The organism is Vibrio sp. 1557, from assembly GCF_033340175.1.
In the GTDB taxonomy this organism is placed as follows: Bacteria; Pseudomonadota; Gammaproteobacteria; order Enterobacterales; family Vibrionaceae; genus Vibrio; species Vibrio alginolyticus.
The window spans coordinates 57,672-115,342 of sequence record NZ_JAWOVZ010000004.1; the positions used below are offsets into that span (position 1 = coordinate 57,672).

General features: G+C 43.9%; 49 protein-coding genes and 1 riboswitch (2 of these 50 cut by a window edge). Of the genes, 23 read left to right on the plus strand and 26 right to left on the minus strand.

The annotated features are described in order from the left end of the window. Both pflB and R7070_RS07445 read right to left on the minus strand, forming a co-directional pair. Positions 1-645 carry the start of a formate C-acetyltransferase gene (gene pflB, locus R7070_RS07440; RefSeq protein WP_017820022.1) on the minus strand. 1,632 nt of this gene lie to the left of the window's left edge, so 645 of the gene's 2,277 nt are visible here — the first part of the coding sequence; the start codon lies at positions 643-645; the stop codon falls past the left edge of the window. A gap of 303 nt (positions 646-948) precedes the next feature. Beyond that, positions 949-2,496 carry a DUF3360 family protein gene (locus R7070_RS07445; protein ID WP_005378441.1) on the minus strand — a complete coding sequence of 516 codons (1,548 nt, stop codon included), beginning with the start codon at positions 2,494-2,496 and terminating at the stop codon, positions 949-951. Between the two features lie 453 nt (positions 2,497-2,949). On the opposite strand from R7070_RS07445, the gene R7070_RS07450 reads away from it, so the two are divergent. The 6 genes from R7070_RS07450 to R7070_RS07475 all read left to right on the plus strand — a co-directional run bounded on the left by R7070_RS07450 (position 2,950) and on the right by R7070_RS07475 (position 10,692). Beyond that, positions 2,950-4,425: a hypothetical protein gene (locus R7070_RS07450; RefSeq protein WP_017820023.1), complete on the plus strand. Its 1,476-nt coding sequence runs from the start codon at positions 2,950-2,952 to the stop codon at positions 4,423-4,425. A 264-nt stretch (positions 4,426-4,689) separates the two neighbouring features. Next, the gene (locus R7070_RS07455) at positions 4,690-5,460 is read left to right on the plus strand and encodes an ABC transporter ATP-binding protein (RefSeq protein ID WP_005378438.1); all 771 of its coding nucleotides are present in this window, start codon (positions 4,690-4,692) and stop codon (positions 5,458-5,460) included. Between the two features lie 83 nt (positions 5,461-5,543). Continuing rightward, complete coding sequence (locus tag R7070_RS07460) at positions 5,544-6,314, plus strand: ABC transporter substrate-binding protein (protein ID WP_005378437.1); 771 nt, start codon at positions 5,544-5,546, stop codon at positions 6,312-6,314. Between the two features lie 81 nt (positions 6,315-6,395). Beyond that, positions 6,396-7,136, plus strand: coding sequence for an ABC transporter permease (locus R7070_RS07465; RefSeq protein ID WP_005378436.1), 741 nt, complete (start codon positions 6,396-6,398; stop codon positions 7,134-7,136). Positions 7,137-7,139: 3 nt separating this feature from the next. Next, positions 7,140-7,817: an ABC transporter permease gene (locus tag R7070_RS07470; RefSeq protein WP_005378435.1), complete on the plus strand. Its 678-nt coding sequence runs from the start codon at positions 7,140-7,142 to the stop codon at positions 7,815-7,817. 154 nt (positions 7,818-7,971) lie between these two features. Next, entirely contained in the window at positions 7,972-10,692 is a 2,721-nt protein-coding gene (locus R7070_RS07475) for an ImpA family metalloprotease (protein WP_318141179.1), read from the plus strand. Between the two features lie 93 nt (positions 10,693-10,785). Here R7070_RS07475 and xthA read toward each other — a convergent pair whose 3' ends face one another. The 5 genes from xthA to dinG form a co-directional block, all read right to left on the minus strand. Further along, the gene (xthA, locus tag R7070_RS07480) at positions 10,786-11,592 is read right to left on the minus strand and encodes an exodeoxyribonuclease III (protein ID WP_256900315.1); all 807 of its coding nucleotides are present in this window, start codon (positions 11,590-11,592) and stop codon (positions 10,786-10,788) included. 93 nt (positions 11,593-11,685) lie between these two features. Beyond that, positions 11,686-11,850, minus strand: a complete 165-nt coding sequence (gene rsmS, locus R7070_RS07485) for a pleiotropic regulatory protein RsmS (protein WP_256900316.1) — start codon at positions 11,848-11,850, stop codon at positions 11,686-11,688. Continuing rightward, entirely contained in the window at positions 11,850-12,395 is a 546-nt protein-coding gene (locus R7070_RS07490; RefSeq protein ID WP_171344558.1) for a primosomal replication protein, read from the minus strand. Before R7070_RS07490 ends, rsmS begins: the two co-directional genes overlap by 1 nt. Next, positions 12,392-13,177, minus strand: a complete 786-nt coding sequence (locus tag R7070_RS07495; protein WP_171344559.1) for a sulfite exporter TauE/SafE family protein — start codon at positions 13,175-13,177, stop codon at positions 12,392-12,394. Before R7070_RS07495 ends, R7070_RS07490 begins: the two co-directional genes overlap by 4 nt. 14 nt (positions 13,178-13,191) lie before the next feature. Beyond that, complete coding sequence (gene dinG / locus R7070_RS07500; RefSeq protein WP_017634733.1) at positions 13,192-15,267, minus strand: ATP-dependent DNA helicase DinG; 2,076 nt, start codon at positions 15,265-15,267, stop codon at positions 13,192-13,194. Positions 15,268-15,783: 516 nt separating this feature from the next. Here dinG and R7070_RS07505 point away from each other — a divergent pair. Together R7070_RS07505 and R7070_RS07510 are read left to right on the plus strand one after the other, a co-directional pair. Further along, on the plus strand, positions 15,784-16,863 hold the full coding sequence (locus R7070_RS07505) for a porin (RefSeq protein ID WP_005378424.1): 1,080 nt from the start codon (positions 15,784-15,786) through the stop codon (positions 16,861-16,863). A gap of 76 nt (positions 16,864-16,939) precedes the next feature. Further along, positions 16,940-17,617 (plus strand): DUF2057 family protein, encoded by a 678-nt coding sequence (locus R7070_RS07510; protein WP_017634732.1) that lies wholly within the window; start codon positions 16,940-16,942, stop codon positions 17,615-17,617. Positions 17,618-17,702: 85 nt separating this feature from the next. On the opposite strand, the gene R7070_RS07515 is transcribed toward R7070_RS07510, so the two are convergent. Continuing rightward, the gene (locus R7070_RS07515) at positions 17,703-18,404 is read right to left on the minus strand and encodes a pseudouridine synthase (RefSeq protein WP_017634731.1); all 702 of its coding nucleotides are present in this window, start codon (positions 18,402-18,404) and stop codon (positions 17,703-17,705) included. Positions 18,405-18,715: 311 nt separating this feature from the next. Here R7070_RS07515 and R7070_RS07520 point away from each other — a divergent pair, with 311 nt between their 5' ends. Continuing rightward, positions 18,716-20,941, plus strand: a complete 2,226-nt coding sequence (locus R7070_RS07520; protein WP_005378404.1) for an NADP-dependent isocitrate dehydrogenase — start codon at positions 18,716-18,718, stop codon at positions 20,939-20,941. A gap of 185 nt (positions 20,942-21,126) precedes the next feature. On the opposite strand, the gene cspD is transcribed toward R7070_RS07520, so the two are convergent. Then, a complete protein-coding gene (gene cspD, locus R7070_RS07525) occupies positions 21,127-21,345 on the minus strand; it encodes a cold shock domain-containing protein CspD (RefSeq protein ID WP_005378407.1) in 219 nt (72 codons plus the stop codon). Between the two features lie 704 nt (positions 21,346-22,049). Between cspD and clpS the strand changes: the two genes are divergently transcribed. Next, entirely contained in the window at positions 22,050-22,370 is a 321-nt protein-coding gene (clpS, locus tag R7070_RS07530; RefSeq protein WP_005378419.1) for an ATP-dependent Clp protease adapter ClpS, read from the plus strand. Positions 22,371-22,420: 50 nt separating this feature from the next. Continuing rightward, on the plus strand, positions 22,421-24,688 hold the full coding sequence (clpA, locus tag R7070_RS07535) for an ATP-dependent Clp protease ATP-binding subunit ClpA (RefSeq protein ID WP_005387879.1): 2,268 nt from the start codon (positions 22,421-22,423) through the stop codon (positions 24,686-24,688). Between the two features lie 133 nt (positions 24,689-24,821). On the opposite strand, the gene infA is transcribed toward clpA, so the two are convergent. From infA to aat, 3 genes are all read right to left on the minus strand, one after another. Further along, positions 24,822-25,040, minus strand: coding sequence for a translation initiation factor IF-1 (infA, locus tag R7070_RS07540; RefSeq protein WP_001040192.1), 219 nt, complete (start codon positions 25,038-25,040; stop codon positions 24,822-24,824). An 81-nt stretch (positions 25,041-25,121) separates the two neighbouring features. Next, complete coding sequence (locus tag R7070_RS07545) at positions 25,122-25,823, minus strand: arginyltransferase (protein WP_005378346.1); 702 nt, start codon at positions 25,821-25,823, stop codon at positions 25,122-25,124. Then, positions 25,820-26,527, minus strand: a complete 708-nt coding sequence (gene aat, locus R7070_RS07550) for a leucyl/phenylalanyl-tRNA--protein transferase (protein ID WP_005387881.1) — start codon at positions 26,525-26,527, stop codon at positions 25,820-25,822. Before aat ends, R7070_RS07545 begins: the two co-directional genes overlap by 4 nt. A gap of 39 nt (positions 26,528-26,566) precedes the next feature. Here aat and R7070_RS07555 point away from each other — a divergent pair, with 39 nt between their 5' ends. After that, entirely contained in the window at positions 26,567-27,043 is a 477-nt protein-coding gene (locus R7070_RS07555; RefSeq protein ID WP_005378348.1) for a glycine zipper 2TM domain-containing protein, read from the plus strand. A 289-nt stretch (positions 27,044-27,332) separates the two neighbouring features. Continuing rightward, on the plus strand, positions 27,333-28,613 hold the full coding sequence (aroA, locus tag R7070_RS07560) for a 3-phosphoshikimate 1-carboxyvinyltransferase (RefSeq protein ID WP_005387883.1): 1,281 nt from the start codon (positions 27,333-27,335) through the stop codon (positions 28,611-28,613). 63 nt (positions 28,614-28,676) lie between these two features. Here the strand turns inward: aroA and R7070_RS07565 are convergent, their stop codons facing one another. Continuing rightward, positions 28,677-28,925 carry a YciN family protein gene (locus R7070_RS07565; RefSeq protein ID WP_005387884.1) on the minus strand — a complete coding sequence of 83 codons (249 nt, stop codon included), beginning with the start codon at positions 28,923-28,925 and terminating at the stop codon, positions 28,677-28,679. A 433-nt stretch (positions 28,926-29,358) separates the two neighbouring features. On the opposite strand from R7070_RS07565, the gene topA reads away from it, so the two are divergent. From topA to R7070_RS07585, 4 genes are all read left to right on the plus strand, one after another. After that, a complete protein-coding gene (gene topA / locus R7070_RS07570) occupies positions 29,359-31,989 on the plus strand; it encodes a type I DNA topoisomerase (protein ID WP_005378351.1) in 2,631 nt (876 codons plus the stop codon). A 608-nt stretch (positions 31,990-32,597) separates the two neighbouring features. Beyond that, positions 32,598-33,815 carry a glucose-1-phosphate adenylyltransferase gene (gene glgC / locus R7070_RS07575; protein ID WP_017634726.1) on the plus strand — a complete coding sequence of 406 codons (1,218 nt, stop codon included), beginning with the start codon at positions 32,598-32,600 and terminating at the stop codon, positions 33,813-33,815. Beyond that, positions 33,805-35,262 carry a glycogen synthase GlgA gene (gene glgA / locus R7070_RS07580; RefSeq protein ID WP_033905051.1) on the plus strand — a complete coding sequence of 486 codons (1,458 nt, stop codon included), beginning with the start codon at positions 33,805-33,807 and terminating at the stop codon, positions 35,260-35,262. Before glgC ends, glgA begins: the two co-directional genes overlap by 11 nt. Before the next feature lie 109 nt (positions 35,263-35,371). Continuing rightward, positions 35,372-36,175 carry an alpha/beta fold hydrolase gene (locus tag R7070_RS07585; protein ID WP_137281836.1) on the plus strand — a complete coding sequence of 268 codons (804 nt, stop codon included), beginning with the start codon at positions 35,372-35,374 and terminating at the stop codon, positions 36,173-36,175. A gap of 31 nt (positions 36,176-36,206) precedes the next feature. On the opposite strand, the gene R7070_RS07590 is transcribed toward R7070_RS07585, so the two are convergent. The 5 genes from R7070_RS07590 to torD all read right to left on the minus strand — a co-directional run bounded on the left by R7070_RS07590 (position 36,207) and on the right by torD (position 40,554). Continuing rightward, positions 36,207-36,527 carry a DUF2007 domain-containing protein gene (locus tag R7070_RS07590; protein WP_017820033.1) on the minus strand — a complete coding sequence of 107 codons (321 nt, stop codon included), beginning with the start codon at positions 36,525-36,527 and terminating at the stop codon, positions 36,207-36,209. A 20-nt stretch (positions 36,528-36,547) separates the two neighbouring features. Then, positions 36,548-37,234, minus strand: a complete 687-nt coding sequence (locus R7070_RS07595; protein ID WP_005378366.1) for a TVP38/TMEM64 family protein — start codon at positions 37,232-37,234, stop codon at positions 36,548-36,550. A 114-nt stretch (positions 37,235-37,348) separates the two neighbouring features. Beyond that, positions 37,349-37,939: a TfoX/Sxy family DNA transformation protein gene (locus tag R7070_RS07600; protein ID WP_005378367.1), complete on the minus strand. Its 591-nt coding sequence runs from the start codon at positions 37,937-37,939 to the stop codon at positions 37,349-37,351. 116 nt (positions 37,940-38,055) lie between these two features. After that, a riboswitch (cyclic di-GMP riboswitch) is annotated at positions 38,056-38,145 on the minus strand. Between the two features lie 288 nt (positions 38,146-38,433). Continuing rightward, positions 38,434-39,438, minus strand: a complete 1,005-nt coding sequence (gene purR / locus R7070_RS07605; RefSeq protein WP_005378368.1) for an HTH-type transcriptional repressor PurR — start codon at positions 39,436-39,438, stop codon at positions 38,434-38,436. Between the two features lie 468 nt (positions 39,439-39,906). Further along, positions 39,907-40,554, minus strand: a complete 648-nt coding sequence (gene torD, locus R7070_RS07610) for a molecular chaperone TorD (RefSeq protein ID WP_017820035.1) — start codon at positions 40,552-40,554, stop codon at positions 39,907-39,909. Between the two features lie 266 nt (positions 40,555-40,820). Here torD and torR point away from each other — a divergent pair, with 266 nt between their 5' ends. Then, positions 40,821-41,531 (plus strand): two-component system response regulator TorR, encoded by a 711-nt coding sequence (gene torR / locus R7070_RS07615; protein WP_005378370.1) that lies wholly within the window; start codon positions 40,821-40,823, stop codon positions 41,529-41,531. Positions 41,532-41,603: 72 nt separating this feature from the next. On the opposite strand, the gene elyC is transcribed toward torR, so the two are convergent. Then, positions 41,604-42,389, minus strand: a complete 786-nt coding sequence (elyC, locus tag R7070_RS07620; RefSeq protein WP_005387893.1) for an envelope biogenesis factor ElyC — start codon at positions 42,387-42,389, stop codon at positions 41,604-41,606. A gap of 114 nt (positions 42,390-42,503) precedes the next feature. Between elyC and cmoM the strand changes: the two genes are divergently transcribed. Genes cmoM through mukB form a run of 4 tightly spaced genes read left to right on the plus strand, consistent with a single transcriptional unit; the run spans position 42,504 to position 49,807 of the window. Further along, the gene (cmoM, locus tag R7070_RS07625; RefSeq protein ID WP_025998624.1) at positions 42,504-43,295 is read left to right on the plus strand and encodes a tRNA uridine 5-oxyacetic acid(34) methyltransferase CmoM; all 792 of its coding nucleotides are present in this window, start codon (positions 42,504-42,506) and stop codon (positions 43,293-43,295) included. Between the two features lie 2 nt (positions 43,296-43,297). Continuing rightward, positions 43,298-44,635 carry a chromosome partition protein MukF gene (gene mukF / locus R7070_RS07630; protein ID WP_017634722.1) on the plus strand — a complete coding sequence of 446 codons (1,338 nt, stop codon included), beginning with the start codon at positions 43,298-43,300 and terminating at the stop codon, positions 44,633-44,635. Continuing rightward, on the plus strand, positions 44,616-45,341 hold the full coding sequence (gene mukE, locus R7070_RS07635; RefSeq protein WP_005378379.1) for a chromosome partition protein MukE: 726 nt from the start codon (positions 44,616-44,618) through the stop codon (positions 45,339-45,341). The genes mukF and mukE overlap by 20 nt, the downstream gene beginning before the upstream one ends. A 2-nt stretch (positions 45,342-45,343) precedes the next feature. Beyond that, positions 45,344-49,807 carry a chromosome partition protein MukB gene (gene mukB / locus R7070_RS07640; protein ID WP_256900346.1) on the plus strand — a complete coding sequence of 1,488 codons (4,464 nt, stop codon included), beginning with the start codon at positions 45,344-45,346 and terminating at the stop codon, positions 49,805-49,807. Between the two features lie 143 nt (positions 49,808-49,950). On the opposite strand, the gene R7070_RS07645 is transcribed toward mukB, so the two are convergent. The 7 genes from R7070_RS07645 to R7070_RS07675 all read right to left on the minus strand — a co-directional run bounded on the left by R7070_RS07645 (position 49,951) and on the right by R7070_RS07675 (position 56,593). Then, a complete protein-coding gene (locus R7070_RS07645; RefSeq protein ID WP_005378381.1) occupies positions 49,951-50,103 on the minus strand; it encodes a hypothetical protein in 153 nt (50 codons plus the stop codon). Positions 50,104-50,330: 227 nt separating this feature from the next. Beyond that, positions 50,331-51,299, minus strand: coding sequence for an alpha-L-glutamate ligase-like protein (locus R7070_RS07650; protein WP_005378387.1), 969 nt, complete (start codon positions 51,297-51,299; stop codon positions 50,331-50,333). A gap of 3 nt (positions 51,300-51,302) precedes the next feature. Further along, positions 51,303-52,808, minus strand: a complete 1,506-nt coding sequence (locus R7070_RS07655; protein ID WP_005378389.1) for an inactive transglutaminase family protein — start codon at positions 52,806-52,808, stop codon at positions 51,303-51,305. A gap of 11 nt (positions 52,809-52,819) precedes the next feature. Beyond that, positions 52,820-53,566: an ATP-dependent zinc protease gene (locus R7070_RS07660; RefSeq protein WP_005378391.1), complete on the minus strand. Its 747-nt coding sequence runs from the start codon at positions 53,564-53,566 to the stop codon at positions 52,820-52,822. A 276-nt stretch (positions 53,567-53,842) separates the two neighbouring features. After that, positions 53,843-54,814: a tRNA 5-methoxyuridine(34)/uridine 5-oxyacetic acid(34) synthase CmoB gene (gene cmoB / locus R7070_RS07665; RefSeq protein ID WP_256900318.1), complete on the minus strand. Its 972-nt coding sequence runs from the start codon at positions 54,812-54,814 to the stop codon at positions 53,843-53,845. An 81-nt stretch (positions 54,815-54,895) separates the two neighbouring features. Next, positions 54,896-55,633, minus strand: coding sequence for a carboxy-S-adenosyl-L-methionine synthase CmoA (cmoA, locus tag R7070_RS07670; protein WP_017635063.1), 738 nt, complete (start codon positions 55,631-55,633; stop codon positions 54,896-54,898). A gap of 93 nt (positions 55,634-55,726) precedes the next feature. Further along, on the minus strand, positions 55,727-56,593 hold the full coding sequence (locus R7070_RS07675; RefSeq protein ID WP_054729591.1) for a DUF72 domain-containing protein: 867 nt from the start codon (positions 56,591-56,593) through the stop codon (positions 55,727-55,729). Positions 56,594-56,866: 273 nt separating this feature from the next. Between R7070_RS07675 and aspS the strand changes: the two genes are divergently transcribed. Beyond that, positions 56,867-57,671, plus strand: the start of a protein-coding gene (aspS, locus tag R7070_RS07680) for an aspartate--tRNA ligase (protein WP_005378401.1). Its footprint extends 974 nt past the window's final position; only the first 805 of its 1,779 coding nucleotides appear in the window; its start codon is at positions 56,867-56,869; its stop codon lies beyond the right edge, outside the window.

Below are 57,671 nucleotides of genomic sequence, written 5' to 3' on the forward strand. Positions count from 1 at the left end.
TGTCATTTGTAGGTCTTCGCCGTTCTCAAAACGCTCTTGTAGAGAAGAGAACTGCGCGAATTTATCCTTCATTAGGAAGTCAATACCGTATAGAGCAACACGACGGTAGTCACCGATGATACGACCACGACCGTATGCATCTGGAAGACCAGTCAGTACGCCAGATTTACGACACGCCATGATTTGAGGAGTGTAGATATCGAAAACGCCTTGGTTGTGAGTTTTACGGTATTCTGTATAGATTTTTTTAACTTGTGGGTCTAGCTCGCGGTCGTAGGCTTTGCATGAACCTTCAACCATGCGGATACCACCGTTAGGGATGATCGCACGTTTTAGAGGAGCGTCAGTTTGAAGACCTACGATAGTTTCTAGGTCTTTTTCGATGTAGCCTGCATCGTGAGCAGTGATGGTAGAGATAACTGAAGTATCAAAATCAACAGGAGCGTGAGTCGAGTTCTCTTGTTTGATGCCTTCCATTACCTTAGCCCAAAGCTTGTTAGTCGCTTCAGTACCTTCAGAAACTAGGAAAGATTCGTCGCCTTCGTACGGAGTGTAGTTCTTCTGAATGAAATCACGAACGTTTACTTCGTTTTGCCAGTCGCCTGCAGCAAAACCTTCCCAAGCTTTAGCAAATTGCTCTGCCATGACATACCTACCTTTTTAGTAGAAAAAAATACGTACTGCTTCGCCGTTGAGCCAGCTATCCCCAGATAAAAGAGGGGAACAGTACACTCTTATGAATAACAATATTTATAGTCTTAAATTTACGTATTCGATTTACAAAACTATAAATATTGTCACTAGTTTTAACGTTTCTCTTTTTAAGCAACAGTTAGAGGTTAAACTAAAATTTTTTTGCAAACCTTAAACTAAATCAATAAATCCTCAAAAATCTCGATAAAAATGGGGTAGCGACGAGCGCTACCCACAAATTTCTGGACTGCTAGCTTATAGCCAAGCTTGGATGCCATACTGGCCTTCAAGCATACCAACTGCAAGCATAGCAACTAAACAGATAACGAGTACGCTTACTGGGATCACAATCTTGTCTACAAATGATAGGCGAGACGCGCGCTCTTTATCTCCAATTAAACCGTTGTTATCTAAAAGCATAGTTAGTGCCCAAGCTAGAACTGGGTTAACAACGGCAGAACCAAAGATACAGATACCTGCTGCTTGTGAGTCTTTTGAGTCCTTCACCATCTGCATGCCAGCTTCAAGCAGTGGTAGAGATACACCAACGAGAAGAGCAACGCGCATAACTGGAGGCCATACTGCAACGTCCATAGGAAAACCAAGGATTGCAACAATAATACATAGAGAGCCTAGTAAGATGGCACCAGCAGGAATAGGGCGTTTCGCGATTGCAGCAGGGATCATGTAAGTCCCCCAAGATGATGTGATGTTACCACCACCCACTGCAGTACCGACCATTTGGCGAACGGAACACATTGTCATTGTGTCATCAACGTCCATCAGCACTTTCTCACTCTTACGTGGGTAGTTCATCTCTTGGAAGATACGGTGACCCAAGAAGTCAGGTGACCACATTGCTACCGCAAGAATGGCGAATGGTAGTGAAGCGATGAAGTGTTCCATATTAGGAAGACCAAGCATCCAACCTTCTTCTGTTGAACCCCACCAGTAGATTGGATTTAGGTTTGGAAGGCCTGTCTCGGTTACGAATTTAATATCGAAGCCTGCGCCAAGAGCCAGTGCGATTGCAAGCCCAGTGAAGGCACAAACAGGGATCGCTAGCCAGCGTTTGTTCACTTTAGCAAGGAACGCGTATAAGCCAATGGTAACCGCAAGAACAATCAGACCGATGTAACCCATGCTACCAGCGGCAACCGTATCGGATTGCAAACCAACAGCCCAAGCTTGAATAGAGTTAATTTGGCTCATGGTTCCGGTTAAACCTAGGAAAATAAGAAGGCCACCAGCCGTACCTTCAGAGGTGAGGTTAACCAGTTTTGACCCACCTTTTAAGAGGCTCAAAATCAAACCAAACACACCAATGAGAATTGCTAATGCAAGAGGGTGAGCACCAGCAAGAGCAATGGTACCAATAAGAGGGATCATTGGGCCGTGGTTGCCTGCTAGGTTGGCTTTAGGGTTAATAAAACCAGAGGCAAGTACACAGAAAAGAAGTGCAGGGATGAGCATTTCTACACGCGCAACTTCGATAGCAAAGTCCTTGCCTAAGTTTACGTGGTCCCATGCTGCAGTAAGACCTTCAGCCCAAGACATCATTACCGCAGAGTACATTGCGATAATACCGATAGTACCAGCAAGTGCTGGAACAAGGTCTTCAAGCTCAAAGCGGAAGTCACGACCTGGCAAGTTCAAGCCAAAACGACGTGGCTTCATGATTTGTAGTTCGTGGTCTAGGTAGTCTGAACGGCTTGCGAACTCAGATGCTGGACGATGAAGCTCACGGTAGCTCTTGGTCTCGATATCTGAATCAGAGTGCGTTTTGTTAACTGCGTCTGACATAGATTCCTCATATATTTAAAAGTTATGAATTCTTCATTCAATTGTGTTAATCCGCATCCTGCGGCACGCTTATGCTAGCTATTGTTAGATTTGTTACACGTCGACACTGTGCCTAAGCATAGCTAATAACTTATTGTGTTGAGGCACAAAAAAAGCCTCATCTTTTGGCAGGAGTCTAGCAAGATAGCCATTTAGGGTGATTGATTTAGATCACTTTAAGAATGGTTGTGAAATAAAACTACAGAAAGTTTCTGGCATGCGAATGAGATGCGGAGATCTTGTGTAATTTCATTACACAAGTTGCATAAAATTAGAACTTTTTGTCCTTTTGCACGAGATGCAGATTAAATGTCAATATTCACGATGATTATATAAAGCTGGCTTTATTCTTGCTTTGGACAGAGCAAAGACAATTTTTTGGCTAATCATTGCCGCTCAGTTTAGGAAAAAGACATGAAACAGCTTAAAGTACTGCCACTAGTGGCAATCATCTCAGGGTTAATGGTCGGTTGCGGCGGCGGTGGCGGCGGTGGCGGTGGTGCAGCGCCGAAAACTGCGTTTACTTTTGATTTTGCTATACCAGCAACAATGACTGAAAGTGAAGCAACTACGAAAGGTTGTACTGTATATGACCACAAAACTGAGCTGAACGGCGATAAAACGGTTTTAACCTATAGTGCAGCGTCAAAAGAGCAAGTGACCAACTATGTTATCGGTTACTACTCTGATGCCGATGGCAAAAGATCCGGAGACATTATCAAACCTACCACTGATAACTTTAAGTTTTATCTTGAAGATATCCCTGACGGCGGCTTTGTAACGTTTCAAGCAATAGAATTTAACGGCAAAGAAGCTCGCGTAAACACGTTTTCAAAAGAGTTCTTGCAAGATAAGAAACTACGTAATGCTACTTTTGCACTAAACCGAGACTCTTTGAACAAATGCTTTACTGGCGGTAACTTAGCAAGCAATAAGTTTACTAACTTAGATTACCGAAACGCTGAATCAGGTGGCGGAGATTACAACTTTGTCTCGCAAACCGATATTTTCACGTCTCCGAACCCTGATATGTTGCCTACTGATGAACTGATGGGGCTTAAAGGTGAACCAACGGCATTGTTTCAGTATGAATCAGGTTCAAGCGACAAAGCGCTTTACCAATATGGTATTGGTTCGTGGGGAACTGGTGAGATAGCCTTAGTTAGAGCGGATAATACGTCAAACATTTATTCGTCTTCTGACTATACTTACGACTCGCTTAACATTGGCTTTGTTACTAACGGCTTTGCATATGACGCGTTGAAGCTGGATAAAACGGCCGTTGAATATAATCGCCCTAGTGCAACGAATAAAGAAACTTGGGTATACATGGCGTTCTCAGAGAATCAAGTTAATGGTTGGGAGTCTCTACTTAACGAAACGATCTCTGACGGATGGGATATTGACGTTGATCCGAGTGCTTACTTAAATATTGATAACCTGCCGAACACAAAACCAAGTGTATCAACGCAAGGAAGTGCAGAGTCCGTGATTGATCTGGACATGGGCTTAACATCGTCTACTGAAGGCTTTACTCGTGTCGCTTACTTTGCAACTTCAGGCGACTACAGAGTCACACATCGCATTTTCACAACAAGTGATAGTGATTCTGTTGTTGTTCCTGAATTGCATTACTACAACTTCCCAACATCGGCCGTTAACGGTTTGAAGGTTTCAGCTTCGGACGATTTTAATCGCACTGCTTTAGTAGTGAATGAAGATAGTAATATTGATTCTAAAGTTTTCATGAGCTTCTTCTCCAATGGTGAAGCGTCAGAGCCTGAACTAGATGAAGACCTAGATGGCATCATTACTTCTGAAAAAGAAGGCTTAGAAAATGAAGTGACATTACGTACTTCAAACTCGTTGGTAGTCAGTCGTTTTAATTAATTCATTGCGACCTCGAATAGGTTTCAATTAACACTTTTGTAAATTTATTAAGCCCCTTTGAAAGGGGCTTTTTTATATTTAATATTCAACTTTTGAAGAATATGTTGCTATATATTGCATATTAATTTGTCTATCGTATCTTTCTATTCGAATTATTTAGGTTAATAATTTGTTGCAAGTTTCAAAGGGCGGTGCTAATTTGTTCCGAATTAGAGAGGGCGGAGTCCCTTAATTGCAGTGACAAAAACACAGGGAGTAGGGCGCATGAATGATGTACCAGCGCTAGATATAAAAGACCTGCACAAAACATTTGGACAAAATGAAGTTTTAAAAGGCATTTCACTTGCCGCGCACAAAGGAGATGTTATCTCCATCATTGGCTCTTCCGGCTCAGGTAAGAGTACCTTTCTCAGATGTATCAACTTGCTAGAAACGCCTACCGCGGGCGAAATTTGGGTAAATGGTGAATTAATCCAAATGAAGAACAACAGAGCAGGTGAATCTGTTCCTGCTAATGAAAAGCAAGTCCAACGTATTCGCTCACGCCTGGCAATGGTTTTCCAAGGTTTCAACCTCTGGTCTCACCTAACCGTACTAGAAAACGTGATTGAGGCGCCTGTTCATGTCTTAGGCGTGCCAAAAGCTCAAGCGATTGAAAATGCAGAAGTCTTGCTTAAGAAAGTAGGCTTGTATGAGCGTAAAGATTATTACCCTGGGCACTTATCTGGCGGCCAGCAGCAACGTGCAGCTATTGCCCGTGCGCTAGCAGTTGACCCAGAGGTGATGTTGTTTGACGAGCCAACTTCTGCGCTTGACCCAGAACTTGTAGGAGAAGTTCTGGGGGTAATGAGAGATTTGGCAGATGAAGGGCGAACTATGCTGGTGGTCACGCACGAAATGGCGTTTGCGCGTGACGTATCAAACCATGTGATGTTTTTACATCAAGGCTTAGTGGAAGAACAGGGAAATCCAGCTAAGCTATTTACAAACCCGGATTCAGAACGATTACAGCAGTTTATCTCATCCATTTACTAATATTTGTTAGGCGGCAGACTATTGCCTCCTAAGCCAACACAACAAACAAAACGAAATAAAATAGCAATCACAGGAGTATGGAAATGAAAAAGTGGTTATTAGCAGCAACGATTGCTGCAACGGCAGTATCAGGTGTTGCCCAAGCGAAAGAATGGAAAACAGTTCGCTTTGGTATCGAAGGCGCTTACCCTCCGTTTAGCTGGACAGAAACTGATGGCTCAATAAAAGGCTTTGACGTAGACATGGCAAATGCACTCTGTGAAGAGATGCAAGTGAAGTGCAAAATCGTCGCTCAAGATTGGGATGGTATTATTCCTTCTCTGCTTGCACGTAAGTACGATGCCATCATCGCAGCAATGTCTATCACTGAAGAGCGCAAGAAAAAAGTCGATTTCACTGGCAAGTACGCACAAATTCCAAATAAATTTATCGCTAAGAAAGGTGCGGGTCTAGATTTTGATAATCTTAAAGATGTCAAAATTGGCGTGCAACGTGCGACGACACATGACAAGTACTTAACTGACAACTACGGCGATGATGTTGAAATTGTGCGTTATGGCTCTTTTGATGAAGCGTATCTTGATCTAGAAAATGGTCGAATTGCTGCTGTTTTAGGTGATGCTTCTGCTCTAGAAGAGGGTGTGATCAACAAAGCAGGTGGCGAAGCTTATGAGTTTGTTGGACCATCGTTAACCGATCCAAAATGGTTTGGCGAAGGTATGGGTATCGCTGTTCGTAAACAAGACAAAGATCTAACGAAGAAACTCGACGCAGCAATTATTTCACTACGTGAGAAAGGTGTTTACCAAGAAATTGCTGGTAAATACTTTAACTACGATGTGTACGGTGAATAAACCGTAATTAAGCGACCGTTGGCTTGTTCCTAGAAGTAGTCAACGGTCGATTTTTTGAGTTTAGGGATTAGGAACTCACCTATGCTAGATTTACAAGGATACGAAGCTTCGATTTTGAAAGGAGCTTTAGTAACAATAGAAGTTGCAGTGCTTTCACTCATTCTCGCCATGGTGTTAGGCATGCTTGGCGCATTAGCTAAGTTAGCACCTTACAAATGGGCAAGGGCGATTGCCACTCTTTACACCACAGTCATTCGCGGCATTCCAGATTTGGTTCTGATGATGCTAATTTTCTTTGGTGGACAAATACTTTTAAATAACAGCCTTTACTCCATCAACGAAACGCTCAACGAGTGGTTTGCCTCGAGTGATCCAAACCATGAATGGACGTCTTACTTACCTGATTATATTGATGTCAGCCCATTTATAGCTGGTGTACTCACGATTGGTTTTATCTTTGGCGCCTACATGGCGGAGACTTTTCGTGGAGCGATCATGGCGGTGGACAAGGGTGAGTTAGAAGCGGCGAAAGCTTATGGGATGAGTTCTGCTTTATCGTTTAGAAGAATCTTACTTCCTCAGATGATTCGTCATGCATTACCTGGATTTGGTAATAACTGGTTAGTGTTACTTAAGACCACAGCGTTAGTTTCCATTATTGGTCTGGATGACATGGTGAGAATGAGCTCATTGGCAGCAGGTACAACGAAAATGCCGTTCACCTTTTACATGGCTGTCGCGCTCATCTTTCTATTTTTTACCAGCGTTTCGACCGGGCTACTCAAGCTTGTTGAGCGTAAGTTCAGTATTCATGCGAGGTAAGTTATGGACTTTTCTTTGATTATTGAAAGCTTTCCAACTTATCTTCAGGGGCTTTGGACAACAGTTTGGTTAGTGGGATTAGCGTTGGTTATTGGCTTGTGTGTCTCTATCCCATTAGCCGTGGCACGCAATAGTACCAATTACGCTCTAAGCTTACCTTCTTGGGGATTCATTTACTTTTTCCGTGGAACGCCGCTATTGGTTCAGCTGTATTTGATTTACTACGGCATGGATCAGTTTTTCCCTGTGAAAGATACCTTGTGGGAGAACGCTTGGTTCTGTGCTTTGGTCGCTTTTATTCTGAATACATCGGCTTACACCGCAGAAATTATTCGTGGTGCGATTAATGGTTTGCCGAAAGGTGAGGTGGAAGCTGCGAAAGCCTATGGCATGAGTAAGTTTATGACATACAGACGTATTATCTTGCCGAGTGCATTGCGTCGAGCATTACCAGCTTATTCCAACGAGGTCATATTTATGCTGCACGGAAGTGCAGTCGCGGGCATCGTTACCATCATGGATTTAACTGGTGCTGCGCGTCTAGTTAACTCGCGCTACTATGCACCATTTGAGTCTTTCCTGACGGCGGGGCTGTTCTACATGGCACTGACGTTTATGATCTTGTGGTGTTTCAAAGTGGCAGAGAAGCGTTTCTTAGCTTATCTGCGTCCTTTAAGCTAATTATCAATAGAGGCAATAGCATCGGAGTGGGTGCTATTGCTTTTGATAATTTTGTTATCTTCATTCCTATTTTTCCAGTCGATGTAAAAGACTCTTTCTTATTATTCATCAACTTACATTAACATTCGGTAAACTCATTGTTTAGTAAGTAAAAATGAAAAAAACAATTCTATCGTTGGGCATTGCCGCCTTAGCCACAGGATGTGGTGGGGGAGAGGGAGAATCACAACCTAATGCTCAAGTAAAACCAACGCCAGCTCCAGTTCAACAGGCTCTGGAAACTGGTAATGCACTGCTCGTTTCTGACCCGAGCGATTTCATTCGTAAAAGTCATCAGGTTGTGGAAGCTCACAAGATGCAGTCGAATACGATCAAATCTGCAATTGCGAAAAGCCTTTCAGGTCTTTATTGGGATCCAACCCATGATGCCGCGATCTTGGCACCTCAGTATGGCTTCAACGACACCATCTTGATGACCAATAAGGCCATGGCAAGCGGTTACAAAGATCAAGCTCTGTCAATTGGCGTTGCCGGGGAAAAGTCTAATGGTCAACGTTACGCACTATTAGGTAACCCATTTAGAACGGCACAACGTTTTCCCGACTCTTCCAACGCGGCGATGACGCAATGGTTAAGTAACCTGGTCACTTGGTTGTCGGGCGGAGTTACTTCAAACGTCGTCATCGCGCAAATGGATCAGTCTTATTACTTTCCGGATGAGCAAGCGACTCGGAATTGGCTAAAAGACAATGTTTCACAAGAGTTGGCGTTTAACGAGGCCAACCTATGCGATGGTTCGAAGCTACTTAGCTGCTTGCAAACCAATACTCCAAACTTATTGATCTTGTCACAGCATCTGCAATCTGGAGATACCAACAAACCAGTACTCGACGCTCTGGAATACGCTGAGCAAGCCCAAATTCCTGTTCTATACCTGCATTGGGATGGAGGACTAACTGATCTTGGCCAAGACATTTTGGAAAAATTCCATGTTGATTATGTGGGAGATAACTATTGGCGTAAGTTAGGCTTGGTCGACTGGGAACCTTCATCGTTGATGAACGTTGTGCCGGACTCTGTCATCACACAACAAGCGCTGTTGTCTCGTTTTGAATCTCAAAATTTCAACGTTGACTTGTCAAAGTGTGATGACAAATCCTGCCCTGACACTGCGAATATGGACAGTCAATTTTATGCAGGGGCAAACAGCATTCGCCATTGGTTGCAAAAGCTTGATGAACAAAAAGTAGATTTGTTTAATCAAAACGGCTACCAATACGAAAAACTCATGGTATTGCTGGCTGATCATTATCGTCAAACGGTTGTCTTCCCGATGGACAAACAATCAACCCAAACGACCGAATTCCTAAAGTCGTACTTTGCCGATTACGTGCAATACAACAGCCGAAGCGTAAACCCAAAACAACCAAATATGGGGAACTTCAGCCGTAGTGAGTTTAGCCCTGACATAAAGAGAATCAGTGCAACGATTAATATGGAATCAAAGCGTAACTTCCGTTCGGCTGGTGTGTATGCGCTTTCTGGGGAAACCTTTACGGTTAAACGTAATGACAGCAATGATGTGGCGACTAAGATTGTCATCAACACTTTAAGAAGTGGTGCAACTCATGAGTTCAGCAAAGATGGATACACGCGACCAAAACTGCTGACTTCATTCGGCTATGAAGTGAAGCCGGGTGAAACCATCACGCTGACTTCTCCTTATGGTGGTCCAGTACAGGTTCACTTTGACAAAAATGATGTTCCGGTTGAACTGAAATTTAATCATGTGGCACAGCATCCAGTTTGGAGAAGTGAGAAGGACAACGACGCTTTTATTCAACAGTTAGAAGCCAATTTATTCGATTGGGCTGAGCTGATCACTCCTGGGTTTGAAGTACACTCAAAGCGCGACAAAATGTTGGAGTCGGTCAACGATGAAATGTGGTCTACCCCTTCGGAAATGGCGCTTGCAACAGAAGAATATGTTCACAACTACCCGCATGTGCTGGCAGGTTTCCAAGGGCCGGGCATAGATGAAGTGCCTGAAATTATTCAATACGCCCAAAACCAAGGTTGGGAAATCGCCAATATTGATATAGTGAAGCACATGAACGCCGACCAAGCGACGTGTGGTTATGGTTGTTCGGGTAACCCTTACGATGCTTACTGGTCATTCAGCCCACTCGGTCACGGTGATTTACATGAGCTTGGTCATGGTTTAGAAAAAGGTCGATTCCGATTTTCAGGCTGGGAAGGGCATTCAACGACCAATTACTACTCGTATTACAGTAAGTCTCGTTTCTTCCAGAATACGGGAAAAGTTTCAACTTGCCAAAGCTTGGATTTCAAAGGCCAGTTTGAATTATTGCAAGCTAGCCGAACTCAAGCGGATCCAAACGCATACATGGCTGCGCAAAATCAAACCAGTTGGAGTTGGGGCGCTCGTGTTTACATTCAAATGATGATGGCGGCGCAGCATGAAGGTGTGCTTAAAAATGGTTGGCATTTATTGGCGCGCTTGCACCTGATTGAACGTGAGTTTAACCGCTTAAAATCGGACGATGCGCTTTGGGATGAGAGACGATTGAGTATTGGTTTCGCCAACTACTCTCGGGAAGAAGCAAATAGCATCTCGAACAACGACTGGTTGCTTATTGCTCTGAGCTACATCTCTCAGCGAGATATGACTAACTATCTCGATATGTGGGGGTTCTCGCTCACAGAAAAAGCGAAACAGCAGGTTGTGGCGCTGAATCTACCGCCGATGCCGCTCACTTACTTTGCAAGTAGTAATACAGGCTACTGTCTGAACGAATTTGCACAAACACCGATAACTGTTGATGGTCAAACGGTTTGGCCGCTGAATCAGTGATTAAATGGTAATTTGTATGAAAAAGGGAGACTGAGTCTCCCTTTTTATTGGATTAAGCTTAGCGTTGAGTCTCGCTTATAGCTTTGCAATATATTACTTAAATGTTGACCAGATTGGTGCGTGATCTGAAGGCTTCTCGATACCACGAAGCTCATAGTCGATACCAGATTCAATACACTTTTCCGCTAGAGAAGGGGTTGCCAAAATGACATCAATTCGTAGGCCACGGTTATCATCAAAACCGCGAGAACGGTAGTCAAACCACGAAAATTGATCGTTCACCTCTGGGTATAGCTTACGGAAGGTGTCCATAAAGCCCCAGTCTAGTAAGGTTTTCAACCATTCGCGTTCTTCAGGTTGGAATGAACATTTACCTGTTTTTAGCCAACGTTTACGGTTTGGCTCGCCGATACCGATATCTGCATCAATAGGGCTGATGTTGATGTCACCCATAACAATCAATTGCTCGTCGTTATTGTGATGATCGTTTAAGTAGGTCATCAGATCTTTATAGAATTGGCGCTTGTATGGGAATTTGGTTTCGTGGCTGATGTTATCCCCTTGAGGGAAATAGCCGTTTAGTACAGTGACCTTTTCGCCGTTTTCATTTAAAAACGTTGCCATGATCATGCGCTTTTGATGTTCCTCGTTATCCGTCGGGAACCCTTTTTGTACGTGTAGAGGCTCTTGCTTACAAAGCATTGCTACGCCGTAATGTGCTTTTTGACCATGAAAATACACTTTGTAGCCCATGGCTTCGACAGCTTCAATCGGGAATGCTTCATCGTGAACTTTAATTTCCTGAAGACCAATCACATCAGGTTGGTGTTTGTCGATTAGCGCTTGGAGTTGGTGCAGTCGCGCACGTAGTCCATTGATGTTAAAGCTGATTACTTTCATTATTTATCCTTTTGGGGCGTACTTTTTATGAATAGTATCATTGTGTAAGAGCACTGAAAATGAGTCTCGGTGAAAGGAGTGAAACGCTCTGAGCTACTTTACTTTTAATTTGTTTTCTAAGTCGTTTTGCACGATCTTTAAAGCGTTAAGCGCAACTTCTGGATCTATCTCATTGCTCTCAAGCAAATAGATTAAATCGACAGCCAGTTTGATCTCTTCAGGTGCGTCATCTAAAGGCGAGGTTGGTTGGTCAGCCATTATTGATGTTTTTCCCTATGTGTAATTTGGTTCTCTAGCTTAAGAAGTGCTGCTTCACAACGCGCTAAACGTTGCTCGGTTGCTAGTAATACTTTTTGAGCATCGGCACGCATAAAACTCGGAGCGCTTTCGACAGCACGTTCTTTTAATAACACCATCTCGCGCAAGCGTCTTGCCCACTCTTGGTGTTGAGCGAGTTCCTGATAAAGCACGTTGATAGGCTTGCGGAAATAGCTGCTATGTTTGATTTCATTCTTACGAATTTTAGTGGTAGAAATCTCGCGTTGAATCGCACCGATTTGCGCCACTAACCGTTCAGTGAGGTACTCAGCACGCAAAGCGGTGAGCTTACCTTCATTTTGCTCACGCACAATCGCATCCAGCGTGGCTTTTGCTTCTTTTACGCAAGGAGTAAGTAAGCGAGAGCGGCAACCAAATAAACGCTCATCAAAAAGCGGAACATGATGTTCGCCTCTTTGACGGTCAAGAACAGCGGCTTGCTTCGCCATTTGTTCTAGATTTTCCTGGAGTTGAGAAATGTTCATGACAAACCTACAAACCATGCGTCATAAGCCAATTTAATGGCTAGTATGCTGACGACAGTAACAAATACAGGACGAATGAATTTAGAACCAAATCTAATAGCGGAGTGCGCGCCAACAAAAGCACCAGCCATTAAACATACTCCCATTGTTAAGCCTAGCACCCAGTTGATATGTCCGAGGAATGCAAAAGTGATCAAAGAGGTAAAGTTACTGGTAAAGTTCATTGCTTTTGCTAAGCCAGAGGCGAGCAAGATATTCAGCCGGTACAGCGCCATTGAACTTACTGTCCAAAAAGCCCCAGTTCCAGGCCCTGCGAGTCCGTCGTAGAATCCTATGGATAAGCCTTGCATGTACTGTTTTTTATGAAGTTTTGGGCAAGGCTCGGGTATTGGACTTTGATGAGCAGAGTGGGGTGTTTTATGAAAAACGGTATACAACGCTGCCGCCAAAATAACAAGCGGCAATCCTTTTTCCAGCCAATCCGTACTAATCGCATCTACAAATAGCGTACCTAATGTGGCTCCGATGAGTGTTGCCACGAATGCACGCCTCCAGCATTGAGGTTTGAATAGACGTTTTTTGTAGTACGTAAATGCTGCAGTAGAAGAAGCAAAGGTAGCGGCAAGTTTATTGGTGCCTAGTGCAATATGAGGCGGCAAGCCTAGCGAAAGTAGAGCAGGTACGGTAAGCATGCCACCACCACCGGCAACTGCATCAATAAATCCTGCGACAAAAGCGACAAGCGCCAACACCAACAGCATGGTTGGCTCAATCATTTCCATAAATGGTGATTCTTCTAATATTCTATTTTACGTTTAAATGGAGGTAGTGAGTCGATTAAGGCTTGTCCGTATCGCTTAGTGACTAGGCGTCGATCAAGAATCGTTACTCTACCAGAATCTCTCTCTTTACGCAGTAAGCGACCTACGCTCTGGATCAGCTTTTTGCTTGCGTCTGGTACAGTTATTTGCATAAACGGGTTTCCTCCTTTTTTCTCAATGTATTCGGAATGAGCCTGCTCAACAGGGGAGGTTGGAACGCCAAATGGAATTTTTGTAATCACCAAGTTTTCAAGTAATTCGCCAGGTAAGTCTAGCCCCTCAGAGAAACTGCCAGTACCAAATAAGACGCTGGTTTTATTTGATTCTATTAGCTTTTTATGTTTTTTTAGAATTTCTTGACGTGAGCTTTCACCTTGAACTTGCAACGCCCAGCCTTTTTTTATGAACTCCGAAGAGAGTGCCTTCGCGACTTGGTTCATCTGCCAATAGGATGAGAATAATACTAAGTTGGCTTTCTTGTCTTCCAAGTACTTAGGCAATATCTCGATAAGATATTCAGTAAATTGAGGCGCTGGTGGTTCATATTTCATCGCAGGGATGAGCAATTCTGCCTGGTTTTGGTAATCGAATGGTGACGCAAGCGCTAAAAACTGAGTGCCTGATTCTGGTTTTCCATCAATACCAACCTGATGGCAAAAGTAATGGAAAGAGTTTAATGCACGCATCGTTGCGGAAACCAAAATGGCGCCAATACATCTGCTCCAAATCTGTTGGTCGAGTTGCCATCCAATTTCAAGTGGCGAAACACTCACAATGAAATCACCCTCGCGATCGGGGTGGGTTTCTAACCAGCGAGCTAAAGGCGCACCTTTTTCACGAGTTGGTTCAGCCATTAAATGCCATACTTGCGCTAGGTTTTCTAACCTTTGAATGTAGAAACCGAGCTCTGCAAGCGCTGGTTCAGCCAACCTTGTCGCAAGCTCCCCGTCTTTTACTCTTTCCGCAATAAGGTCGGCAATTTTTGCCACGCTCTGATTTGCTTTTTTACTGAACTGTTTTAGTTCTTTGGATTGGTTCTCTAGCCACTCAGGTAGTTCACCGTGTTCGAAGCGGTAGATACCCTCTTCAAATTGAGCTGGGTCGAACTGTTTGGGCAATTGAGTCAGTGCCGGTATCAAGTTCTGAACCGCGTCTTGAAGGTCGTTGCGAAATCGAGCTACGCGTTTCTCGTCTGCGAGTGATGAAAACTTACTAATCGACTGATTTAACTTCTCAAGCCATGCTGCCGCACCTTTTAAACTCGCAGATGCTGAAGCATGGTCACGAGCGACGTGAGGTAAGTGATGTGCCTCGTCGAAGACGTATATCGTATTTTCTGGCTCAGGTAAAATCACGCCGCCACCTAAATCTGCGTCTGCCATGACGAGAGAGTGGTTAGCAATGATGACATCGTTTTTATCCAACTCTGAGCGCGCTTTTTGGAATGGGCAGCCGCGGTGGCCTGGTAAACTGTTATTGCAACTGTGTTTATCACTGACAATCAGTTGCCAAAGCTTATCGTCGATGGGTTTAGGCCAAGAATCACGGTCACCGTCCCATTTACCTTGCGCAAGAGAGCGATGCATTGTTTCTAACAGCTCTATATCTTTTTGCTTAGGTTTGGTTTCAAACATGGCTAACTGGCCACCATCAGCACCGCTAGCAGTAGCGAGCTTTTCTGCACAACAATAGCGTTGACGGCCTTTTGCCAAAATAAAAGAAAACTCTCGGTCGGTAATCCGACGAAAAAGAGGGAGGTCTTTATTTATGAGCTGCTCTTGCAGAGCGACGGTCGCCGTTGAGATAACCACTTTTCTATTGTTATGTACAGCCACGGGAATGGTCGCCATTAGATAGGAGAGCGATTTACCAATTCCAGTCCCTGCTTCTGCAACGAGTATTCGGTTAGATTTGTGATACTGACCGCACAGCGTTTTTGCAATCTCTGCAACAAGGTAGTTTTGTGCTCTTCTAGGCACAAAGTTATCAAGTTGATCTTGAAGGTTTTGATAGCTATTACGAATCGATTTTTGAATGTTACTGGTCAGCATACGGGCCTCAAATGCGTTGGAGGCGAATAGTAGCACACATCACTAGTTGTACAGTAGTTCACAAAACGGAATGCTTTTATAAGGAATGTAGATCTCCTTCACAAAAAAATATTGAACCTTATCTTAATGAAATTAATTTCATTATATGAAAAATATAAAACTCCAACTTGGGTCTGATTTGTGGGTTTTTATTCTTTTTTTTGTTTTTTTAAATTTACTTATTGGATTAAAAAACCATTTGTTAATAATTTTGTAAATTACAAATAATAATGGAGATTGGTTAGATGTTCGTCGAATAAATAAAGGTAAACTTATCAAGTTGTTGTTTTATAATGGTATTTTGTTTTTTTTACATTGGTATTTAGAAAATTTGACAGCCAGAATAATCTTTTGCACTCTTAGCTCCAGATTTTGAGGAGGTGCTGTATAACGTTTTGTTAACGCTCTACCTCAAACATATAAAAAAAGGGAACCGGACAAGGATATCCCGAACTAAGAAAAGGCAGTGGATTAATTATGAAAAAAACTCTATTAGCACTAGCTGTAGTTGCGTCTGCAACTTCAGTGAACGCAGCTGAAGTATTCAAATCTGAAGAAGGTTCTGTAGATTTCTACGGTCAGCTACGTCCAACTCTTCTATTCACAGAAAAAACTGATCACACAGCAGAGCTAAACACTAGCTCTTCTCGTACTGGTGTGAACGCGGTTTACGTTGTTGACGAAAGCCTAAAAGTTCTGGGTGAAGTTGAAATCGGTGTTGCTCTAGGTGACAACTACGACGCAGGTGCTGATTCAAGCGAGCGTACAGATGACTCTGTATACGTACGTCGCCACATCATCGGTTTTGATATGGGTGATATGGGTACTCTTCGCTTCGGTAAAGAAGGTACTTGGGCTGATGACGTATACTTCGCAGATTACTCTTACTTCTTCGGTGGTAACGCAGCGGAAACTGCATACGGTCACGCTTGGAACAACGATTCTCAAATCAAATACGCTTACGAAAATGACGCGTTCTGGCTAAAAGCTGGTTACGCGCTAGGCGAAAAAGATTCTAACGAAGAAGTACTAGAAGTATTCGTTGGTAAATCTTTCAACGACCTATCTCTACACGCTGGTGTACTTACTGCGAACAACGACATCAACGTAACTAAAGAGAAAAAACTAGTTCTTAATGGTGTAGAGCAAACAGTTTCTCACACAGAGCGTACTGATAACGAAAACCTATCTTTTGAAGTAACTGCTGAGTACGCACTAAACGAGCACACTCTAGGTGCTACGTACTACTACAACGAAAACGAAGATAAGCTAGGTAAATCAACAGTTGATTCACACTACATCGTTGTAGCTGGTATGTTCGCTGTTGCTCCTAAAACAACTCTATACTCTGGTTACGAGTACCTAGCTCAGTCTACTGACGAAGCAGGTAAAGTAGACGCAGACTCTTCTTGGTTCTACGCTGGTGTTGAATACAAGTTCTCTAAATGGGCACGTGTATTCGCAGAAGCGGGTTACACTTTCGAAGGTACTGACTTCGACAACAAAGACACAGACGACGCAACTAACTTCGGTGTTGGTGCTCGTTTCTACTGGTAATCAATACCCAGTTTGATATTGTAAGACCCAGCTATATGCTGGGTCTTTTACTATGAAGATAAGGATGAAAAATTCTATGCAGTTATCATTAAAAGTGGCAATGGCACTGTCTATTTTTGCCAGTACAAACCTCTACGCTGCAACGACTTTAGTGGTTCCAGAAGACGTGAAGTTATTGGCCGTCAACATGGAGAAGCCAGATCTAGAAGGTGGTCTTTTTTCTAGTGAGAAGACAATCGAACTACCTGACGGAACGAATCAAATTGTCTTCAAATATCAACCTACATTCGAAATTAACGAAAACCTTAAGACGGTTTACAGTGATGTAATCGTTGCTAAATTTGATGCTGAAAACGAAAAGCTAACGTTTGAACTGCCAGAGTTTAAAACTCTTCGCCAAGCGCAAAACAACATCTCGCCTCTAGATTGGCAATTACTGGATACCAAAGGCCAACCTATTGCTTTGGTCGAAGATGTATTAGAGTCAGATGGTGTTCAAATTGGTCGTAATTACCCTCAAGAATCTCGCAACTACAATATTGCTGGCGGTATCGCGAGTGTTGCCGTTAGTTATGTAACTGTGAATCAGCATCAACAATCAGTAAGTGATATCGAGCCTCGAGTTGAGACTAGTGATACCCGTTCAACAGCCGCATCGAACGACAGCCCAATGGTTGATGTATTAAAGACGATGTACCAGAAAGCGTCTCCGGCGGAAAAAGAGGCCTTTAAAAACTGGCTTGCTGAGCAGTAATCCCTTAGTTCATTAGATAGGGCTTAACTGAAAAAGTACGAATCTAAAAAGCAGGCTTTAAGCCTGCTTTTATCTTTTCTGCTTATTAGAGAGAGATTTCTCTCCATTCACCAGGCATTAGGTCGTTAAGGACGATATCACCCATCGAATGACGAATGAGGCGCAAAGTAGGGAAGCCAATGTGCGCAGTCATGCGACGCACCTGACGATTTCTTCCTTCAATAATGGTAATGGCTAACCAAGTGGTAGGGATATTTGCGCGAAAACGAACCGGAGGCGTTCTGTCCCAGACTTGTGGTTTTGGAATAACTTCAACTTCGGCTGGTAGAGTCATACCATCTTTTAGCTCTACTCCCTTTCTCAATTTTTCAAGATCTTGCTCCTGAGGAGCGCCATCAACTTGAACCCAATAAGTCTTCGGCGATTTTGACTTTGGCTGCGTTAGCTTCGCCTGCAAGATGCCATCGTTAGTGAGTACCATCAAACCTTCGCTGTCTCGGTCCAATCGGCCAGCCGCATAGACATTTTTGATTGGGATATAGTCCGCTAACGTTTTGCGACCATCGCCATCGGTAAATTGACTGAGCGTATCGTAAGGCTTATTGAAAATAATGACTTTACGATCTTTAGGGGCCACTTTTGGCTTTTGGCTTTTTGTTGGGCGATTAGGGCGGCGGTCTTGCTGAGTACGAGTCTTCGAGCCATTGCGAGCTCCTGAGTGTTTAAAATGGCCCGTTTTAGACTGGTTACGACTGCGACCTTTTTCCTGACCTGTACGAGATGACATGTTAACTACCCTGCAAAAATGTAAATGAACTGTGTTTGAAAGTTTTAAGTTTTCTCATGATCGGATATGATTTGCGCGCCTAAAACTAACAAACGCGCACAGAATGATAGACTAATTCGTGTTATTTGTTTAATTATATCAGTGCACTCATGGATTCAGAGCTTAGAGCTTCAAACTACAACAAAGAGTGCGAACCGCATGTGGCGTTAGTGAGGAGACATGTACTGCTAACGCGCAGCAATGCGTCAATTAAACCAACTCAGACGCTGAGTTGATCAGCCAACAAGTTGATTAAAAAATAGGGAAATTTCATGCCTACAGAAAAACCTACAATTATCTACACCATCACTGATGAAGCGCCGGCGCTAGCAACTTATTCATTACTACCAATCATTCAATCATTCACAGCATCGTCTGGCATCAATGTAGATACTCGTGATATTTCACTAGCAGGTCGAATTATCGCTAACTTCCCAGAGCATCTAAAAGAAGAACAGCGCATTGGCGATGCGTTGACTGAGCTTGGTGAACTAGCTCAAACTCCAGAAGCAAATATCATCAAGCTACCTAACATTTCAGCTTCAGTTCCTCAGCTTAAAGCGGCGATTAAAGAGCTTCAGGCGAAAGGTTACGATTTACCAAACTACCCAGAAGAGCCGAGCACGTACGAAGAGAAAGCGATTAAAGCGGCTTACGACAAAATCAAAGGTAGTGCGGTTAACCCAGTACTTCGTGAAGGTAACTCAGACCGTCGTGCTCCGACTTCGGTTAAGAACTACGCGAAGAAAAACCCACACTCAATGGGTGCATGGTCAGCAGAATCTAAGTCCCATGTTGCGAGCATGTCAGACAATGACTTCTTTGGTAGCGAAAAGTCTACAACTATCTCTGGTGCAACAGAGGTCAAAATCGAGTTTGTCGGTAATGATGGTACAGTTAAAGAGCTTAAGTCTGCGTTCCCATTACTAGATAAAGAAGTCATTGATACTTCAGTAATGAAGAAGAAGGCGTTGGTTGAATTTTTCGAGAAAGAGATTGCTGAAGCGAAAGCACAAGACGTGCTGCTGTCTCTTCATATGAAAGCGACGATGATGAAAGTGTCTGACCCTGTCATTTTCGGTCATGCAGTAAAAGTTTACTACAAAGACGTTTTCGATAAGTACGGTAAGCTGTTTGAAGAGCTAGGCGTTGATGTAAACAATGGCATCGGTGATGTTTACTCAAAAATTGAGTCTCTACCTGAAGCGCAAAAAGCAGAAATTGAAGCGGCCATTCAAGCGGTTTACCAAACTCAACCAGAACTTGCGATGGTTGACTCTGATCGTGGTATCACAAACTTACATGTACCAAGTGACATTATTGTAGATGCTTCTATGCCAGCAATGCTTCGCTCTTCGGGTCAAATGTGGGGACCAGATGGTAAACAAAAAGACACCAAAGCGATGATTCCAGATCGTAGCTACGCAGGTATTTACCAAGCGGTTATTGATTTCTGTAAAGAGCACGGCGCATTTGACCCAACCACTATGGGGAGCGTACCTAACGTCGGCCTAATGGCTCAGAAAGCAGAAGAGTATGGTTCTCATGACAAGACATTCATTCTAGACGCTGCGGGTACTGTTCGCGTTGTTGATGCTTCAGGTAACGTACTGTTAGAGCAAGCGGTTGAAGAAGGTGATATCTTCCGTATGTGTCAGGTTAAAGACGCACCAATCCAAGATTGGGTTAAACTAGCAGTGACTCGCGCACGTGCAACAGGTGTTCCAGCTGTATTCTGGCTAGACGAAAACCGTGCGCACGATGCTGAGCTCATCAAGAAAGTAAACGCCTACCTACCAGATCACGATACTGACGGTCTAGAGATTAAGATCCTATCTCCTGTTGAAGCTTGTAAGTACTCACTAGAGCGTATGAAAGCGGGCCTAGATACTATCTCTGTTACAGGTAATGTTCTTCGTGACTACCTAACAGACTTGTTCCCAATTCTAGAGTTAGGTACGTCTGCTAAGATGCTATCTATTGTTCCATTGATGAATGGTGGTGGTCTATTTGAAACAGGCGCTGGTGGTTCTGCTCCTAAGCACGTTCAACAAGTAGAAAAAGAGAATCACCTTCGTTGGGATTCTTTGGGCGAGTTCCTAGCGCTTGCAGCGTCGTTAGAGCATTTAAGTGTAGCGACAAACAATCCTAAGGCTCAGGTTCTAGCAGATACACTAGATAAAGCGACCGGTGAGTTTTTAGACACCAACAAATCTCCGTCACGCAAAGTGGGTGAGCTAGATAACCGTGGAAGCCACTTCTATCTTGCACTTTACTGGGCGAAAGCGCTTTCAGAGCAAACGGATGATGCGGATCTTGCTGCTGAATTTGCACCAATTGCAAAAGCGCTGTCAGAGCAGGAAGAAACGATCGTTGCTGAGCTAAATAATGCGCAAGGCGTGAAAGGTGAGCTAGGAGGTTACTACTTACTAGACGATGCATTGGTTTCTAAATTGATGCGTCCAAGCGAAACCTTTAACGCAATCATTAACAAGTAAGTTAGTGTTAAAAAACACGTCGTTTTCGGCGTGTTTCCTATCCTGTAAGTGCGTTGTAAGTGTTCCTTTTGTAACACGTGCTCTAAATAGTAAGAAACCCGCTATCTTGGCGGGTTTATTTTTCTCTTCAAAACATCAACTTGGCGTTTCGAGAGCAATATTTTTATATTTCGACAGCGCTCTAATTATTTGGCTTGGCCTTCAAGAGGCACGACGCTACTCGCGTGACAGCCTTTGGGACCTTTTTCAATCTCGTAAGAGACTTGTTGGCCTGCTTTCAGTGTACGATAACCGTCCATCTGGATAGTTGAGTAGTGGGCAAAGATATCTCCCTCTTCTTCATCTGAACAAATAAACCCAAATCCTTTGGCATTGTTAAACCACTTTACTGTACCTGTAGCCATGCTTTACATCCCTCATGCATTTTTTACTGATGTTGTTACTGCAACCAAGTTATACCTTTAACTTGGTACTACCATTGTCAGCGAATGCCAACAAACGTCAAATCAATGATAAGTCACATTCATCAAACCACTTAAAGAAGAGAAGTTTCAAAATGATGATTTATGCATCGACACTTTCCACTGTAGTCAATGAATTTCGACAGTCAATAGCAGTGAGCAACAAACAGAAACATAATTGAAAACAAATCACTTTTGAGATTAACAAATTTGCAAACAGTTTTTCGTATATACGCAGAAGTTTAGTCAATTTGCCTATGAAGTGGCTCATACTGAAAAAGCCATACTGTCCGTGTTGCTTATGGGAGAAGAATCCTCTAACTGAATAAAAAATGAAGTTCTCGTGATAATTACCGTATTCTCAATGAGGAAGTGTGATCCAGATAGAAGATGATGGGGTGGTTTGCAATAGTCCGAAAGCAATAAATAGAAAGTTCTTTTATAAGAAAAAATGTGTAACTTATCGACAAGCATCTTTTATTTGCGCCGTATCAAGACGTGCATTAGTCTCTATATTAGGTAGCAACTTTTATCGATCAAAGATCGAATTCGGTGCCATAACTCACTACACCGCGCTGCACGCTTGTGGTAGATTGTTTTTATAGGTCGAAAACATCAACCCTTTGATACGATATCTTTAGATTGCCATGAGTAAAAATTTTGAATGGGTCACTCCGGACTCTGATCTTCTGGAGCGAGAAAGTACGAAAGTCCAGCCACCTAAGCTGTACAATGTCGTACTCAATAATGATGACTATACACCTATGGATTTCGTCATAGAGGTGCTTGAGCGATTTTTCTCACATGATATTGATAAAGCAACTCAAATCATGCTTCAGGTCCACTATGAAGGAAAGGCAATCTGCGGCACATACAGCGCAGAAATTGCCGAAACAAAAGTAGCGCAAGTTACGATGTACGCAAGGGAAAATGAACATCCGCTACTTTGCACTATGGAGCAAGCGTAAACAAAGAAGACTTGCTCGAACAACCCCAGTTGTTTTTTCGGGAGGTACTTATGCTAAATAAAGAACTAGAGTCAAGCCTTAACGGTGCATTTGCTCGGGCGCGAGATAAACGCCACGAGTTTATGACTGTCGAACACCTCCTACTTGCATTGTTGGAAAATGATGCAGCTAAGGAAGCCCTTCTAGCTTGTAAGGCGGATCTTGACGCTTTACGCAACGAACTCGATATTTTCATCGATCAAACTACGCCTCTTATCCCAGATAGTGATGAGACGCGTGAAACGCAGCCGACTTTGAGTTTTCAACGTGTACTACAACGCGCCGTCTTTCATGTACAGTCGTCTGGTCGTAATGAAGTAACAGGCGCCAACGTGCTTGTTGCTATCTTCAGTGAACAAGAGTCGCATGCCGCTTACTTACTGAAGAAAAATGACATCTCCCGATTAGATATTGTTAACTTCATCTCCCACGGTATTACTAAAGCATCAGGTGCAGGTGAGGATTCATCATCAGACTCGTTTAGCTCAGAAAGTGTTGAAGAGCCTAATTCTGAAGAACGCCTAGAAAGCTTTGCGACGAATCTTAATCAAGTCGCTAAAGATGGAAACATCGACCCACTCATTGGACGTGATAAAGAGTTAGAGCGCACTATTCAGGTACTTTGTCGACGCCGCAAGAATAATCCACTACTAGTGGGTGAGGCAGGGGTTGGTAAAACAGCCATTGCGGAAGGTCTTGCATGGCGAATTGTCGAAGGGCAGGTCCCTGAGGTTATTCAAAACAGCGTGATTTATTCACTAGATATTGGTTCTTTGCTCGCTGGTACCAAATATCGCGGTGATTTTGAAAAGCGCTTCAAGGCGATTTTGAAACAACTTGAAAAAGAAGAAGATGCCATTTTGTTCATCGATGAAATACATACCATCATCGGTGCAGGCGCGGCATCTGGTGGTCAAGTCGATGCAGCAAATCTTATTAAGCCTCTTTTAAGTAGCGGTAAGTTGCGTTGTATTGGTTCGACGACATACCAAGAATACAGCAACATTTTCGAGAAAGAGCGTGCGTTGTCTCGCCGCTTCCAAAAGATAGACGTTGTAGAGCCCTCATTGGATGATACAACTAAAATCTTGATGGGCTTGAAGCCGAAGTACGAAGCTCACCATGAAGTACGTTATACCAATAAAGCACTGCGTGCCGCCGTAGAACTGTCGGCTAAATACATTAATGAACGCCATCTACCAGATAAGGCCATTGATGTCATTGATGAAGCTGGTGCTCGTAGTCGTCTTGCTCCTGCAAGCCGTCGTAAAAAAACGGTCGGAGTGGCTGATATCGAATCAATGGTTGCCAAAATGGCGCGAATTCCAGAGAAGTCGGTTTCTTCTTCAGATAAAGACATTTTGAAAAACTTAGATAGCAAAATGAAGATGTTGGTATTCGGTCAAGATAATGCGATTGATGCATTATCCGAGGCGATCAAGCTGACACGTGCAGGTTTAGGTGTAGACAACAAACCTGTTGGTTCATTCTTGTTTGCAGGCCCAACAGGGGTTGGTAAAACAGAGGTGACGGTGCAGTTATCTAAGCTTCTAGGTATCGAGCTACTTCGTTTTGATATGTCTGAGTATGGTGAGCGTCACTCCGTAAGTCGCTTAATTGGTGCGCCTCCTGGTTATGTCGGTTATGACCAAGGTGGTTTGCTAACCGATGCTGTTATTAAGCACCCACACTCAGTCGTATTACTTGATGAGATTGAAAAAGCGCACCCTGATATCTTTAACCTGTTGTTGCAAGTCATGGATAACGGTACGCTAACGGACAACAATGGTCGCAAAGCAGACTTCCGAAATGTCATTCTTGTTATGACAACTAACGCAGGTGTGGCGGAAACCGAGAAGAAATCAATTGGCTTGATTCAACAAGACAACAGTCACGATGCAATGGCGGAAATTAAGAAGGTGTTTACTCCTGAGTTCCGTAACCGTCTTGATAACATCATCTGGTTTAACAGCCTTGATGAAAGCGTTATCCATCAAGTGGTTGATAAGTTCATTGTTGAACTGCAAGTGCAACTTGATGCGAGAGGCGTTTCAATGGAAGTATCTCAAGACGCTCGCCATTGGTTAGCACATAAAGGTTATGACAAAGCTATGGGGGCTCGCCCAATGGGGCGTGTTATCCAAGAACAGCTTAAGAAGCCTTTGGCTAACGAACTGTTGTTTGGATCTTTAGTTGACGGCGGTACAGTGAAAGTAACGCTGGTCAACGATACGCTTGAGTTTGAATACTTAAGTGAGAAAGAGACAGCGATGCATTAATCGTTAGTCGGTAACAAACGCAAAAGCGCACGAGAAGATCGTGCGCTTTGTTATCTGAACTAAATCGGAAAAAATTGTGCAATAAAAAACGGAGCAGCTTGCTCCGTTTTTTATTGCATCCGAAAATCAGAGATTAACGAGCGCGGAAGACGATGCGGCCTTTTGACAGGTCGTATGGAGTCATCTCTACAGTTACTTTGTCACCCGTTAGGATACGGATGTAGTTCTTACGCATCTTGCCAGAGATGTGAGCAGTCACAACGTGACCGTTTTCAAGTTCAACACGGAACATAGTGTTTGGTAGAGTGTCAAGGACTGTGCCTTGCATCTCGATTACGTCTTCTTTAGCCATTTAATCCTCTTTAGAAATTAGGCAATATTAGCGGGCTATATTCTGCCGCTAAATAGTAATTATGTAAAGTTGAGGCGTATTCTACCCTCGCCAACGCTGATTTACTAGCCTTTGGTGGCGTTGAAAGCGTGTTTTGTAGCTCATTGCTGGGCACTCATCAATCTGATATCCCAAATATAGCCACTGTTGTTTGTTTTCTTGGCAGTATTTAATTTGATAAAGCACCGCTAATGTCCCAAGAGATAACTCGTAGTCAGGGTCAAAGAAAGTATAAAAAGCACTCGAGCATTGTGGCATCAAATCTGTCACTGCAATGGCGAGCAATTGATCTGATTCATCGTAAATGTGTAAAAACGACGTTGTCAGCCAGCTGGTTTGAGCAAATCGAGCAAACTCATCACGCTTTGGTGGGTACATAGTGCCGTTTTTATGCCGTTTGCAGATGTACCGACTGTAAAGCTCAAACCATTCCTCATCCATTTCAGGTTTCATTTCCCAGCGTAAAGACTGTGCTTTATTAAGCAGCCTCTTCTGACTTTTTGATAGTCTAACGTCTGGAATCGAGACTCGAATTGGCTGGCAAGCGGTGCAATGCTCGCAATGCGGTTTATATATGGTATCTCCGCTACGACGAAAACCGTTAGCCATGAGCAACTGGTAATTTTCTTCAGTATGCAGCCTTTCATCAAGCGCCACCGCAACCCGCTCTTGCCGTTCAGGCAAATAACTACAAGGGTGATTATTCGTCAACCCTATTCGAATATGTTGTATATCCGTACTCATACTGAATCCTGCAAAACTTGGGGCTGATAGGCATCAAATAGTGTTTGCTTTTCTCTTAAAGATAGTAGTTTTTGCATAAATTCGTCACGCTCAAGTTCAAATGCGCCAAGTGATGCCAAGTGAGAATTCATAACTTGGCAATCGATTAATTGACCTTGCTTTGACGCCAAATGGTTGCATAAGTACCACAATGCAATTTTGGATGCGTTATCTTTTAGACTAAACATCGACTCTCCGCAAAAAAGTTGGCCCACGCAAATGCCATATAGTCCGCCAATCAGGTTGTTGTCATGCCATACTTCTACAGAGTGACAGTGACCAAGTTTGGCTAACTCAATGTAGGAAGCTTGCATTTCCTCGTTGAGCCATGTTTCCTCTGCAGGGCGTGTTGAAGAACATAGTCTAATCACTTCTTCTGTCGCGAAATTGAGTGTTACTTTATAGTTATGTTTACGCTGAAATTTTTTGAGACTTTTAGATGGCTTAAACTGTAATGGGTCAAACACGGCGCGCGGAGAAGGGCTCCACCATAAAATAGGTTCACCAGGACCATACCAAGGGAAAATGCCTTGATAGTAACCATTGAGGATTCTCATGGGGTTTAAGTCACCACCAAAAGCCAGCAAACCATTGGGGTCGCTGAGTGCTTTATAGGGTGAGGGAAAGTTGAACGTTTCATCGAGTTCAGTTAAATAAATAGCCATAAGAAGTCGTTACCAACATTGGAGTCAGAGGAGTTTATGATGACCTGGTTAAGAAATATCGTAAAAGTATGGCTTGGGATCATACTGTTTTTACCACTTGTCGCCAACGCAGCCTATGAAAGAAATGTTGCCAAGCCAGTTAATGAAGTAGTTTACGGGAAGATTGACTCTGTCCGTTATATTACTCAACAAGAGGTTGTTCAATCGAAAAGTAACGGTTGGAAGACACTACTTGGTGCCACTATCGGTGGTTTAGTCGGTAATCAATTTGGTGGCGGTACGGGAAGAGAAGTCGCGACGGCAGTGGGTGCGCTTGCTGGTGCCGCAGTTGCTCAAAACCAAAGTAATTACCAATACACGGTTGAATATAAGTTAGTTGAGCTACTCATCAAAGTGAAGGGTGATAAGCTAATTAATGTCATCCAAGATGTTGATAAAAATATGTTATTTAGTCGAGGGGATGAAGTTCGTATTTTATATTTTGATGATGGAGTCAGGGTTGATATCACTTATTAACCCTAGGTTGTTTTAGTCTAACGAAGCCTAATCAGGCATGTACAGTCGGGCTGGCTTATAGTCAAATAAAGTCGAAATAGTTTGCTGTTTCGCCGTGCTTCTTTCGCTCTGATTTACATCGCTGGCAATGCCTTTAATTCTGTATCTTTAGGCTACTTGAGGATATTCATAAATTAGCGCCGATTTACTCTGGTTTTGTCGTGTTTTTTTGGGTAGTCTGAATTCACGAAGAATTGTTTAGCCCTCATAAAAATCGTATGTTGAGGGCACAAAGGATTATCAACTTTTAATGGAAAGCCTAACGTTACAACCTATCAATAAAATTCAAGGGGAAGTGAACCTTCCTGGCTCTAAAAGCGTTTCTAATCGAGCTCTTTTACTTGCTGCTCTTGCTAAAGGCAGAACTCGCCTTACTAATCTCCTCGACAGTGATGATATTCGTCATATGCTGAATGCGCTGACTAAACTAGGCGTTCAATACCAACTTTCCGAAGATAAAACAGAATGTCTCGTTGAAGGCCTTGGGCGTCCGTTTTCTGTCTCAGAGCCGGTAGAGTTATTTCTCGGCAATGCTGGCACTGCGATGCGACCATTAGCTGCGGCTCTTTGTCTTGGAGAAGGGGAGTATGTACTGACGGGCGAACCTCGTATGAAAGAGCGTCCAATTGGTCACCTTGTCACGGCACTGAAAGATGCTGGTGCGAACGTTGAGTACATGGAAAACGAGAACTTTCCACCTCTCAAAATAATTGGTACTGGCCTAAAAGCAGGTACAGTTTCTATCGATGGGTCCATTTCAAGTCAGTTCTTGACCGCTTTCTTAATGTCTGCGCCATTGGCTGAAGGTGAAATTCGCATCAACATCGAAGGCGATTTGGTTTCTAAGCCTTATATCGATATCACCCTGCATATTATGAAGCAGTTTGGGGTCGATGTGATCAACAACGACTATCAAGAGTTTGTGATTCCAGCCGGTCAGCAATACATCGCTCCAGGTGATTTCTTGGTTGAAGGTGACGCGTCTTCTGCTTCTTACTTCTTGGCGGCGGCAGCCATCAAAGGGGGAGAAGTTAAAGTAACGGGTATCGGTAAAAACAGCATTCAAGGTGATATTCAATTTGCTGATGCGCTTGAAAAAATGGGTGCAGAAATTGAATGGGGTGATGACTACGTAATTTCACGTGTTGGTCAATTAAAAGGCATTGATATGGATTACAACCATATCCCTGATGCTGCAATGACCATCGCGACAACAGCGTTATTTGCCGAAGGCACTACCGCTATTCGTAACGTTTATAACTGGCGTGTAAAAGAAACAGACCGTTTGTCAGCTATGGCGACTGAGTTACGTAAAGTTGGTGCGGAAGTGGAAGAAGGGGAAGACTACATCATCGTCAAACCTGTTTCTCAGTTAAAGCATGCAGCGATTGATACTTACGATGATCATCGTATGGCGATGTGTTTTTCGCTGGTGGCACTTAGTGATACGCCTGTGACGATTAACGATCCAAAGTGTACGTCGAAAACGTTCCCTGACTACTTCGACAAACTTAAGGCTTTAAGTTGCTAAACATTCTGACCTAAAACAGGAAAGCCAGAGTGAATAACACTCTGGCTTTTTTGTTTCCCAATACTATTTAACCAGCGTAAATTCCTTAGAAAGGTGATGCGCTAAGTATTTGAACATATTGAATACTGCAGTCGTATTTGAAGTTGGTAAACCTTTGTCATCAAGGAAGTATTCACCTTTAAAAACTAAAACACCTTCTTTTTCTTCTACGCTTGTTGCTCGCATCCCCTCGATGTAATCATCGTGCTCTTGGATGATTTGGTTAGCGATCAAAAGAAGGTCGAACTCTTCGATAAACGTTCTATCAGACATATTCTTTCTACCATCCTATTCAGTTAAGAACGCTGAGTATACCTACAACTAAAATGGGTTTGCATGATTAATTCAGTCAATCGTTCAGTAAGACTAAACAGATCAATTTTTAGAGTATAAGCATGATGCGGAGGAAGATGGCAGAGCATTGAACCAAACTATTTTGTGATGGGTAACAAAATTTATTGCATTGGATTAGCGGATGCTAAGTTTGCCTGTTTAGATATGCCGCTCAATACCTTTCAGAACCCTGTCTCTTTGAAGTATAAAGACGATGAATTGTCAACCAATCGGATCTGAATTTCAAAAAAGCAGTTGATCTTCTTTTCATCTCGCACAATAGTAAAAAAGAAGCAATGAAATAGAACATTATGCGGGTGGCCTTTAAACAAGGTTTCTACCCGCATTATTATGAAGGACGTTAGAGTCAGTTATGGGTAAATCACTCGTTATAGTGGAGTCACCAGCCAAGGCAAAGACGATAAATAAGTACCTTGGTAAAGACTTTATTGTTAAGTCTAGTGTTGGTCATGTGCGTGATCTGCCTACGGCCGGTCAAAGCACTGGTGAGAAAAAAGCCGCAGCCATCTCAACTAAAGGGATGAGTCCGGAAGAGAAAGCGCGCGTTAAAAAAGAGAAAGACCGCAAAGCGTTGATCAAAAAGATGGGGATTAACCCATATCATGACTGGGAAGCGAATTACCAAATCCTTCCAGGCAAAGAAAAAGTTGTCAACGAACTACAAAAACTCGCCAAAGACGCAGATTGCGTTTATCTCGCAACCGATTTGGACCGCGAAGGAGAAGCAATCGCATGGCACCTTCGTGAGATCATCGGTGGCGATGAAGAGCGATACAAACGTGTAGTTTTTAACGAAATTACGAAAAACGCGATCCAACAAGCTTTCCAGACACCTGGCGAGCTGAACATGGATGGTGTAAATGCCCAACAAGCACGTCGCTTCATGGACCGTGTCGTTGGTTTTATGGTTTCACCTTTACTTTGGAAAAAAGTGGCTCGTGGTTTATCTGCTGGTCGCGTGCAGTCTGTTGCGGTGAAACTGTTAGTTGAGCGCGAGCGTGAGATTAACGCGTTTGTACCAGAAGAATTCTGGGACATTCATGCGAATACGAAAACGAAAGACAAAGCGGACTTTAAACTGCTTGTTGCTCAGAAAGACGGTTCTGCGTTTAAGCCAGTTAATGAGGCAGAAACCAAAGCAGCGATGTCTGTACTTGAGAATGCAAGTTACGAAGTATGTAAGCGTGAAGACCGCCCTACAAAGAGCAAGCCCTCAGCACCTTACATCACCTCTACGCTTCAACAGGCAGCAAGTACACGTCTGGGCTACGGCGTGAAAAAGACCATGATGCTAGCTCAGCGCCTCTATGAGGCCGGTTACATCACTTATATGCGTACTGACTCGACTAACCTAAGTGCCGAGGCTGTGGACGCTGTACGTGACTTTATTGGTTCTGAGTTTGGTGATAAGTACCTACCAGCGAAACCATTGACGTACGGTAGCAAAGAAGGAGCACAGGAAGCGCACGAAGCGATCCGTCCTTCAAATGTGGGTGTTAAGGCGGAAGACCTGCAAGGTGTCGATGCTGATGCGCACAAACTTTACGCTTTGATTTGGAATCAGTTTGTAGCGTGTCAAATGACGCCAGCAGAATACGATTCAACAACCATTAGCGTAAAAGCGGCAGAATACACGCTTAAAGCGAAAGGCCGTATCCTTAAATTTGACGGCTGGACTCGTGTACAGCGTCCAATGGGCAAAAACGAGGATACAATCCTTCCAGCGGTACAACTTGGCGATAAGCTAAGCTTAGAGTCACTTGACCCTAAACAGCACTTTACAAAGCCACCTGCGCGCTACACTGAAGCAGCACTGGTTAAAGAGCTGGAGAAACGAGGCATTGGTCGTCCGTCGACTTACGCATCGATCATTTCTACGATTCAAGATCGTGGCTACGTGAAAGTTGATCAGCGCCGTTTCTACGCTGAAAAAATGGGTGAAATTGTTACTGACCGCCTTGATGACAGCTTTAACGATTTGATGAACTACGACTTTACTGCGCGTATGGAACAGAAATTGGACCAAATCGCTGAAGGTGAAGTGAACTGGAAAGCTGTGTTAGACAACTTCTTTGCTGATTTTACTGGCGATCTTGAAAAAGCGGAGCTAGATGAGTCAGAAGGCGGTATGAAGTTAAATCACATCGTCATGACGGATATCGAGTGTCCGACGTGTAGCCGTCCAATGGGCATCCGTACTGCTTCGACAGGTGTGTTCTTAGGCTGTTCAGGTTACGCGTTACCACCAAAAGAGCGTTGTAAGACAACCATCAACTTGGGTGACGAAGAAGGTATTATTAACGTTCTAGAAGAAGACGTTGAAACCGCAGCTCTGCGCGCTAAAAAGCGTTGTCCGATCTGTGAAACAGCGATGGACGCATACCTGATTGATGACAAGCGTAAGATGCATGTTTGTGGTAATAACCCGAATTGTGAAGGCTACCTTGTTGAATACGGCGAGTTCAAAGTAAAAGGCTACGATGGTCCAGTTGTTGAATGTGACAAATGTGGCTCTGATATGGTGCTTAAGAACGGTCGCTTTGGTAAATACATGGATTGTACGAGCGAAACGTGTAAGAACACTCGTAAGATCTTGAAGAATGGCGAAGTCGCGCCCCCGAAAGAAGATCCTGTTCATTTCCCCGAGTTGCCATGTGAAAACTCAGATGCGTATTTCGTACTTCGTGATGGTGCTTCAGGTCTATTTATGGCGGCAAGCAACTTCCCGAAATCGCGCGAGACACGTGCTCCTTTGGTTGCTGAACTGGCACGTTTTGAAGAGCGTTTACCTGAGAAGTTCAAATACCTAGCGACCGCACCGCAAGAAGATCCTGATGGTCGTCCTGCAGTTGTACGCTTTAGTCGCAAAACAAAAGAGAACTACGTTCGTTCGGAAGAGAATGGCAAACCATCTGGTTGGACAGCGCTCTTTGTTGACGGTAAGTGGGAAGTCACTGATAAGCGTAAAAAAGCGAAAGCATAAAAACGTACGATCTAAGTAATGTAAAAAGGCAGCGATATCGCTGCCTTTTTTGCGTTTTGTTTTTGCGTAAAGGCCACTGTGTTGTTCGTATAGATCTTTGCTGCTTTGACTGAGTTTTGCTGACGCGAGAAGATCCCAGTATCAATATTTCGTAGTCGCTGATGTATTTTTTATGTAAAAAATATTCGTTGTAACTTTCATTTTGCATTCACATATTTGTTATACATTGGGCTAAAAAATCGGCGGTGTAGTGAATCCGTTCGTAAATTGTTTTCACAATGTAATCGTTTGCTTTTCCATGTGTGATCTAGATATCGTCTTGAGTACGCAAGAGCTGTATGGTACACAGAATGGCGTATTAAAAATTGTAATTTAGAACCCGCTTAGATAATTTATTACAAAAATTAGTGCAACTGTGTGCATTGTTTGCGTCAAAAAATAAGGAAAGAGTGGACGTTGCATACTGGAAGTGCCGTAGCTTTTTTATCCGTGTTGTAAGAGTTCACAGAAACTCAGAGACGGTTGCTAAATGTATTCGCTTGACTCCCCGAGTATGACTCATTCAAGCGAGTACCAAATCCAAGCTATAACGATATGGAGAACAACAAATGGCTGGTGTTTTGGGAATGATTCTTGCTGGCGGTGAAGGCTCTCGTTTGAGACCTTTAACGGAATCTCGCAGTAAACCTTCGGTACCGTTTGGTGGTAGTTATCGATTGATCGATTTTGCTCTAAACAATTTTGTTAATGCGGATCTGATGCGCATTTACGTCCTAACCCAATTTAAATCTCAATCTTTATTCCATCACTTAAAAAAGGGGTGGAACATCAACGGCATTACAGACCGCTTTATCGATCCTATTCCCGCTCAAATGCGTACTGGTAAACGTTGGTACGAAGGGACGGCGGACGCGATCTATCAAAACCTGCGTTTTATGGAATTAGAGGAACCAGAGCAAGTTTGTATTTTTGGCTCTGACCATATCTATAAGATGGATATCAAACAAATGCTGAACTTCCACTCAGAAAAGCAGGCTTCTCTGACGGTATCTGCATTGCGCATGCCACTAAAAGAGGCGTCGCAATTTGGGGTTATCGAAGTGGATAGTGAAGGTCGTATGATTGGCTTTGAAGAAAAACCAGCAAATCCGAAGTCGATTCCTGGTGACCCTGATTACGCTTTAGTTTCAATGGGTAACTATGTTTTTGAAGCTCAGGTACTGTTCTCAGAGTTGGTCGAAGATGCGGATAATGAAGCTTCATCACATGATTTTGGAAAGGACATCATTCCAAAGATGTTCCCTAGAGGTGATGTGTTCGTGTATGACTTCAGTACCAACAAAATCAGTGGCGAAAAAGAAGAGGTGTACTGGCGTGATGTCGGAACTATTGATGCGTACTGGCAAGCGCATATGGATCTGCTAGAAAAAGATGCACCATTTTCGCTGTACAACCGTAAATGGCCATTGCACACCTACTACCCACCATTGCCACCTGCGACATTTACCGACTCTGATAATGGTCGTGTGCAGATAATCGATAGTTTAGTGTGTAATGGCAGCTATGTTAGAGGCTCAAGAATCGAAAAGTCGGTGCTTGGTTTTCGCAGTAATATTGCTTCTGCTTGCGATATCAGCGAATGTATACTTCTTGGTGACGTAAAAATTGGCGAAGGCTGTGTTTTACGTCGTGTGATTGTCGACAAGGATGCCGATATTGCTCCTGGTACTCAGATTGGTGTGAATCTTCAAGAAGATAAAAAACACTTCCACGTGTCTGAGGAGGGCATTGTTGTTATTCCGAAAGGAGCTCGAGTTGGCTACTAACAACTTATCTATTCTGTTTGTAGCTTCTGAGGTTGAAGGCCTCATTAAAAGTGGTGGCTTGGCAGATGTTGCCAAGGCACTACCGGAAGCCCTTCAAAACCTACAGCAAGACGTAAGAATTACCATCCCTGCGTACAGTAGTATTGATAAACTCGCAGACGCAGAAGTTGTATTAGAAACAGAATTAACATCATGGCCGCATACGGAGTATCGAGTTTTGCGGCTCATGTTAGGTCAAAATCCTGTTTACCTGATTGATTGTCCGCCGTATTTCAATCGACCATCAATGTATGCGGAGAACAACCAAGCGTATACTGATAACGGCGAGCGCTTTGCGTTTTTTAGTGCAGCATGTCTCGACATGTTACCCAAGCTCGCCTTTCAACCTAATATCATACACGCGAACGATTGGCACACAGGTCTTGTTCCATTTTTGCTCAAGCACAGGTATGGCAATGATCCGTTTTTTGCTCATACTAAAAGCGTCATTTCAATTCACAATGCGGTCTTTAAAGGCGTATTTAGTTATGAAGACGTGCAGTGTTTGCCAGAGTTTCATTGTAGAAACGTTCCCGATGCTGCGGTGAGTGCAACGCATATTACGATGCTCAAAGCTGGTGTAATGAATGCAGATAAGATAAACGCGGTCAGCCCTACGTACGCAGAGGAACTCAAAACAGAGCTTGGCAGTCATGGAATGGCTTGGGAGTTTCAGCAACGCGCGCAGGACTTAGTTGGTATTTTGAACGGTTGTGATTACAGTGCTTGGAACCCGGAAACGGATACTTACTTGCCAGTTAATTACTGCGCCGACCAGCAAAGTATGTCGCAAGGGAAGAAAGCTTGTAAAAAAGCATTACAACAACGACTAAATTTGCCCGAAAAAAATGTGGCTATGTTCGGTATGGTTTGTCGATTGACCCAGCAGAAAGGCGTTCATTACTTGTTGCCTGCTTTGGCCGATTTTTTGAAGCACGATGTTCAGCTAGTTGTCGTTGGGACCGGAGACCCTATTCTTGCCGCTCAGCTACGAGAGGTTGCCGCGCAGTTTTCTAGCAAATTTGCCTTTGTAGAAGCGTATGACAATGAACTTGCGCATATCGTTGAAGCTGGTTCTGATTTCTTCTTGATGCCTTCTGAGTTTGAACCATGTGGCTTAAACCAAATCTATAGTATGGCTTATGGGACATTACCGATAGTACGCGGTGTTGGTGGCTTAAAGGACAGCGTTAGCGATTATGATGTAAACCCATCTGAAGCAACGGGGTTTGTTTTTTTCGAACCGACACCGCAGGCATTGTTGTTAACGATGCTAAGGGCACTGTTGCTCTACGCTCAAAACGAGCCTGAAGTGAATAAAGTACAGTTGCACGCGATGCAACAAGACTTTTGTTGGCAAAAGGCCGCAGAATCTTATTTGCAGCTTTACCACTCAGCGTTAGTTTGACTTAAAATTGTAACGAAAGGCACCGAATGAGGTGCCTTTATTATCTTGAGTAAGGGGAGTGTGGTAGGATGGCTTTTTACTCAATAGCACGATCTTTTTGATACTCAATATGACTCAGCCGCTACTTTTTCATAAAACCTATTTGCACCCTACTAGTAATGAGTGGGTTGTATTTGTGCACGGTGCTGGTGGTAGCTCTTCTATCTGGTTCAAGCAAATTAAAGCTTACAAGCAACACTTTAACTTATTGCTGATCGATTTAAGAGGTCATGGAAAGTCAAATCAGTTACTTAAAGAGCTCATTGCTAACCGTTATACCTTTACGGAAGTTACCCAAGATATTTTGAAAGTATTGGACCATTTAAAGATCCAATCCGCTCATTTTGTCGGTATGTCGCTTGGTACTATTATTGTTCGAAACCTTGCTGAATTGTCATCAGAGCGCGTACGTTCGATGGTGCTCGGCGGTGCTGTCACAAGGCTTAACACTCGTTCTCAGATATTGGTGAAATTAGGTAATTTTTGTAAGCATATCCTACCGTACATGTGGCTCTACAAACTGTTCGCTTATATTGTTATGCCTCAAAGAAGCCAACGAGAATCTCGCCACCTTTTTATTCGCGAAGCCAAGAAGCTTTGCCAAAAAGAATTTAAACGTTGGTTTATTCTTGCTGCTGATGTAAATCCGTTAATGAAATATTTTAAAGATCGAGAGTTACCCATTCCGACTCTTTACTTAATGGGCGACAGGGATTACATGTTTATTAAACCTGTCAAAGAAATGGTTGCAGCGCATAAGCTCAGCATTCTACGAGAAATCCCGAATTGTGGTCATGTATGCAATGTAGAGCGTCCAGAAGACTTCAATCAACACTCCATCGAGTTTATTAAACAGCAAGCTGTATGTGCTTAAAACTGAGTGTATCCACTGAATAGGAGAGCCGCTATAGCTCTCCTAGTTGATATCCACATTGCCAACATGCACCAAATTGCCCTTCGTTTATTTCATGACATTTTGGGCATTGCCAATCTTGATACTCATGCCTATCGGATTGTTTTCGATATGCTTTTACTATTTCTTCAGCTTTCATCTTTTGTGCAGTGTCAAAAAGCCACACATAAGGATCGGTATCATCACCAAACGGCAGTTCTCCTTTTAAGCCGAAAATACCTTCTCCACGAACTTCACAGTAAATTTGTTCCACTTTAAGCAGCTCACATACAATGTGTGCTTCTGCTGGGTTTTTAGCGATAAATATTTTCATCAAAATACCCACTTCACCAATTACGAGTTTTGCTGACTTGGTGTCGGCCTTACTTTATTCATAACCCATTTAGTGATGATTGGAAATAGTCCCAATAGCGCAAAAGACGCTAATACTGCGGGTGAAACAATGCCCGATAGGCTTTCAATTGTTGCTAATTGAGTACCTGCATTCAGATATACGGCTGTGCCTGGCAGCATACCTATTTGGCTAGTGAGATAAAATCTACCTACAGACATCGGCGTTAAGCCCATCAGTAAGTTGATTAGAAAGAAAGGGAATACAGGGATTAGACGCAAGGAAAATAGATAAAAAGCTCCGTCTTTTTCGACACCTTGATTAATTGCGTTGAGTTTATTTCCGAATTTGTTTTGTACCCAGTCACGCAATAAGTATCGGCTGCTCAAGAAGGCCAGTGTTGCCCCCATAGTGCTAGCGAAAGAAACCAGTAGCAAGCTTGTCCAAAAACCAAATAAGGCTGCACCAAGTAAGGTGACTACTGCCGCTCCTGGGATAGAAAAAGCGGTAATTGCAATGTAGGTAAAAAAGTAAATCGCAGCCGAGAATACAAAATTCTGATCGATGTATGTAGTTAGTGCTTCTTGTTGGGCTTTTGCATTCTCTAAGGTTAAATACTGGCCAAAGTTAATACCTAAAAAGACGATAGCCGCTAGTAGGATGAGACCTAAAATCAGTTTCTTATTCATAATTTTGATTCCAATTTGGGATATATGTAATAAGACAGTAGGAAAACCGAAAAAATTTCACAAAAAAACCGCAGATTAGACTGCGGTTTTACAAGATAGTTTTTAGGCCGACTTTTATTGGAGGCCGTTCATCAACTCATCTCGGCGAGCTTGAGGTACCACACTCCAATGAGTGCCGTTGATAGCACCTTCTAGTGCCCATAGCAACTCAATGTTGACGGTTGCAGAGTGCGTATCTCTTATCGCTTTATAGGCGTTAAGCGCACCTTCCTCTTCAAGCTTCTCTACGGATTCGATGCCGGCTTTTTTTAGCATGCGCTCGGTAGCCAGTCGTAAGTTAGGCAAATCTTTCAAACGGTTAGGCTTTGTACTTGCTTGCTGTTCTTTCTCAAGCTTTGCCTTTTTCAATGATTGATTCGCTACTTCGATTAAGCGTTCGCTTGATTCCCATAAATCGCTGGAAATAGCGTAGTACTTTGTAACGACTGGGAAGCCACGTTTTTTATAAACGTAAGGCTTTAGCCCTTGTTTCTCGAAGTCAGATGAAGTTTTTTGGTCTGCTCTGATATGAAGCTGATTGTTTACCACTAGTGCAAACATTGTTTCATCAGCGAATAGTCCGAAGCCACCAAACATTGAGCGCGACTTGATATTACCAAGTGCCTCAAATAGCTTCATAGAGTCTTTGAGTATCGGTTTATCCATGTTTTGTTATCTCGGTGTAATTAATATTACGCCACCAAAAGTCAGGTCCGAGAGAGTAGCAAACATGCGTAAAAACAATGTCATTACAGAGTAAAGTCATTGCTTACACACTTGCCATCGGTAACCCCGCTACCTTCCATATCGTAATATGGTTCAGGCCGGAGGCTTTGCGTCCCACTCTTTCGAATGGTTTGCCCTGTGCGTGACACAATGAGCATACTTCTTATATTGAATTAACATCACGGTTTAGCGTTAAAAGTGTGATTTCGGTTCAATAAAAATGATAGATTGAATGCTCTATTTTGCATATGGAAAGGTGCAAATTGGCCTTTGAAAAGGAGTTCTTAATATATATTACATTTATATAAAACAGGGAGTTAACGTTAGTCAATTGTTATTAGAGTGGTGTGAAGTATTAGAGAATGCTTAATTTTTCCAAAAAAAATAAGCGCCCCTGTAGAGCGCTTATTTAACACGGTTAAATACAGTGAAATTTAGTTCATTTTTTTCACAGTATTTCGAATTACAAGCTCAGGTTGCATTTCGAAAATTCGTTTTTCGTGTTCTTTATCTTTGATACGCTCAAGTAGAATTTCGAATGCATTTTTACCAACACGACGTTTAGGTTGGTGGATAGTCGTTAGCGGTGGAGAGAAGTATTCCGCAAGCTCGATGTTGTCGTAGCCGATCACTGAAATATCTTCAGGAATTTTGATCCCGTTTTGTTGCAAGCGGCTCATTAGGCCTAGAGCCATTGTGTCGTTAAAACAGAATACCGCCGTCGGGCGCTTGTCCATTGCGGTAATTTTATCTGCAACTAATACGGCCGTATCACATTCAAAGTTACCTTCAAGGATCCAGTCTTCATTTACAGCTAGGTTCGCTTCGCTCATTGCGCGACGGAAACCTGCAATGCGCTCTTGGCAAGCAAGCTTTTCAAAATGACCGCTTAGACAAGCGATATCCGTATGACCATTGTCAATCAGATGTTTGGTTGCAATGTAGCCACCTTCTTCTGAGTTATCCATGATCTTGTCTGCTTGTGAGCTCTCTGGGCCCCAATCCATGACCACTTTAGGAATGTCCGCATGACGGTCAAGCATCTCTTTTAGTTCTTCGGTTAAGTCAGAACACATCACTAAGATGCCATCAACGCGCTTTTCAGCCAGCATACGAATGTAATCGCGTTGTTTTTCGTAAATCCCGCCTGTGTTACATAAAATCAGAGTATAGCCTTGGCGGTAACAGTAGCTCTCAACGCCATCAATCACTTCTGAGAAAAATAGGTTAGTTGATTGAGTTACTAACATGCCAATCGTACGAGTTGAGTTGCATTTTAGGCTGCGTGCAACGGCACTTGGCGCGTAATTCAGCTCGTCAACGGCTTTCATTACTTTTTCTTGCGTTGCTTCTGCAACGAAACGCGTTTTATTGATAACGTGCGAAACTGTCGTAGTGGAAACGCCGGCTAAGCGAGCAACGTCTTTTATCGTGGCCATAAATGGTGTCCTGTATCGAGCTACTGAAATATGTCGTATTGGATGTACCTGATGCTCTAATGGTTTCACACCTAGCAATATAAAATTGGCGCTAAGTGTCTCGGCAGCGGTTGATCCAAGTGCGACAAAAGGGTACGTAGCAGCATCGGTCGATGAATTTTATCTTTTTTCTATCTGATGAGAAATTGCCATCAACCTGTTAAGAAAACACAAAAACCGCTATATTTCAGCGGTTTACATATAAATCATATTTAATCGTTTGCGCTCACATTTTAGCCCTATGTGGACTGACTAGCAATGTTTTCAGCAAGAGATTTGTGTATTTGAAGTCACATTTTGACTGCTAAATAACCAAGCGTCTTTGCGCTAAGTTAAGGCAAACGAATATTATACCCAAGTTACTTACAATTGGTCACTTTCAGGCATACAGGAAGCCCGATAGGCAGGCTCCCTAAAAATAGGCGGCAATTATTCACCAAGAAGGTAGGCGCTGTCTAGTTTACAAAATGCAACTAATAGTTTCGCGACACTCGAGTAAAATCCAAATTCGTCGAATTGTTTACATTTGTCTGAAAACTGAGGTAACCAAGACATCAATTGTTGCTGGATAAAGTCGTTTTGTTTAACGAAGGCTTCTTCCATGTGTTTTTCTTGTTCAAGCTCGTTTGAGCGGATAATCATGTTCCCGAGAAAGTCGAGCTCAACGGCTAAGTGATCCGCAGGTTCCTTTAGGTTTTCGTCTACTTGAACGCCAAATTCAGCCATCAACTTTTCCATTTCCTCAGCTGGCTTGTCATTCAGTAAACCTGATTCACCAATGTACATGGATGCGTAAGGAAGAGCGCCGTATTTTTCTGTCTTCAAAAACAGTTCACAAAAGTCAGCTGCAAGCTCTAGTTGTGCATCTTCACGATCTTGTAACCGATTCAATGCATCAACTAGGCTATCAACGGCTGGTTTTAGCGACTCATTTTCACCTAAACCTGCGAGAAAACTGCGAATTTCAACACTGTGATAGGCTTCCAATTCTTTCTCTGTTAGTTCTTTTGCGAACAAGCTCGAAAACCACCAGTAAATTTCAGCGCGTTTCTCATTAAAAGCTTTCACTTCTTGCATTTTGGGCTCCTGAATGATGCTTCAAGTCATGCATCACAAAGTCAATTAGGGATATCCCCTAAGTGTAATCAATTAAAATGAATAGCAGTAACTATAATTGTTATGTTTTATGGTCAAAAATGACCGTTTATTAATAGCAATGGGCAAGCTTGTTTTGAATCAATAAAAACGCTAAATCTTGCGTTTTAATGTATCTATGACTAGAAATGTTACTAGTTATGAATAGAATACGTCTTGGATAATAAGAAGACAGAAAAGTGGTGTAAATGAGCTATCACGTATTAGTCGTAGAAGATGATGTTGTAACTCGTAGTAAGCTTGCGGGATATTTCCAAAATGAGGGCTACCAAGTCAGCGAAGCAGAGAGTGGCGCAGAAATGCGTGAAGTTTTGCAAGCGGGCGATGTAGACCTGATCATGCTGGATATTAACCTGCCTGGTGAAGACGGCCTGATGCTTACTCGTGAGTTACGTAGCCAATCGGATATTGGTATCATATTAGTAACAGGACGCACGGATAGCATTGATAAAATCGTAGGCCTAGAAATGGGTGCTGACGATTATGTGACAAAACCTTTTGAACTGAGAGAGCTGTTAGTTCGCGTTAAAAACTTGCTGTGGCGTATTTCAGCAGCGCGCAGTGGCAGTTCGAAAGCGAATGAAACCAGTGAAGAGCACATTGTGCGCTTTGGGGAGTGGACATTCGACATTCAACGTCGCGCACTTAGCCGCAACGGTGAGCCAGTAAAACTAACTAAAGCAGAGTATGAACTTTTGGTGGCATTATCGTCTTATCCTAACCAGGTGTTAAGTCGTGAGCGTATTTTGAACATGATCAGCCATCGAGTGGATGCGCCGAATGACCGCACCATTGATGTTCTTATTCGACGTATGCGCGCAAAAATGGAGTTCGATCCTAAGAACCCACAGATTTTTGTAACGGTACACGGCGAAGGCTATATGTTTGCTGGTGACTAGTTGGAACATAACTCAATCGTAAAAAGAAAAAGGAGAGCTTCGGCTCTCCTTTTTTGTGGCTTCAAGATAATACTAGTTTGCTTCAACCATTGGTGTTTGGCCGACAGTATCACGCAACCTTTGCCAAATACTGCCCAAGTACTCATGCCAATAAAGCTCTGTTTGTTCTAAGTAACGCGCTTTAGGTGAGTATTTATCCCAAGGTTGACTTATCTCGCTAATAGCTAAGAAGTTGGTCGGGGCTGGGATTGGTTTAATGCCTGCTGCGTTGAACTCATACAATGCACGGCTCATGTGACTCGCAGAAGTGACTAACACAATCTCCTTTTGTTGAACGAATGCAGCCGCTTGACGTGCCTCTTCCCACGTATCTTTCGCATCTTCTAATAAAATGATATCGGATTTCGCGACTCCCAACGCAAGGGCAACGTTCGCCATCATTCGCGCGTGGCTAATTTCAGATCCGCCAGCATAGCCGGATAAGATTAATTTCGCGCCTGGATACATTCTTAAAATACGAATGCCCTCAGTTAAGCGCATTAATGCTGCACGGCTTAACTGCGAGGTGGGTGGAATTTCGTCATCGATAACATGACCATTCCCTAAAACCATCACGTAGTCGATGGTGCCAGAAACTGGCAAAAAGGCTTTATGCTCTCGCTCTAACGGCATAAGAAGCTTGGTTGAAACAGGTTGGAAGGCAACAAGAAAAATGCCAACAAAAGAGAATAGAACAACGAAGCAGCCAGTTTTACGTTTTGTAGTAAAACTAATGAGAGCAAGACCCAACAAGCCTATCAGCAGCAATGCCGGAAGGGGCATAAGCATGGCTGACACTACTTTTTTCAGCTCAAACATACATAAATAGTCCGAAAAAACATCAATTGATAATAAAAATGAGGGTATCCCTCTTTATTCCTGCTTTCCTTGTGCCAGAATAGCGGCACAATCCGTTATGATAACTCAGCAGAAGTGACAGAAGACCGCAATTTCGACGATATCGCCCACAAATTTGCAAAAAATATTTACGGCTCCGATAAAGGGGAGATCCGCCAAATCATTGTGTGGGAAGATTTTCTACAGATTCTAAGTGAATTAGATGCTGACCAGCAACCCCTAGAAGTGTTAGACGCTGGTGGTGGTTTGGCACAAATGTCGCAAAAGCTTGCTAAGCTCGGACATCGAATCGCTTTATGTGATCTATCTTCGGAAATGCTGCAGTTGGCTAAGCAGGATATTGAAAAAAACGGTTTGCTTGAGCAGTATCGCCTGATTCATTCGCCTGTCCAATCCATCGGTGAACATATGGATGTACAGGTCGATCTGGTTATGTTCCACGCTGTGATGGAGTGGCTGGTTGATCCTAAGGCCGCACTTGAAACAGTTCTAGAACAAGTAAAACCGGGAGGTATCGCATCAGTCATGTTCTACAACCACCACGGTTTAGTCTATAAAAACGTGGTTTGTGGCAACATTCCTCATATATTAGACGGCATGCCTCACCGAAAAAGATTTAAACTACAGCCGCAAAAAGGCTTAAAACCTGAAGAAGTCTACCAGTGGATAGAAAATTCAGGTTTTAATATTTGTGGCAAATCTGGTATTCGCTCATTTAGTGATTACATAGGCAATATGGAATACATGGGTGATTACGAGTTTGAAGATGTGTTGGCGCTAGAAAAACAACTTTGTCGACAAGAGCCATACCTCTCATTAGGCCGCTACATTCATGTGTGGGCTAAAAAGAACGATAAACAGGAATAACAATGAGTGAGATGACTCTCAATGCTGCAGAGCAACCAATCGATGAGCTGGTTGGCTGGGTTAAGCAGCACGATTTCTCGTTGAACCTGACCACAGAGCGATTGGCATTTTTGATAGCCATTGCCGTACTGAGTAATGAAAGGTTCGATGAAGAACTGGGTGAAGGTGAACTGCATGATGCATTTGCCATCGTCACTCGACTATTTGATGAGACCGGCGAAGCCTCCGCTTTTCGTGCGAACAATGCGATCAACGAGATGGTTAAGCAGCGTCTTATGAGCCGTTTTGTCAGTGAAATTACTGACGGAGCGAGCATTTACCGCTTGTCGCCATTAGCGATAGGAATAACCGACTACTACGTGCGTCATCGTGAGTTCTCAAAACTGCGTCTATCTATCCAGCTATCCATGGTAGCGGATGAAATGGCGAAAGCGATTGAGGCAGCACAAAAAGGTGGCACACCGGGTCACTGGAAGAAAAACGTATACGGTGTTTTAAAATATTCTGTAGGCGAAATCTTCGATCAAATTGACCTCAACCAACGTGTTATGGATGAGCAGCAACAGTCAGTGAAACAACAGATTGCTGACCTGCTTAACAAAGACTGGCGCGAAGCGATCAACAACTGTGAAGCACTTCTGTCAGAAACATCAAGCACGTTGCGTGAACTTCAAGATACGCTGCAAGCCGCCAGTGATGAACTGCAAACTCAGATCCTCGATATTCAAGAAATTGTTTACGGTGACCCTGAGCTGGAGTTTATCGAAGAAGCCTTGTTTGGTCTGCAAATGAAGTTGGACCGAATCACAAGCTGGGGCCAGCAAGCGATCGACCTTTGGATTGGTTACGACCGACACGTGCACAAGTTTATTCGTACTGCAATCGATATGGATAAGAACCGTGCGTTTAGCTCGCGTCTGCGTCAATCCGTCAAAGATTACTTCGATGCGCCTTGGTATCTGACTTATGCAGATGCGGAGAGGCTTTCTGACCTTCGTGATGAGGCCCTAGTACTGCGTGATGACGAGGTCACGGGTCAAGTTCCGATGGAAGTAGAATACGAAGAGTTTCAACAAGTCAATGATGAGTTGTCTGAACGAATTGGTGACATGCTAAAAGCGCATAAAGATCAAGGCACACCAATCGATTTGAGTGTGGTACTGCGAGATTACCTTGCACAGCACCCTTACACTCATCATTTTGATTTAGCTCGCATTATCGTCGATCAAGCTGTACGTCTAGGGTATTCAGAATCGGATTACCAAGCGATTCAACCAGACTGGAAAGCAATCAACGAATTTGGGGCAAAGGTACAAGCGAATGTCATCGACCGATACTAATGAATACATGTCAGAGAATCTGGCAAAAGCAATTTCTAACCCTCTGTTCCCAGCGCTAGACAGCATGCTTCGAGCAGGGCGTCATATCTCAAGTGAAGATCTAGACAATCACGCGTTGTTGTCGGATTTCGAACTTGAGCTTTCTTCTTTCTACCAACGCTACAACACCGAATTGGTGAAAGCGCCAGAAGGTTTCTTCTACCTTCGTCCTCGTTCAACGTCTCTGATTGGCCGTAGTGTTCTTTCTGAACTGGATATGCTGGTGGGGAAGGTACTGTGTTTCCTTTACCTAAGCCCAGAGCGTCTTGCGCACGAAGGCATCTTTACTAACCAAGAGCTGTACGACGAACTGCTTGCTCTAGCAGACGAAAACAAGCTGATGAAGCTAGTGACGAACCGTGCGACTGGTTCTGACCTTGATAAAGAAAAGCTGTTTGAAAAAGTACGTACGTCACTTCGTCGTTTGCGTCGCCTAGGCATGATCATCAACATCGGTGAAACCGGTAAATTCAGCATCAGTGAAGCGGTATTCCGCTTTGGTGCCGATGTACGTATTGGCGATGACATGCGTGAAGCGCAGCTGCGTCTAATCCGTGATGGTGAAGCAGTAGTGCACACCAAAGAGCCAAGCCAAGGCAGCTTATTGTCTGAAGAAGATCAAGACGACCAAGCCCAAGAAGAAACAACAGAAGAGGGTGAAGCATGAGCATGATTGAACGCGGTAAATACCAATCGCTGACCATGGTCAACTGGAACGGCTTCTTTGCCCGTACGTTTGACATCGATGGTCTGGTCACCACGCTATCAGGTGGTAACGGTGCAGGTAAATCAACCACAATGGCGGCGTTCATCACCGCATTGATTCCTGACCAAACGCTGCTGCACTTCCGTAACACGACAGAAGCGGGCAGCAGCCAATCGTCTCGCGACAAAGGTTTGTACGGTAAGCTACAGCCGGGCGCATGTTATGCGGCGCTAGACGTGGTGAACTCACGTAACCAACGCCTATTGTTTGCAGTAAAACTACAGCAAGTTGCGGGTCGTGATAAGAAAGTAGACATCAAACCGTTTGTGATCCAAGGTCTTCCAAGCCATGTGAAACCAACGGATATCTTGGTTGAAAGCGTATCTGCGACTCAAGCTCGTGTACGTCAAATCAACGAAGTAAAAGAATCGATCGCGGAATTTGAAGGCGTTCAGTTCAAAGCGTTCTCTTCTATCGTGGATTACCACGCGCAAATGTTTGAATTCGGTGTGATTCCGAAGAAACTGCGTAACTCTGGTGACCGTTCTAAATTCTACCGCCTGATCGAAGCATCGCTTTACGGTGGTATCTCAAGTGCGATTACCCGTTCGCTACGTGACTACCTTCTGCCACAAAACGGCGGCGTGAAGAAAGCGTTCCAAGATATGGAATCGGCGCTGCGTGAAAACCGCATGACGCTAGAAGCGATCAAAACCACGCAAGCAGACCGTGACTTGTTCAAACATTTGATTACAGAGTCGACCAACTACGTGGCAGCGGACTATATGCGCCATGCCAACGAGCGCCGTAAAAAACTAGAACAGACATTGTCTTTGCGTTCAGAGTTATTTGGTTCTCGCGAGACCTTGATTGAGCAAAACAATCTGCTTAACCGCGTTCAAGAAGAGCTGGAACTGCTGATCGAATCAGAATCTTCTTTAGAGCAAGACTACCAAGCGGCTTCTGATCACTTGCAACTGGTGCAAAACGCGCTGCGTCAGCAAGAGAAGATCGAACGCTACCAAGAAGATCTTGAAGAGCTGAGCGAGCGTCTTGAAGAACAAATGATGGTAGTGGAAGAAGCGCAAGAACGCGTGATGATGGCTGAAGAGCAAGCTACCGTTGCAGAAGAAGAGGTGGATAGCCTTAAGACGCAACTTGCTGATTACCAGCAAGCTCTTGACGTTCAGCAAACTCGCGCCCTTCAATATCAACAAGCAGTTCAAGCGCTGGAGAAAGCGAAGCAACTACTTGGCGATGACAGCCTAACGGCGGAATCGGCTCAAGCGCTTGTCTCTGAGCTTAAGAACAAAGAGTCAGAAAGCACCAATGCGTTGCTATCGGTTAAGCACAAACTGGACATGTCTTCTGCAGCGGCAGAGCAGTTTGAAACCGCGCTTAAACTGGTACAAAGCATTGTTGGTCAAGTTGAGCGCAAAGACGCGTCTGAACATGCGAAAACCGCAATTGCGAAAGCGCGTGAGTCACAACAAATCGCACAAAACGAACAGCAATGGCGAGCACAACACCGTGATCTCGAACGCAGCCTTAACCAGCAGCGTCAAGCACGTGAACTGGTTGCTGAATACAAAAAGCAATATCACGTTGAACTAACCGATGAGGTTACGTTTGAACAAGAACGTGAACGTCATGCGACGCAAATCGAATCAGTAGAGATAGCTCAAGAAGAAGTTCGTGATCAGCGTGGTGAACAGCGCCGTCTAGAGCAAAACGCGGTGGCAGAAATTAGTAAGCTTGAAGCAATAGCACCAGCTTGGATTGCGGCGAACGATGCGCTAGAGAAACTGAGAGAGCAGAGCGGTGAAGAGCTTGAGGATCGCCATGCGGTAATGAACCACATGCAAGTTGTCCTTGAACAAGAAAGGGAGCTGTCTTTAGCTAAAGATAAGCTTGCTGAGCGCCGTAGCCAGCTAGACGCTGAGATTGAGCGTCTTGCTTCTCCTGGTGGTTCAAATGACCCTCGCCTGAAAGGTTTGGCAGATACGCTGGGCGGTGTATTGCTGTCTGAGATCTACGATGACATCACGATTGATGACGCGCCTTACTTCAGTGCGATGTACGGTCCGGCTCGTCACGCTATCGTTGTTTCTGACTTGTCAGGCATCGAAGAAAAACTGGTAGAGCTAGACGACTGTCCAGAAGACTTGTACATCATTGAAGGTGACATCGATGCCTTTGATGACAGCTCGTTCGATGCAGAAGAGTTAGAGGGCGCGGTTTGCGTTCGTATGAACGATCGCCAAATGCGTTACTCTCGCTTGCCTGAGATCCCATTGTTTGGCCGTGCGGCACGTGAGCAGCGTCTAGAGTTGCTGCGTAACGAACGAGAAGAAGTGGTAGAGAAACACGCGAAAGCGGCGTTTGATTCTCAGAAAATGCAGCGCTTGTACCAAGCGTTTAACCTATTTGTGTCTAACCACATTCAGGTTGCTTTTGACGCCGATCCAGAACAAGCACTGGCAACTATTCGTGATAAGCGTAACCAAATTGCTCGCGTGTTGGCGGATCTGGATGCGAAAGAGCAACAACAACGTTCTCAGCTTCAAACCAGCAAGCAAGCGTTGTCTTCTCTGGACAAGCTAGCGTCACACATGGTGCTTGTTGAAGATGAGTCATTGCAAGCGCGTTTTGATGAGCTAGAAGAGAAAATCGCTCAGCTTGCAGAGGCAAAAAACTTCTTAAACAACCATGCAAAAGCCGTCACGCAATTAGAGAATATTGCGTCTGCGCTTGATGCTGACCCAGAGCAATTCGATGCACTAGAAGCAGAATACAAAGCGGCAGACGAGCGGCTACAAGATCTTAAGAAGCAAATCTTTGCACTCTCGGATCTCGTTGAACGTCGTCACTACTTCGCTTACTCAGATTCAGTAGACCTACTGAACAAGAGTAGCGAACTGAGTGAGCAGCTAAAAGCTAAACTGGTTCAAGCTGAACAAATGCGTACTCGCTCTCGTGAAGAGTTGAAGCAATCGCAAGGTCAAATGAACCAATACAACCAAGTATTGGCTTCTCTGAAGAGTTCACACCAAGCGAAACTGGAAACGGTTCAAGAGTTCAAACAAGAGCTTCAAGAGTTTGGCGTGAACGCTGACGAAGGTGCAGAAGAGCGCGCAATGCGTCGTCGTGACGAATTGCACGAGCGTCTACACACGTCTCGCAGCCGTAAGAGCGAATACGAGCGTACAATCACCTCTACTGAACTAGAGATGAAAGGTTTGGCGAAACGTCTGAAGAAAGTTCAGAAAGAATACGTTGAGCTACGTACGTTCGTGGTTGCAGCGAAAGCTGGCTGGTGTTCGGTACTTCGTTTAGCGCGTGAGAACGATGTTGAGCGTCGTCTACATAAGCGTGAACTGGCTTACATGTCTGCGGATGAACTGCGTTCAATGTCGGATAAATCATTGGGTGCGCTGCGTCTAGCGGTTGCGAACAACGATGATCTTCGTGATGCGCTGCGTCTATCAGAAGACAACGCACGTCCAGAGCGCAAAGTTCTGTTCTACATCGCTGTTTACCAACATCTTCGTGAGCGTATTCGTCAGGATATCATCCGTACTGATGATCCAGTTGAAGCGATCGAAGAGATGGAAGTAGAGCTAGCGCGTCTAACAGAAGAGCTAACGCAACGTGAAAACCGCCTAGCGATCAGCTCTGAGTCGGTAGCGAGCATCATCAAGAAGACGATTCAGCGTGAGCAAAACCGTATTCGTATGCTGAACCAAGGCTTGTCGAACATCTCGTTCGGTCAGGTGAAGGGCGTACGTCTAAACGTGAAGATCCGTGAAAGTCACGAAGTGCTACTGAACGGTTTAGCGACACAACAAGAGCAGCATAAAGATCTGTTTGAATCGACTCGCTTTACCTTCTCTGAAGCAATGGCGAAGTTGTTCCAACGTGTGAACCCGCACATCGATATGGGTCAACGTTCTCCTCAAGTTCTGGGTGAAGAGCTACTGGATTACCGTAACTACCTAGAGCTGAGTGTAGAAGTGAACCGTGGTACAGATGGTTGGCTACAGGCTGAGTCTGGCGCGCTATCAACAGGTGAAGCGATCGGTACCGGTCAGTCAATCCTTCTGATGGTTGTTCAAAGCTGGGAAGAAGAGTCTCGTCGTCTACGCAGCAAAGACATTGTACCTTGTCGTCTGCTCTTCTTGGATGAAGCAGCGCGTCTGGATGCGAAATCGATCGCAACATTGTTCGAATTGTGTGACCGTCTGGATATGCAGCTTCTTATCGCGGCGCCTGAAAACATCAGCCCAGAGAAAGGTACGACCTACAAACTGGTGCGTAAGGTGTTTAAAGATCACGAACACGTACACGTGGTTGGTCTGCGTGGTTTTGGTCAAACGGATAAGCCTAAGACTGAAGCACAAGAGATGATTGAAGAGTTTGAATCGTAAACTTCGAATCTAACAAAACGCCCGCAATGAACGCGGGCGTTTTTGTATCTGTTTGCGAGGCAGGCTTCGAACAACATAAGACAAGCCGAGACTGTAGGACGGCAGTCTCGGCTTATTAGCGGAACTTAATGAGGAAGCTACGTTTATTCCTCTGGAATATCGTCCCTGACTTCGATCATTTCAGCAAGCTCTTCAAGTGCTTGGACAGAAAGCTCAGACAAGCGTTGTAGGTGTTGGTCTAAGCTCTCTTGTTCTTCAAGCTCTGGTTCATCATTATTTGTTTCTTTTATTAGCATTTCTCAACCTCTCAAGTTGAGTAAGGGGAGCTCTCATCATACTCAAAAGGCAAAGTAGAAAAGAAACGATCTATGTTGATTTTGTTAGCTCGATCATTGATTCAACTTATATATGAGAAGGATGTGTTTAATAAGGAGAGCAAGTGCAAGGTTTTTGGATGCGGGAACAAAAACGCCAGTAATCATGACAATTACTGGCGAGTAATAACGAACATTATGTCGAAGGGTTAGAACAACGGCTTCACACCGAACTGCTCTGCCGCGTAAGCGACGCGTTCAATCGGTTTTGGATACTCAGCAGGTGTGCCAAGGCTCTCTATGTGTTTCAAACGAGGAAGCAAGCCTGCACCATTAGCGATTTGGATTGCCAGACCAGGGCGAGCGTTAAGCTCTAAAACCATAGGCCCTTCATCTTTATCCAGCACCATATCCGTACCCATGTATCCCAAACCTGTCATTTCCCAGGCACTTGACGCAAGCTCCAGCAAGCGCTCCCAATGCGGTACTTGAAGGGTCGAAAGGTCTTTACCTGTATCAGGGTGATGAGTCACTGGATGATCGAACTGCACCGCTCTGACGGCTTTACCTGTCGCGATGTCAATGCCTACTCCTACCGCACCTTGGTGAAGGTTTGCTTTGCCGTCGGAAGCCGCTGTAGAACAGCGCATCATCGCCATAACTGGATAACCTTTAAATACGATGATCCGAACATCTGGTACGCCTTCATAACTGAAGCCATCAAAACAGTCATCAAACTTGATTAAGTTTTCAACCACAGCAACGTCATTTTTACCACCAAGAGAGAAAAGGCCAGCAAGCGCATTACTAATGTGACGCTCGACCTCATCCCTACCAATTGTAGAGCCGGAGGGTTTGGTATATACCCCGTTTTTGTGAGACGTAACAACCAGAATGCCTTTACCGCCACTACCTTGTGCAGGTTTGATTACAAAACCAGGCCAGTTCTCAACCATTTTGTGGATAGTCTTAACTTCAGCTTGGTTATGAATGACACCGATCAGGGCAGGAACTGTTGCTCCTGCTGCCTGTGCAATAATTTTGGTCTTTAGCTTGTCATCGACAAGTGGGTATTTAGAACGATCATTGTAACGGCCAATATAGCTGTGGTTACGCTTGTTCATCCCCATAATGCCTTTATGGCGAAGCTTAGACGGCGAAGTAAAACTTTCGAACATCGTTTAGTCCTCCGCTAGTGGTTTGAAGCGTCGTAGCTCAGTGAGGCGGTAACCTGTGTAAGTACCTAGTAATAGAATACCGGCCAGAACAATCAACTGTAGACCAATGAAGTTAAAGGTTAAGTGTTGAATGTATGAGTTCGTCATTGCAAGGTAAACTAATACCGCTGTCAGCAATGAACCACCACCTTGCAGAGCAACTTCCTTCGCACCTTCTTCTTCCCATAGGATTGACATACGTTCAATCGTCCAAGACAAGATGATCATAGGGAAGAAGGTAATTGTTAGGCCTTCCGTTAAGCCCATTTTAAACGCAACAACGGTGAACACCGAGATGATCATAATAACGGTAATAATGACCGCAGATATCCTTGCTACCAGCAATAAGTTCAACCTAGACAAATAGCTTCGAATAATCAGGCCTGTACCTACAATTAGCAAGAAACCGACAATACCCGTTAATAGTTGAGTTTGAACAAAAGCAACGGCAATCAACACAGGCATAAAGGTACCGGATGTTTTCAGGCCGATAATCACACGCAAGAACACAACGATCAGAGCACCAATAGGGATGAGCATGATGGTTTTGAACATCGCTTGCTCTTCCAAAGGTAGGCTATGAATTGAAATATTCAGTAATCCATCTGCTTCTATTTTGTTGTTTGTAGCTTGTTGTGGTGTCATTTCTTGCTTAATCATCGAGAAATGCACTTGGCTATTTTTACCACCAACAAGGTCAAGTAAGGATACGTTTGATTCATCCCACACTAACAAGTTGGGTTTCACTGCTTTTTGTTCGGATTTTGGCGAAAACAGTACCCAATCTTTACCTGACCAAACCTGAACCATTGGTTGAATTGTTTGGCGTCGACGACCATCTTCTAGTTCGATAACACCGACGGTTTTGCTCTGTATACCTGCGGTAAGCAAAATGTTATGCAGTGCATCAGTACGGCTGAAATCGTTCAGTAGTAGCGACGAGTTTTGGCTATCAGGGTCATTAAGCGCTTTGATAAGCTCACGAGTAAACGTCACATTATCGGCTGAGCGACTCATCGCACGTTCGATAAGGGCATTTGCCGCTGCTGCTTGTGGCGCTGAAAGCGTTGGTGGCGTAATGTCTTCCGTTGGCGGTAAAGGAGTGACTTTAGCCTGAGGGTCTACTAAGAACTGGGCTTTGTAGTATATGGTTTGTGGCCCTTGAGCTTGGCGAATTGACCATTCTGCACGACGGCCTGAATCGTCATTGATGTAGGAAACGCCATAACCTGATGAGGAAGCAGATTCACCGATAAGTGTGTAACCACTTTGTGTATGAGGTGCTGCAAGTGACGCTTTTACTTCGTTGCCGTTAGCATTGAACTCAATACGAGCTTCTACATCCCATACCTGGCGAGTTTCGCCTGGCGTCCAAGGCACGCCGTAGTTTTCATGTCTGAAAACACTCAGAGCAATGCCCGCAATCACCAATAAGATGATAGAAAGGTAAAACGGTATTTTTGACGTCATAATCTACCTTATTATTTTTTATCTTCGTCCGTTTGGATATAGGTACGACTTACATCGACAAGTGCTATGTCGCGCATAAATTCTCTACCCAGTAAAATAGGATGGTTCATATGTGAGCGATCTGCCAACGTAAATTGCGCTTTTTCATGAATTTTTCCAACGCGCACCCAAAGTTCTACCACAGCGCGGCGTTCTAACTCTTCACTGGTAACCTGGCGGATTTTGACGTAGCGAATGACAGGAGCTTCGATCCAAGTACTTTTCTCTTCTTCGGATTTACTGGTGTCTGCTAAGTGGAATCGGACCCATTTTTTACCATTTCTTTCGAACTCTTCAATATCAACGGCATTTAAAGACGACGTCGCGGCACCAGTGTCGATACGTGCATCAAAAGTTTGCTTAATCGACTCTACAGTGACCTTTTCGATAGAGCCAAGGACAATATCGTGAGTTGGGGTTGGTTCCACAGGAGCGGGAGATTGGACAATAATCGGCTCTTTCGGTTTTTTTACTTCTGCCATTGCTTCATCGCGAAATGTAAGAAGTTCAACCTGTAGTTTATCGACTTGTTCTTCAAGGCTGTCGATATAGTCCGATTGGTTGCTGAGCTGTAGCTCTAGGTTGGTAATGCGATTATTGACATTCGCTTCTGAATTTTGAATCGCCGCTAACGTTTCTTGGTGGTACTGTTCGCCTTTGGTTAGTGAGCATCCAGATAGTAAGGCGATGGCAACAATCGGGGTCAATCGTAATAACATTGAAAACCTTGGGATTGGATTAAGTTGTTTATTTTTTAGGAGTTTAGCTTATATCGATAAAGCCTCACAAGTAAGAATGTTTCTCTATTACTTATTGTTTGAGGAATAGTGATGAAAAGCCAAAAATCAAGGACATAAAAGCGCATCCTTATTTAGAGCGTGCTTATATTTTGACGTGAAAAATGGATTCAAAAAACAAACTCGCTCATTACAAGGAAAGAGGGTAATGTCTTAACTCGTAAAATGAGTTAAGACAATGTCAGGAATCTCAGCGAATTATGATTTGCGAGCGACAAGAACCGCGCGGCGAGGGGCAGGATAGCCTTCTACAGTTTTGCTTGGGTCGTTCGGATCTAAGTAGTCAGGTAGAGAGTTATGCGTCATCCAATCTGTGGTACGTTGTTCGTCTACGGACGTGATGTTTTCATCAACGATACGAACATCTTCAAAACCGACCAATTCTAGCCACACTTTTAGGGCTTTTGCTGAAGGGAAGAAATAGACATTACGCATTTGCGCGTAACGAGAAGTCGGGACCAGTACTGCATTCTCATCACCTTCAATCACGAGTGTTTCCAATACGAGTTCACCACCAGATACCAATTGATCTTTTAGTTGCACTAAATGATCGAGAGGCGAGCGGCGATGGTAAAGCACGCCCATGCTGAATACCGTATCGAACGCTTCTAACTTAGGTAGTTGTTCAATGCCCAATGGCAGTAGGTGTGCACGTTGGTCATCGCCCATTAGTTTACGAATTGCTTCGAACTGAATCAGGAACAGGTGAGATGGATCGATACCGACAGTTAAGCGTGCACCTTCGCCTAGCATGCGCCACATGTGGTAGCCGTTACCACAACCTACATCGAGTACGCTGCGATTCTTTAATGGTGAAATATGCGGAAGCACGCGGTCCCATTTCCAATCACTGCGCCACTCAGTATCAATATGGATGCCGTGTACGTGGTATGGGCCTTTGCGCCAAGGATGGAATGTACGAAGTAAGCTTTCTAGCTTTTTAAGTTCCCCTTGAGGCATCGGCTCATTGTTTGAAATCGTGACAGAATCAACAATGTCGATGTTGTCCGGCCTACCCGCTGGGATTTTGTTCAGGGCTTTCAACCAGCGACCAAAGTCACCGTGCTCTGCATTTTGCCAATCCGTTAGCTGTTGTGGAAGCTCATTAAGCCAAGGTTGAAGACGGGTGTCTTGTGCAATCAATTGGTAGAAATTTGCAAAGTTAAACATAGTTAGTTAATCGCTGAGTTGATGGGTATAAATTATTAACAAAAGCCGAAATCGGCATGGTTCAGGCTTTGTATGCATGGTCTATTTAATCGCGAACATGGAGCCGAAGTTAAAGCATTGGAACCAAACATCGTAGCTAGAAAAGCCAATTTTAGCGAAACGCTCTTTATGCTCTTTCTTTGAATCTGGGCGCATTACATTTTCTATCGCGCTGCGCTTTTGGCTGATTTCTAGTTCGCTATAACCATTCGCACGTTTAAAGTCGTGGTGAAGGTCAATTAATAGTTCATTCGACACTTCATCTTCGAAGACGAATTTCTCAGATAGAATCAAAATGCCGCCCGGACGAAGGCCAGCGTAAATTTTTTCGAGCAAGGAGTAACGATCTTCTGGAGAGAGGAATTGCAAAGTGAAGTTCAACACCACCACTGACGCGTTTTCAATTTCGATATTGCGAATGTCTGCTTCTACTACATCCACAGGAGTGTCACTGCGGTAAGCGTTGACGTGAAGTTTACAACGCTCAACCATCGCCGGAGAGTTGTCCACTGCGATGATTTGGCAACCTTCTTGTTTGATATGGCGACGCATAGACAATGTTGCAGCACCCAAAGAACAGCCAAGGTCATAGATGTTTGAGTGAGGTTTTACAAAACGCTCTGCCAGCATACCGATTGCAGAAATAATATTGCTGTAACCCGGTACCGATCGTTGAATCATGTCAGGAAATACTTCCGCTACGCGTTCATCGAACGTGAAATCCCCAATTTTATCGATTGGAGCCGAAAAAATAGTATCTGGATTGCTCTTAGGGTTCATAACTAAGTCTCTGCATACAAGCCGCCTGAAAATGTCAGGCACCAAAAAAGGCGCGTATTTTATGGGAATTTCGCGCCTCTGTCATGTGTTGCGTTAGAACATCTGTAACTGCGAGTTGCCATCGTCAGCTGGGAAAGGTGCTAACTCAGGGAGCGTGATACGTTTTTGTATGTCTTTATACAGGTTTGCAGCCAACTCTGGCGCAATTATATTGTCTGCGGTATGGATCATGACATATGGCTGTTTACCTTCGGCAATCCATTGTGGCAACTTGTTGAGCCATGGTTTAAAAAACTCGTAATTTTGCTGTTCTTCTGGATGACCAATAAAGCGAATCAAAGGGTGTGAAGCGGTAGCAATGGCGTGAACAGGGACTCGTGGTTTTTTCATTTGCGCATCAATGATCGCCTCATTGTCGGGCTTAGCGGCAAAGACTGGGCGGCTATCCATAATAATACGGTCAATATTATTCTCTACTAACCATTGGTTAAGTGCTCGCTCTTCTTCGCCTTTGGAGAAAAACGCCATATGGCGAACCTCAACACCGAGAGGGAAGTTAGGTGGAAAGTTCGCACAGAACTTTTTCAGTCGATCAAGGTGCTCAGGACCAAATGCGGCTGGTAATTGAATTGTCCATTGGCCCACACGGTCATGCAAAGGCTCCATGACCTTCATGAAGTCTCTCAGTTGTTCGCTGCAACCTCTTAGCATTTGCTCATGAGTGATGGCTTTAGGAAGTTTGAAAGTAAAGCGAAAATCATCGTGGGTTGCGGCTCTCCAGTTTTGCACTGTATTGAGCGTCGGTGTGGCATAAAATGTCGTGTTGCCTTCCACGGTATGAAACACTTGCGCATACCTTTCTAAACGTTCAGCGGGCTTTGTCCCGCTGCCGTAAAAACTTTGTTGCCATTGATTGTGCGACCACATCGTCAATCCAAGTCGAAGAGGTAAGTTATCCATTATTCTTTACTGCTTGCTACTCGTGTGAATACTTTACGAGAGTTTTGCTGAAATAGGTAATTTCACGCTATAATCCTCCCCAATTTTTTCGCTTTGGTGCGCTTTTGAACATTTGTTGTACTAAAAAGCACCAGTGAATGATAAAACACACGTAATTGTATGTTGAGTAGTCGATTTTCGTGGACATTCAGCGTATAACTGAATCTTTACTCTGCTTAGCAATGAGGCTGACAGAGCGTAGTTAACAACATTTGAGAGATTGGGAATTTCATTATGCGTACCCATTACTGTGGTCACCTGAACAAGTCCCTTGCAGGACAAACTGTAGAACTTTGCGGCTGGGTTAACCGTCGTCGTGATTTAGGCGGTCTTATTTTTATTGATATGCGAGATCGCGAAGGTATCGTTCAGGTAGTTGTTGATCCAGATATGGCGGATGCGTATGAAGTGGCGAACACACTTCGTAATGAATTCTGTATCAAACTAACGGGTGAAGTGCGCGTTCGCCCAGAGAGCCAAGCAAACAAAGACATGGCAACAGGTGAAGTTGAGATCCTTGCGAAAGGTCTTGAAATCATCAACCGTTCTGATGTTCTGCCTCTAGACTTCAACCAAAAGAACTCTGAAGAGCAGCGCCTGAAGTACCGTTACCTAGATCTACGTCGTCCAGAAATGAGCGACCGTATCAAGCTACGTGCTAAAGCGTCTAGCTTTGTTCGTCGTTTCCTAGATGACAACGGCTTCCTAGACATTGAAACACCAGTACTAACAAAAGCGACACCAGAAGGCGCTCGTGACTACCTAGTACCTAGCCGTGTTCACAAAGGCAGCTTCTACGCGCTTCCTCAGTCTCCACAGCTATTCAAACAGCTTCTAATGATGTCTGGTTTTGACCGTTACTACCAAATCGTTAAGTGTTTCCGTGATGAAGACTTGCGTGCTGACCGTCAACCAGAATTCACTCAGATCGATATCGAAACGTCATTCATGACGGCTGACCAAGTTCGTGCAACGACTGAGAAAATGGTTCGTGAAATGTGGCAAGAGCTACTAAATGTTGACCTAGGTGAATTCCCAG

Bases quoted from the DNA above. Each gene is read 5' to 3' on its own strand.
- R7070_RS07645 (WP_005378381.1), bottom strand. From the start codon at position 50,103: ATGCTAATAAAAGAAACAAATAATGATGAACCAGAGCTTGAAGAACAA.
- aroA (WP_005387883.1), top strand. From the start codon at position 27,333: ATGGAAAGCCTAACGTTACAACCTATCAATAAAATTCAAGGGGAAGTG.
- R7070_RS07660 (WP_005378391.1), bottom strand. From the start codon at position 53,566: ATGTTATTACGATTGACCCCGATTGTTGCCATCGCCTTACTATCTGGA.
- topA (WP_005378351.1), top strand. From the start codon at position 29,359: ATGGGTAAATCACTCGTTATAGTGGAGTCACCAGCCAAGGCAAAGACG.
- elyC (WP_005387893.1), bottom strand. From the start codon at position 42,389: ATGTTTGAGCTGAAAAAAGTAGTGTCAGCCATGCTTATGCCCCTTCCG.
- R7070_RS07470 (WP_005378435.1), top strand. From the start codon at position 7,140: ATGGACTTTTCTTTGATTATTGAAAGCTTTCCAACTTATCTTCAGGGG.
- R7070_RS07585 (WP_137281836.1), top strand. From the start codon at position 35,372: ATGACTCAGCCGCTACTTTTTCATAAAACCTATTTGCACCCTACTAGT.
- R7070_RS07490 (WP_171344558.1), bottom strand. From the start codon at position 12,395: ATGAACATTTCTCAACTCCAGGAAAATCTAGAACAAATGGCGAAGCAA.
- infA (WP_001040192.1), bottom strand. From the start codon at position 25,040: ATGGCTAAAGAAGACGTAATCGAGATGCAAGGCACAGTCCTTGACACT.
- R7070_RS07555 (WP_005378348.1), top strand. From the start codon at position 26,567: ATGACCTGGTTAAGAAATATCGTAAAAGTATGGCTTGGGATCATACTG.
- cmoB (WP_256900318.1), bottom strand. From the start codon at position 54,814: ATGTTTAACTTTGCAAATTTCTACCAATTGATTGCACAAGACACCCGT.
- R7070_RS07465 (WP_005378436.1), top strand. From the start codon at position 6,396: ATGCTAGATTTACAAGGATACGAAGCTTCGATTTTGAAAGGAGCTTTA.
- torR (WP_005378370.1), top strand. From the start codon at position 40,821: ATGAGCTATCACGTATTAGTCGTAGAAGATGATGTTGTAACTCGTAGT.
- R7070_RS07600 (WP_005378367.1), bottom strand. From the start codon at position 37,939: ATGGATAAACCGATACTCAAAGACTCTATGAAGCTATTTGAGGCACTT.
- R7070_RS07655 (WP_005378389.1), bottom strand. From the start codon at position 52,808: ATGACGTCAAAAATACCGTTTTACCTTTCTATCATCTTATTGGTGATT.
- R7070_RS07495 (WP_171344559.1), bottom strand. From the start codon at position 13,177: ATGGAAATGATTGAGCCAACCATGCTGTTGGTGTTGGCGCTTGTCGCT.
- aat (WP_005387881.1), bottom strand. From the start codon at position 26,527: ATGGCTATTTATTTAACTGAACTCGATGAAACGTTCAACTTTCCCTCA.
- R7070_RS07565 (WP_005387884.1), bottom strand. From the start codon at position 28,925: ATGTCTGATAGAACGTTTATCGAAGAGTTCGACCTTCTTTTGATCGCT.
- R7070_RS07460 (WP_005378437.1), top strand. From the start codon at position 5,544: ATGAAAAAGTGGTTATTAGCAGCAACGATTGCTGCAACGGCAGTATCA.
- R7070_RS07650 (WP_005378387.1), bottom strand. From the start codon at position 51,299: ATGTTCGAAAGTTTTACTTCGCCGTCTAAGCTTCGCCATAAAGGCATT.
- clpS (WP_005378419.1), top strand. From the start codon at position 22,050: ATGAGTAAAAATTTTGAATGGGTCACTCCGGACTCTGATCTTCTGGAG.
- R7070_RS07520 (WP_005378404.1), top strand. From the start codon at position 18,716: ATGCCTACAGAAAAACCTACAATTATCTACACCATCACTGATGAAGCG.
- R7070_RS07595 (WP_005378366.1), bottom strand. From the start codon at position 37,234: ATGAATAAGAAACTGATTTTAGGTCTCATCCTACTAGCGGCTATCGTC.
- R7070_RS07515 (WP_017634731.1), bottom strand. From the start codon at position 18,404: ATGTCATCTCGTACAGGTCAGGAAAAAGGTCGCAGTCGTAACCAGTCT.
- mukE (WP_005378379.1), top strand. From the start codon at position 44,616: ATGTCATCGACCGATACTAATGAATACATGTCAGAGAATCTGGCAAAA.
- R7070_RS07675 (WP_054729591.1), bottom strand. From the start codon at position 56,593: ATGGATAACTTACCTCTTCGACTTGGATTGACGATGTGGTCGCACAAT.
- R7070_RS07450 (WP_017820023.1), top strand. From the start codon at position 2,950: ATGAAACAGCTTAAAGTACTGCCACTAGTGGCAATCATCTCAGGGTTA.
- torD (WP_017820035.1), bottom strand. From the start codon at position 40,554: ATGCAAGAAGTGAAAGCTTTTAATGAGAAACGCGCTGAAATTTACTGG.
- R7070_RS07445 (WP_005378441.1), bottom strand. From the start codon at position 2,496: ATGTCAGACGCAGTTAACAAAACGCACTCTGATTCAGATATCGAGACC.
- R7070_RS07505 (WP_005378424.1), top strand. From the start codon at position 15,784: ATGAAAAAAACTCTATTAGCACTAGCTGTAGTTGCGTCTGCAACTTCA.
- cmoA (WP_017635063.1), bottom strand. From the start codon at position 55,633: ATGAACCCTAAGAGCAATCCAGATACTATTTTTTCGGCTCCAATCGAT.
- purR (WP_005378368.1), bottom strand. From the start codon at position 39,438: ATGGCCACGATAAAAGACGTTGCTCGCTTAGCCGGCGTTTCCACTACG.
- cspD (WP_005378407.1), bottom strand. From the start codon at position 21,345: ATGGCTACAGGTACAGTAAAGTGGTTTAACAATGCCAAAGGATTTGGG.
- mukB (WP_256900346.1), top strand. From the start codon at position 45,344: ATGATTGAACGCGGTAAATACCAATCGCTGACCATGGTCAACTGGAAC.
- R7070_RS07590 (WP_017820033.1), bottom strand. From the start codon at position 36,527: ATGAAAATATTTATCGCTAAAAACCCAGCAGAAGCACACATTGTATGT.
- mukF (WP_017634722.1), top strand. From the start codon at position 43,298: ATGAGTGAGATGACTCTCAATGCTGCAGAGCAACCAATCGATGAGCTG.
- xthA (WP_256900315.1), bottom strand. From the start codon at position 11,592: ATGAAAGTAATCAGCTTTAACATCAATGGACTACGTGCGCGACTGCAC.
- dinG (WP_017634733.1), bottom strand. From the start codon at position 15,267: ATGCTGACCAGTAACATTCAAAAATCGATTCGTAATAGCTATCAAAAC.
- R7070_RS07475 (WP_318141179.1), top strand. From the start codon at position 7,972: ATGAAAAAAACAATTCTATCGTTGGGCATTGCCGCCTTAGCCACAGGA.
- R7070_RS07545 (WP_005378346.1), bottom strand. From the start codon at position 25,823: ATGAGTACGGATATACAACATATTCGAATAGGGTTGACGAATAATCAC.
- clpA (WP_005387879.1), top strand. From the start codon at position 22,421: ATGCTAAATAAAGAACTAGAGTCAAGCCTTAACGGTGCATTTGCTCGG.
- glgC (WP_017634726.1), top strand. From the start codon at position 32,598: ATGGCTGGTGTTTTGGGAATGATTCTTGCTGGCGGTGAAGGCTCTCGT.
- R7070_RS07510 (WP_017634732.1), top strand. From the start codon at position 16,940: ATGCAGTTATCATTAAAAGTGGCAATGGCACTGTCTATTTTTGCCAGT.
- rsmS (WP_256900316.1), bottom strand. From the start codon at position 11,850: ATGGCTGACCAACCAACCTCGCCTTTAGATGACGCACCTGAAGAGATC.
- R7070_RS07455 (WP_005378438.1), top strand. From the start codon at position 4,690: ATGAATGATGTACCAGCGCTAGATATAAAAGACCTGCACAAAACATTT.